The sequence below is a fragment of the Janthinobacterium leeuwenhoeki genome (assembly GCF_051380795.1).
GTDB lineage: Bacteria > Pseudomonadota > Gammaproteobacteria > Burkholderiales > Burkholderiaceae_D > Janthinobacterium.
The window spans coordinates 1-57,671 of the sequence record NZ_JBNYXT010000035.1 but is presented as its reverse complement, the minus strand read 5'-3'; the positions used below and the strand labels follow the sequence as shown (position 1 = coordinate 57,671).

Sequence of the window (57,671 nt, the reverse complement as noted above, 5' to 3'; positions counted from 1 at the left end):
GTACAAGTTTGGGGCTTTGATGATAACGGACATCTCACCCGACTGCGTCGCCTCATATCCGCTTCCTGTTCGTCAGGCCAGCGCTTTGCCTTCGGCTTCCTCCAGATCCGCAGTCGCCCGCGGCACCCTTGCCGTTCAGCTAACTCTTCCCCTTGTCGGGCGAGTAGAGGACTTGCACCTCCCAGTGAGTGCGCCCTGCCGGGCGCACCGTAAAAAAGGGTGGCCGAGGCCACCCTTTTGATTGATCGCGACTGCGCGGCTTATTTGGCGGCGTCGTCGTTGTACATGCTGGCGTACTTCCAGCCGAAGTACAAAATGAAGGTGTAGCACAGGGCTGGCACGAGGAAGGACAGCTGCAGGTTGATGTGGTCGGCCAGGAAGCCCTGGATGAACGGCACGATGGCGCCGCCGACGATGGCCATGCACAGGATGCCCGAACCTTGTCCCGTTTGCGCACCCAGCTTGTTCAGGGCCATGCTGAAGATGGTCGGGAACATGATGGAGTTGAACAAGCCGACGGCGATCAATGCCCACATGGCCGTGTGACCACTGGAGAACACGGCGACGAGGATCAGCGCGATGACGACGGCGGCGTTGAAGGCCAGGGTCTTTCCCGGGCTGACATAGCGCATCACGGCAAAGCCCACGAAGCGGCCCAGCATGGCGCCACCCCAGTAATAGCTGACGAAATACGCGGCGTCGGCGTGGCTGAGGCCAGCGATATGGCTCTCGCCCAGGAAGTTGATCAGGAAGCTGCCGATGCTGACTTCACCGCCCACATACAGGAAGATGGCCAGCGCGCCCAGCACCAGGTGGCGGTGCGACCAGATCGAGACCTTGTGGCCATCTTGCGCCAGGGCGGCCGCATCGTCGGCATGCGAAATCTTCGGCAATTTTGCCAGCGCGAACAGCACAGCCAGGATCACCAGCGTGGCGGCCAGCACCAGGTACGGGCCTTGCACGGAGGCCGCTTCCTTGGCGCGGTAAGCCAGTTGCTCGGCTGCCGGCAGCAGGTCGAACTGCTGCACCGTCAGCACGGTACCCGACAAGATCAGCATGCCGCCCAGGGCCGGCGCCACGGTGGTGCCCAGCGCGTTGAACGCTTGCGTCAGAGTCAAACGGCTCGACGCCGTCTGCGGGTCGCCCAGTTCCGTCACGTAGGGATTGGCCGCCACCTGCAGCACGGTGATGCCGGCCGCCAGGATGAAGAAGGACAGCAGGAACAGCGCATAGCTGCCGGTGGACGCCGGGTAGAACATGGCGCAGCCGGCGGCGGCGATCAGCAAGCCCGCAACGACGCCGCGCTGGTAGCCGATCTTCTTGATCAGCATGCCGGCCGGCAGCGAGACGATGGCGTAGGCGCCAAAGAAGCAGAACTGCACCAGCATCGCCTGGACATAGGTCAAGGTGTAGACCGAGCGCAGATGGGGAATCAGCACATCATTGAGCGATGTCAGCAGTCCCCACATGAAAAACAGCACCGTGACAATGATCAGGGCGCCTGTATTGTTTTGCGTGCCGGCCTGTGCGGGCGGTACGCCCTGGCCTTGCTTTACGTATTCCATACCTTCTCCATTTTTCAATTCCAAGATATCAGCGTGGGCCATGACTGCCATCAGCGATACGGGGGCAGGCATGGCGTGTCGCGCGCGCGGCAGGCGCACGGCCGACCGTTTCTCGCCAGAATGATGTCTTGTGGGCGCGGCACGCCTGCGGGCTGCGTCTGAAAACAACATCGAGGACAAAACAGTCTTGTAGTAAAACTACGATACTGCGCCCGCATTATGCCTTAAAGCCCCGTACTGCGCAGCTTTCCCGTCTGTTATGTTAAAAATGAATAGCTGACATTTGAAATCAAAAGTAGCCTTATAACTTGAAATCGCTATACTTATATTGCAGTGCAGCACAACGCGGCACGCCACACAAGGAGTCTGCCATGTCTACCGCATTTAGCTATCACACCACGCAAAACAGCAATATCGTCGCCACCCTCGTCCACGCCGCCAAGCGCGTGGGTGCCTGGCTGAACCACAGCAGCGACCGCCGCGAACGCGCTTACGAAGAAGCCTACCTGGCCGAATCGACCGACCGTTACGATCTGGAATACCGTATGCGCGAACTGGCCCGCGCCAACCCGCAGCCAAGCTGGATGAGCGGCCTGAGCCGTTAATATCCTGGGCCGGAAGCAAGCACTACCAGCAAGACCATCGCCAGCCCCATCCTGCTCGCCTCGCGCTTGAGCGCCGGATGGGTATGCGGCAACAGGCGGCCGCCCGGCATGGCGCCGGGAAGCGTCGCCATGTTGCAGTGCATCAGGTCATTTCCATGACATTTTGCACGTTTCGCTATCACTTCATCTAGTTTTACTACGTACTTCTACGGATCGCGCAGTGCGGGATCATGCCAGTGAATACGTACGCCTGCAGCATGGTGATGATCACGGCAAACAACAGGCTGTATTTCAAGGTAAAGCAGAACAGGTCCGATTCCTTGCCCACCAGGCCAGTGGCGGCGCAGGCGACGGCGATCGATAGGGGCGAAATCATCTTGCCCGTCACGCCGCCCGTCGTATTGGCCGCCACCAGCCAAGTATCGGACACGCCGATCTGGTGCGCCGTGGTGTTTTGCAGGGAGTAGAACAAGGCATTCGCCGACGCGTCGGAGCCCGTCAGGAAGACGCCCAGCCAGCCCTGCGCGACGATATCCTGGAATGTCGCCGCGTGCTGGAAGGGGCGACGCCCCACTTTGCGGCGCAGCCCCTTGTGCGAAGCGATCTGCGCCAGCCAGCCCGAAGAGGCGCGCACGGCGGCGGCAAAAACTGCTACCATCGCGCGCCGCCAACTGATCCGTCCTGCCATGACCGTCCTCAGCCACACCCATCCGCTGGTACTCCAGCTGGAAAACGATTTGCTGCCCCTGTTCCGCGCCGCCCTGGCGCCACTTGCGGCCGCCGCGCCACAGGTGCTCGCCTCCGTGTTCGCCTTTTCCAGCGGCACGGCCAGCGCCTTCGAGGATTATCACTTCGGCATTTCCTGCCTGCTCGAGGACGTGCCCGAGGATGCTGCGGAAGAAGTCGCCCTGCTGGTCAGCGTCACGGGCCTCGACGCCGGCGCCCGGCTCAGCGCCAAGGTCGTCTGGGGCCAGCCCTCGGGCCTGGTGGAAATGCAGGCCGGGCTGCAGAGCGGCGACGTGCATGCCCTGCATGCGGCCTTGCCCGACCTGCTGGCCAGCTTGCAACAGGCAGCCAGCCGTGGCAGGCCAGATGTGACAGGCGCATGAAAAAGTTCCAAGAAACAACAACTTACGATTTCCGCAGCGCAACTTTATTGACTTCCACTAGTCCTAGCGCCTATCCTTTCAGTTACGTTTGGTGAGAATGTGTGCATGTTCCTGCGAGCATGCAGACGGCGTCGCCTTGCTTGCGCAAAGTCCATTCCGCATTTTTATTGCACCATCAGGGCAACGTGCCTGGACGGCCGCTGCCAGCAAATACGGAGCTGCCTGCCATGCCATCGCACCACCATTTTCCTGCAACATCCTTGCTGGGCTGTGTCTTCCTGCTGGCCGCCCTGCCCGCGCAGGCACAGACCACGGAAAGCCCTGCCGCCACCTTCAGCGCCAATGCCAGCCTTACCTCGCAATACATTTCGCGCGGCTTTCGCCAGACCTGGGGCAAGCCGGCCCTGCAGGCGGGCATTGACTACGCGCACACGAGCGGCTGGTCGCTGGGCACCTGGGCTTCCACCGTCAGCGACCGCTATATCGAGGATGCGACCATCGAATGGGACCTGTACGGCGGCTACAGCGGCACGCTGGGCGTACTGGGCTACAGCGTGCTCGCGTATTACTACAAGTATCCGGGCGCCGTCTACCACGCCACCAGTGTCAAGTACGACTATGGCGAACTGTCGCTGGGCCTCAGCTACAAGATGCTGTACGCCAAGTACAACCATACCGTCACGCGCGACTTTTTCGGCATCACGAATGCGCGCGGCACGGGCTACCTGGACGTGGGTGCGAATGTCGACCTGGGCAACGCCTGGACCTTGAACCTGCACGCCGGCAATGGCCGGGTGGCGGGCGCCGGGAATGCCATGTGGAACTGGCGTGACGCCAAGGTCGGCGTCACCAGGGCCTTCGACGGCGGCTGGAGCACCAGCGCTGCCGTGACGCGGGCCTGGGGCGCCACCGACGCCTACGACCATTACACGCTGGGCATCCCGAATGCGGCCGGCCAGTTCGATACCTCGAACCCGGCCGCGACGACCTTCGTGCTGGCCGTCAGCAAGACTTTCTAGGCGCGCTACCCGCGACGCCCGAGACACCGATACCTCTCCCCATCAAGGAACAGCCTCATGCAACTATCACTGAACAGTAAAATCTGCGTCGCCGCCACCGCGCTCGCCATCCTCAGCCTGGGCGTCACGGCGGCGGTAATCGGCTACAAGAGCAGCGCCAGCGCCGAAGCGGCCGCCCTGGAACTGGCGCGCACGTCGGCGCGCGAAGTGGCGGGCGCGCTGCAGGCGCGCATCTCCAGCAACCTGGCCAGCGTTTCCAGCCTGGCCGGCGCCATGCGCGGCACCAAGAGCGCCAGCCTGCCCCTGCAGCGCGATCAGATCAATGAGCTGACCAAGGCGACGCTGACCAGTTCGGAAGACTTGCTGGGCGCAGCCGTGACGTGGGAACCGGACGCGCTCGACGGCAAGGATGCGGAATTTGCCAACCAGAAACCGAACTACGACGCCAGCGGCCGCTTCATGCCCTACTGGACGCGCGGCGCCGGCGGCAAGCTGCAAGTCGAACCCATCGTCTTCGACCCGAAACCGGGCGCCAATGACTGGTACGACGTGCCCAAGCGCACCGGCAAGACCTTCTTTACGGAACCGTATATCTACCCTGTCGATGGCAAGGATGTGCTGATGGCTTCGCTGGTGGCGCCCATCATGATCGACGGCAGCTTCAAGGGCACGGCCAGCGCCGACTTCATGCTCACGCGCCTGGCGAAAATCCTCGCCGGCCTGAAAGTGATCGAGGGCGGCAAGCTGGCCCTGATCTCGAACGGCGGCCTGTACGCCAGTCACCCCGCGCCTGAGCGGCTGGGCAAGAAGGCGGACGACGTGCCGGCCGCCGGCCTGGAAAAAGTACGCCAGGGCCAGGCGTATGAATACGAGGACGACAAGGGCTACATCCACTTGCTGCAACCGCTGCAGATCCACCCCGATATCGCGCCCTGGAGCGTGGAATTGAATTTCCCGAAAAGCGTGGCCACGGCTTCGGCGCGCGACCTGATGATCTACACCCTGATCGTCGCCCTGCTGTGCGCGGCAGCCACGGCCGGCATTTTGATCCTCGTCGTCAACCAGCTGACGCGCCCCCTGCGCACCCTGGGCCGCACCATGACAGACCTGTCCAGCGGCGATGCCGACCTGCGCGTCAAGCTGGAAGTCAGGGGTACCGACGAGCTGGCCGTGATCGGCAAGGGTTTCAACGCCTTCGTGGAAAAGATCCACGCCGTGCTGCTGCAAGTGCAAGCCAGTGCCGACAACGTGGCCCGTGCCAGCGCGGAAATTGCGCAAGGCAATAACGACCTGTCGGCCCGCACGGAACAGCAAGCCAGCTCGCTGGAAGAAACGGCCGCCTCGGTGGAAGAGCTGACGGGCACCGTCAAGGAAAACGCCGACCATGCGCGCCAAGCGAATCAATTGGCCGCTTCCGCGTCCAGCGTAGCGCAAAAGAGCGGCGAAGTAGTCGGCAAGGTGATCGAAACGATGACGTCGATCAATGACTCATCGAACAAGATCGTCGACATCATCAGCGTCATCGATGGCATCGCCTTCCAGACGAACATCCTGGCCCTGAACGCGGCCGTGGAAGCGGCGCGCGCGGGCGAACAAGGGCGCGGCTTCGCCGTCGTCGCCACGGAAGTGCGCAACCTGGCGCAGCGCTCGGCAGCGGCAGCCAAGGAAATCAAACTGCTGATCGACGATTCCGTGGGCAAGGTGGCGGCCGGCAGCAAGCTCGTCGATGAGGCGGGCGCCACCATGGAGCAAGTGGTCGACAGTGTGCGCAAGGTCACCGCCATCATGGCCGACATCAGCGTCGCCACCAACGAGCAAAGCGACGGCATCGCCCAGGTCAACCAGGCGCTGGCGCAGATGGATGGCGTGACGCAGCAAAACGCGGCCCTCGTCGAGGAAGCCGCAGCGGCCGCCGAAAGCCTGCAAGACCAGGCCAGCCATCTGGCCGAAGTGGTCAGCGTGTTCAAGCTGGGCGCACAGCAACAAGCAGCGGCGCCGGCAGTGAAGACGGTGGCAACGCCGCGCACGCCGCCCGCCGTCAAGGCAGCTCCGCCAGGCAAGCGCCTCGCCTCGATCAAACCGGCGCCCGCAGAAAGAACGCAAGCCAAGGCGCCAGCCGGTGATGACTGGGAAGAGTTTTAAGCAAGCCACGCCTGCCGGCAGCGCATTGCTCTTGATTTAAATCAAATCACGAATACATTCGGTGAGGATTGCCACCCATCCATCCTTTTATACTGTTGCCGCGCCTACGGCACGCATGCTTGCCGGCATGAAAGGATGGGGCATGAAAAAAGTTGTGGCAATAGTATTGACATCGAGCACCGCACTGCTGGCAGGCTGCGGCGGTGGCGGCAGTGATGCAGGCAATGCCAATGCTGGCTCGGCGCTGGCCGCCTACGTCGGCACCTGGCAAGCGCCATGCGACGACCATGAGCGCGAGATCATGGTCGTCGCAGCCAAGGCCGATGGCAGCGGCGCGATGGAACTGACCTCCACCACAGAAACCTATCTCAAGGCCGACTGCAGCGGCACCTTGCTGGGGACGGAAAGCATGACCGCGAAGATCAGCGCGACGCCGGATGGCGTGGCCGACGTTCTGGTCAAACTGACGGAAAATGGTGCCGCGACCCATGTGCGCATCGACAAGCTGAACCTGTCCATTCCCGCCTATGCCTTCAACGTCACGGGGCCTGGCGTGCAATACGTAAAGAAAGATGGCAAACAGCAATGGTGCATCGAATATGAAGGCGGCTCCACCTGCCTGCTCGACGAAGGCATGCGCCCGGCGCAAACCATCCAAGGTGGCGTTCTATTGCGCGACAACAAGCTCTACACCTTCTCGCATAACGGCACCAGTTATGTGCCCGACACGCTGTATGTAAGAAAATAGGCGCGGGACTGGCTGCGGGGCCCGTGGCCCTGCAGCTGCATGGCTACGCGTCCGTTGGCGAGCGTCTGTGCAGGATCGAATAAACATTCAAAAATAGAAAGCTATTCTGTTGAAAAAACAGGGCTTGCCATGTCGCAGCATACCTTCCCCCTGCCTTCCCACGCCGCCATGCCGAACGCGATCAGGCCTTGCTGGGCGGCATAGTCGCTGGCGCGGAAGACTATCCGTGGACGCTGTGACGGCGCGCGGACAAAAAAATCGCCGGACCGGATTGACTCCGGGCCGGCGCTCAGGTCTCGCCTGACTACGTGATTACTTGAGCGGCATGGCGATACCGAACATCACCGACTGGGTCCGACCGCTATCGATGTTCAGATTGCTGTTGTAGTCCAAGGTGATCGTCATGCCGTTCGATAGCAGCAACTTCACGCCCAGCCCCGCCGTCCAGTTGCCCGTCTGCTGCGGCACCGTGCGGATCACGTACACGGGGCCGTCGGCCACCAGGTCGGCATATGCCAGGCGCGCATCATCGGCGCCCTGGAACTGGTGCCGGTACTCGAGCCGCGCGCGCGGGAACCACGTGCCCAGGCCGCCCACATAGATGCCCTCTGCCCGCACGCCCAGCGCGCCGATGCGCGAACGCACGGTCTGCTTGAAGTAGCTCAGGGCGTTGATGCCCGCCGCCTTCTCCGTGTATGGATCGAGCTTGGCCGACATCAGTTCCACGCGGCCATACGGCGACCACATCCAGGTCTCATGGCGCATCTCCATGCCGCCCACCAGCGCGCCGAACACTTGCTTGCCGTCGCGCTCGCCCGTGGCGAAACCGCTGCCATCGGTCAGGTAGCGCGACGCGTCGTATTGCAAGGTGCCGTAACCGAGTACGCCGTCAAGGAAGACGCCCTTGCTTGGACGCAGGCTGCCATACACGGCCGCCACGGCGCTGTCGGCCGTACTGCGGCTGCCGTTCTGGCCCACGTCGCTGCGGTCATGGCTGAAACCGGCACCCACGCCCAGGGTCGCCAGGTCGCTGAGGCGGTAATCGCCGCCCACGCTGACGCCGTTGGTGCGGAAACGGAAGCCCGTCTCGCGCCCATTCACATAGTGCTGGCCGAAATCCACGGCGCCACCGAGCCACAGCGACAAGGCCTGCTTCTGCGTGTCCGGCTTTTGCGGCATGTCCGGCAAGCCATTCGTTGCCTGGCTGACATCCACCTGTTGCCGGTCGCTGCTGAAACCGGTATCGGGCTGGCGCAAGGCCGCCTTGCGCATGAACGGTTTCACCGCCGTGCCAAACACGCGGTCCGCTTCGTCCGCCTGCCAGCGCGCCAGCGCTGCCGTCGGGTTGCCGCTGTCGTTCGGCGGCGTCAGGCTCAGGCCAAAGCTGGACCTTCCCCAGCCGTCGCCATGCAGGCTTTCCAGGCGCTGCGTGAAGTTCGACAGCTGCGCCGTGGCGAAGCGCCGCGCCGCATCGGCTTGCGCCGCCTGCAAGCCGATCACTTCCGGATCGACCGACGGATCGCGCCGCGCCGTGACGGTGACGTTGACCACGCCCGGTTTCGAAGTGGCAAAGGCATTGCTCAGGGTGTAGCTGACAACGGCTGCGCCGGCAAATTTGCCCGAGGCCGCAAAGCTCAGCTGGTACGACGGCTTGCCGGCCGTGCCCACGTCGCGCACCACCGCCTTGCCCGCCTCCGCCGGCGCCACGCTGAGCACATTGGCCGCCGTGAACGGGCCGCCCGTGGCGCCCGCCGTCAGGTCGACCGTCACCGTCAGGCCCGCCACCACCGTGGCACTCTGGCTGGCCACCTGCGGCATCGGATTGACGCTGATCGTCGACGTCACCGGCGCCGAGGTGCCGAACACGTTCGACACGGTGTAGCCGATGCTGACGTCGCCGCTGGTATTGATACCTGGCGTATAGACGATGTCCATGCCATTGACGACGGCCGTGCCGCTGGCCGGTTGCGTGGTAATGGCCACTGCCGTGAATGGCCCGCCCGTGGCGCCTTCCGTCACGTTCAACGTCACCGGCGTGCCGGCCAGTACCGTCGCCGTCTTGGCGACAGGCAGGGGCACCGGCTGCGGCGCTACCGTCACGCTGACCGTGGCCGGCGCGGACGTGCCGCCCGGGCCAGTGGCCGTGTAGCTGAAGGCGTCCGGGCCGAAATAGTTGGCATTCGGCACATACGTCACCTTGAAGCTCGCGCCCACGGCGCGCGCCATGCGCGCCGAGGCACCGCTCGACACCACTGTGACGATCCCATGCTGCGGCGGCGTGACGATGGTCACGCCCGTGATCGGGCTGCCATCGGTCGAGGCGATCGTCAGGCTCACTTCCTGGTTGGCCGAGGTGGTCGCCGTTTCATTCGGCACCGGCGGCGGCGCCTGGTTCACCTGCAGGGTCAACGCCAGTTGCACCGTGAACTGGTTCGCGTCCGCCACGCTGATGGTAAATGCGAAACTGCCGAACGGGGTCGGCGTGCCGCTCAATACGCCGCTGGCCGCATCGAGCACCAGGCCGGCAGGCAAGGCGCCGCTGCTGACGGAATACGCGTACGGCGCGACGCCGCCGGCCGCCGTGAAGGTCTGGCTATACGCGTCGCCGGCACGGATGGGCGCCAGGCTGGCCGGCGTCAGGCTCAAGGTTGGCGCGGCGACGGCCAGGGTATAGCTGTTGCTGGCACTGAACGGCGCGCCCACGCCCGTGCTGCTGTCCGTGACCTTGATACTGAACGGGAAATTGCCCGCCACGTTCGTCGTGCCGGACAGCACGCCGGTGGATGCGTTCAGGGTCAACCCGACAGGCAAGGCACCCACCACGGCATAGCTGTACGGCGCCGTGCCGCCCGCTGCCGTCAGGGTCGTGCTGTAGGCCGCTTCCGCCGTCGGGTTGGGCAAGCTGGCCGGCGTCAGGGCGAGTGTCGCCGACGCCACGGTCAGCGTATAGCTTTGCGTACCGGTAAACTGGTGCGCATCGGCCGCCTGCACGCTCAAGGTGAAGCTGCCGGCCGCCGTCGGCGTGCCGTTCAGCAAACCGCTGCTGCTCAGGGTCAGGCCTGCGGGCAGGCTCCCGCTCGACACCGTATAGGCATAGGGAGCGACACCGCCGCTGGCCGTCAGTTGCTGGCTGTACGCCGTGGCCACTGTCGCCGCCGGCAAGGTGCCCGGCGTGACAGTGATGCTCGGCGCGCCCACGCTCACGGTATAGCTGTTGCTGGCGCTGAACGGCGCACCCGCGCCCGTGCTGCTGTCGCTGGCGCGCAGGCTGAAGGTAAAGCTGCCCGCTACATTGGTCGTGCCGGACAGTACACCGGTGGCCGCGTTCAGGCTCAGGCCGGCGGGCAGGCTGCCGCTGGCCACGCTGAAGGTGTACGGCGCCGTACCGCCCGCTGCCGTCAGCGTCGTAGTGTAGGCCGCTTCCGCCGTTGGATTCGGCAAGGTGGCAGGCGTCAGGCTGAGCGTGGCGGAGGACACCACCAGGGTATAGCTTTGCGTGCCGGTGAACTGGTGCGCATCGGCTGCTTGCACGGTTACGGTAAAGCTGCCGGCCGCCGTTGGCGTGCCGCTCAGCAAACCACTGCTGCTCAGGGTCAGGCCTGCGGGCAGGCTCCCGCTCGACACCGTATAGGCATAGGGAGCGACACCGCCGCTGGCCGTCAGTTGCTGGCTGTACGCCGTGGCCACTTTCGGCGCCGGCAACGTTGCCGGCGTCACCGTGATTACGGGGGCGGCAACGCTCAACGTGTAGCTGTTGCTCGCGCTGAATGGCGCACCCGTCCCCGTGCTGCTGTCGCTGGCACGCAAGCTGAAGGTAAAGCTGCCGGCTACATTCGTCGTGCCGGACAGGACGCCGGTGGCCGTATTCAGGCTCAAGCCGGCAGGCAGGCTGCCGCTGCTGACACTGAAGGTGTACGGCGCCGTGCCGCCCGCTGCCGTCAGTGTCGTAGTGTAGAGCACTTCCGCTGTCGGATTGGGCAAGCTGGCCGGGGTCAGGCTGACGCTAGGATTGCCCACAGCGACCGCCACTGTGGCTGACGCGGACGTGCCGCCGGCGTTGCTGGCCGTATAGGTAAAACTGTCTGGCCCGGCATAGCCTGCCGTTGGCGTGTAGCTGATGCTCATGCCGCTGACCGTCGCCGTACCGTGCGCAGGTGCCGATGCCACGGCCACCGACGTCGCTGCGCCGCCGCTCAGGTTCAGGGTGATCGGATTGGCGCTGCTGCCATACGCCACCGTCGCGCTCACGGCGCCGGCAATGGGCACGCCGGGCGTCACCGTGATCGTCACGGTGGCCGCCGCCGACGTGCCACCGGCGTTGCTGGCCGTAAAGGTAAAACTGTCCTGCCCGGTATAACCTGCCGCCGGCGTGTAGGTGATGCCGGTGCCACTGACCGTCGCCGTACCGTGCGCAGGTGCCGATGCCACGGCCACCGACGTCGCCGCGCCGCCGCTCAGATTCAATGGAATCGCAGTAGCAACGCTGCCATACGCCACCGTCGCGCTGACGGCGCCGGCAATGGGCACGCCGGGCGTCACCGTGATCGTCACGATCGCCGCCGCCGACGTGCCACCGGCGTTGCTGGCCGTATAGGTAAAACTGTCCTGCCCGGAATAACCTGCCGTTGGCGTGTAGCTGATGCCGGTGCCGCTGGCCGTCGCCGTACCGTGCGCAGGTGCCGATGCCACGGCCACCAAGGCCGCCGCGGCGCCGCTCAGGTTCAGCGTAATCGGGTTGGCGCTACTGCCGTAAGCCACCGTCACGTTGACATTGCCAGCTATGGGCGCGCCGGCCGCCACTGTGACGGAGTACGCGCGCGAACCTGTGTAGGGTCCGCTGCCGGTGCTGCTGTCGGTGGCCGTGACGATGAAGTTGAATGGTCCCACTGCCGTCGGCGTGCCCGACAATGTACCGTCGGACGCCAGGCTCAGGCCCGTGGGCACGCTGCCGCCGGTGACGGCATAGCTGTACGTCGCCGTGCCGCCGGCGGCAGAGATGCCCTGGCTGTAGGCGACGCCGGCTGTCATCGCGGGCATGACCGTCGGCGTGATACTGATCGTCGGTGTTGCCACCGTCATCGAGTAGGCGCGCGCGCCCGAATACGGACCGCTGCCCGTCGAACTGTCAGTGGCGCGCACAGTGAAGTTGAAGACGCCGCCGGCCGTCGGGGTGCCTGACAGCACGCCGGTGGCCGTATTCAGACTCAAGCCGGCCGGCAAGGAACCGGTACTGATCGCATAGGTGTATGGCCCTGTGCCGTTCGCTGCCGTCACGTTCTGGCTGTAAGCACTACCCACGGCTGCCGCTGGCACGCTACTTGGCGTAATCGTAATGCTGGGCCCGCTGACCGTGACAGTAACAGTGGCCGGCACCGAAGTGCCGACGCCGTTGCTGGCCGTGTAGGTAAAGCTGTCGCTGCCGCCGTAACCGACCGTCGGCGTATAGCTGATGCTGGTGCCGCTGGCCGTCGCCGTACCGTGCGTGGCAGCGGACGCCACCGCCACCGATGTCGCCGCGCCGCCGCTCAGGTTCAGCGTAATCGGGTTGGCGCTACTGCCGTAAGCCACCGTCACGTTGACATTGCCAGCTATGGGCGCGCCGGCCGCCACTGTGACGGAGTACGCGCGCGAACCTGTGTAGGGTCCGCTGCCGGTGCTGCTGTCGGTGGCCGTGACGATGAAGTTGAATGGTCCCACTGCCGTCGGCGTGCCCGACAAGGTACCGTTCGACGCCAGGCTCAGGCCTGCGGGCAAGCTGCCAGTTGTGACGGCATAGCTGTAGGTGGCCGTGCCGCCGGCGGCAGTGATGCCCTGGCTGTAGGCGACGCCGACCGTCATCGCCGGCATGATCGTTGGCGCGATGGTGATCGTCGGTGCTGCCACCGTCATCGAGTAGGCGCGCGCGCCCGAATACGGGCCGCTGCCCGCTGAACTGTCCGTGGCGCGCACGGTGAAGTTGAAGACGCCGCCGGCAGTCGGCGTGCCAGACAGCGCGCCGGTGGCGGTATTCAGGCTGAGCCCGGCCGGCAAGGAGCCCGCACTGATCGCATAGGTGTATGGCCCTGTGCCGTTCGCTGCCGTCACGTTCTGACTGTAAGCCGTCCCTACGGTTGCCGCAGTCACGGTGCTTGGAGCAAGCGTGATGGTGGGCCCGCTGACCGTGATCGTCACGGTGGCCGGCGCCGAAGTGCCGACGCCGTTGCTGGCCGTGTAGGTAAAGCTGTCGCTGCCGCCGTAACCGGCCGTCGGCGTATAGCTGATGCTGGTGCCGCTGGCCGTCGCCGTACCGTGCGTGGCAGCGGACGCCACCGCCACCGAAGTCGCCGCGGCGCCGCTCAGGTTCAGCGTAATCGGATTAGCAGTGCTGCCATAGGCCACCGTGGCGTTGACTGCCCCGGCAACCGGGGTACTGGGCAATATCGTGACGTTATAGACGATGGGGTTCAGGCTATCGTCACCGACAGTAAAGGTATCAAAGGTGGCATTGTCGCTCGCTCTATTTACATAGTGCACAATATTCGTGCTCACCGGATCCTGGACTATGTCACCATGCAACGGCGCAACCTGTATGGGCATCAGACCATAAGTACAAGGATTGGGATTGTAGTCCTGCAGAACAAACCCCCCTGACGCAATGGTGATGTTGACTGGGTTCTGGCAGGTAGTGGCAGCAACGGCATGATGCGACCACGACGACATCAGGAAAAACAGCACGGTCACCGCCACGCGCATCAGCCAGGGCGGCAAGAGCGCGGCACGCGACACGGGGCACCTGTCAGAAGTCCAGAAATTCACACCACTGACAGGGGACGGGCAACTCAATTTGCGGAGATTTGGAAACATCATTTTCCTTCGATACATTTTTGGATGAGGAAAGTCTGGACCAAGCCCTGCGCCATCACGGCCACCATTTACGTGGATTTCAGCCACCGCCAGCGGGTCTGAAAATGCTTCCCAATTTTATTGACGCTTGCTTTGCATTAACTTATGCTACTACGAGTAGCAAATAAAGCAACTAAAAATTATTGCAAAAAAATAGTTGCTTTAGTAGAAATAAATTACTGCCGGTGAAAGTATTAATCTGTTTTCCATTTAACAATAGTTATGGGGAGATAAATGCGATGTCTGACGTCTTTGTAGGCCAAATCATGATGGCGGGTTTTGGCTTCACACCAAGAGGATTTGCGGCTTGTAGCGGTCAAATCATGGCCATCCAGCAAAATACCGCTCTGTATTCCCTGCTGGGCACGCAGTACGGCGGGAACGGGCAAACAACCTTTGCCTTGCCCGACTTGCGCGGTCGCGCGCCTTTCGGTTCAGGAGCCTCTGCCGACGGGAACTGGCAACCAGCCCCTCTCGTTCAGGGCACACCGACCGGTTCGGAAACTGTCACCTTGCTAGCCACCCAGCTTCCAATGCACAACCATGCGGCCAGCGCACTGACGGCTGCGGGGGCGGTCAAGAATCCCGCTGGCGCACTGTATGCCAGCAGCGGGGCCGAATCAATTTATGCCGCAGCATCAGGGCAGCAAGTGGCGCTGGCGCAGCAGACGCTGGGCAGCGTTGGCGGCAATGGCCCGCATAACAATATGCAGCCTTTCCGCGTCATCAATTTCAACATTGCCTTGAGTGGTGTTTATCCATCGCGCAACTAAACCGCATCCCACCTTGTTAACGGAGTACATCCATGTCCCAATGTTATGTAGGTGAAATTCGCCAGTTTGCCTTTCCACGCATACCCACTGGGTGGTTTGCCTGCGACGGCAGCCTGAAACCCATCTCTGAATATGAAGTGTTGTTCATGTTGCTCGGCACCACCTATGGTGGCGATGGTCAGAACACTTTTGGCGTGCCGGATTTGCGCGGCCGGTTGCCTTTGCACCAGGGGCAAGGACCGGGTCTCACCGCGCGCATAATCGGCGAAACCGGGGGCAGCGAACAAGTCACCCTGACAACAGCCCAGATTCCTCAACATACTCACACCTATTTCGCCACCAACGCCACTGCCACTGCCGCAACGCCAGGGCCGACGCTGGTGCTGGGGGCTGCCACCAACAGCGACAATATGTACGCGACCAGTGCGACAGGGGCCACGCCGACGGTGCTGTCGGACGTCGCCTGCGGCCTGCGTGGTAACAACCTTCCGCATGACAACGCCATGCCAACGTTGGCCGTGTCATTTTGCATTGCCTATGAAGGGGTCTACCCTACGCAACAGTAATGACGGCAGTCCATCCGACTTCACAGGAGAACAATCGTGGCATCACCTTTCATCGGCGAGATTCAGATCTTCGGTTTCAATTTTCCACCATCAGGCTGGGCGCTGTGCAACGGCGCCACCTTGCCACTGCAGCAGTACACCACGCTATTTGCACTGATTGGCACCACCTACGGTGGCAATGGCACGAGCACCTTCCAACTCCCCAATATCGTCGGGCGCTCCGCCTGCAGCCAAGGTACGGGACCAGGCTTGGCAGCACGTGACATTGGCGCACCCTTTGGCAGCGCTGGCGTGTCGCTGACCACGGATCAACTGCCGTCGCACCGGCATGGCATGACGGTCAACCGCCAGCCCACGGCCAGTCTGCAAAGCAATGCTCCGTTAACAAACGCACTGCTGTTGGCACCAAGCAAGACGGCGGCCATGACGGTTTCCGTGACGCCCGATACCACGCTGGCACCCAATGCCATTGGCATGAGCGGTGGCAGCCAGTCACACGAAAACCGCCAACCCTTGCTGGCATTAAACTATTGCATAGCACTGCAGGGGGAATTTCCCCGTTTCGATTGAACGCAACGGGATGGGGAGCGAGGCAGGCGCACAGCCTGCCTCGCCGCTGAGCGCGCCAGCAACTGGCGCGCACGCCTAATTGAACACGGCCTGGTACAGGAAGCCCTGGTTGTCGCGCGCCACCGGCACCAGGAAAATCCCCACTTCACCGAAAGCATCATGCTGCAGCTGGAAAATTTTCTGGTTGAAGAGAATGGCGGATGAGTTACGAAAAAGCAAGCTGAACGGCGAACGCAGCATCCCCTGCAAGGTCGCTGCCGGCAGTGGTCTCGCCTCCACCAGGACGAACGGCGCATTGCCGTCACTGACCGAGACAAACGTTTCATTCAGGCGCGGCGCAAAATGCTCGAGGGTCAGTATATCCATGGTGCGCTTCCGTTTTGGTAGATACAGGACAGTGACTTATTCTAAATGAATCATTGTTTCATTGAAACTCTTTTAATGCGGAATTTGCCAGCGGGTACTGCGCATCGACAGCACCCGCCGGCATTACCGCTTACTGCATGGCTGCCTCCAGCCCCGGTGCAAACTCGGCGCCATGCTTGATCTGCGCGGTGGACGCCTTCAGAGTGGCGCCGATCGGCTCTGCACGGCCAGCCAGGCATTGTCCCAGGAAGTTTTCCGTCACCGCATTGAAGGCGATGTTGTTCACGGGCCGGGCAAAGCCATGGCCCTCGTCAGGGAACAGCACATACGTGACGGGAATGTTCTTGGCCGCCATGGCCGCCACGATCTGGTCCGATTCAGCCACGTTGACGCGCGGGTCGTTCGCGCCCTGGCCGATCAGCAGCGGGCGCTGGATGTTCTGCGCGAAATTCAGCGGCGAACGCTCCTTCAACAGCGCCTTGCCCTCCTCCGTGGTCGGGTCGCCCATGCGCTTGTAGAACTGCTGCTTGCCCGCTTCCCAGTACGGCGGGATGGTTTGCAGCAAGGTGAACAGGTTCGACGGGCCGACGATATCGACGCCGCAGGCAAACGTGGTCGGCGTGAACGCCATGCCGGCCAGAGTGGCATAGCCCCCATACGAGCCGCCCATGATGGCCACCTTGTCGGCCGTGGTCACGCCGCTCGTCACGGCCCATTGCACCGCGTCGAGCAAGTCGTCATGCATCTTGCGGCCCCACTGCAGGTCGCCGGCCGAGATGAATTGCTTGCCGAAGCCCGTCGAGCCGCGGAAGTTCACCGACAGCACGGCGTAGCCGCGGTTGGCCAGCCACTGGTGATAGCCATTGTAGCCATACGTATCGCGCGCCCACGGGCCGCCGTGCACCAGCAGCACCATCGGCACCGCCTGCGATGGCGCGCCGCCGGCGCTCGCCTTCGATGCCTGCGGCAAGGTCAGATAGGACACCAGGTTCAGGCCGTCGCGCGCCTTGATTTGCTGCGGATACATGGGCACCAGCGGCGCGCCTTCCAGTTCCGGACGCGTCACGTAAAGCCGCGTGAGCTTTTTGGTCTTGCGCTCGTACAGCCAGCTCGATGGGGGCGCCGTGACGGCGTCGACTGCCACCAGCCATTTATCGTCGGCATCCGTGCGCGACGTCACCGTGAACTGGCCCTTCGTATTTTTCTTCAGGAAAGCCAGGTCGGCTTTCAGCTCGTCCGTCAGCGGCAGATATTCCTGCCGCAGATAATTGACGGTATAGGCCTGCACCCGGCCCGTGCGCGTGTCGTACAGGGCATCGGCGATATCCGTGCGCGGGTCTTGCGCCACCAGCGTGGTCTTGCCGCTGGCCACGTCCTGCGCCAGCAGCGCCGAAGTATTGCGGCCGCGCGAATCGGTCCAGTACAAGGTCTTGCCGTCGACCGTAAACGCCAGCGGCGCCGTGGTCTGGGCATCTTCCAGGCCGACTTCGGCCAGCGGCGTGCTCTCGACCTTGCCATCCTTCAAGCGGAAATACGTCATGCCGCCATCGGCGCGCGCCTTGCTGGCGATGCGCAAGTGCAGCAGTTCATCGGCGACAAAGCCGCCATAGCCATCGTTCTGCTGCACCAGGGTCAGCTTGCCGCTGGCCAGGTCCAGGCTGTACACGTCGTGCCAGCGCGCATCGCGGTTATTGATGCCGACAAGGATGCGCTCCTTCACCTTGCTGCTGATCTGGACTATCCGCACCCGCGTCTTCTCGAACGGCGTGTAATTGATCTGCTTGCCGCTCGCCACGTTCACGCCGTACAGCAGGAAGTTTTCATCGCCGCCCTTGTCCTGGATGAACAGCAGGGTTGTCGAATCAGGCGACCAGAAGCTGCTGCGGATGGGCCGCACCTTTTCGTCCGTCAGCGGGCGCGCCTGCGCCAAGTCGCTGGCCGGCGCCACCCACACATTGAGCACGCCATCGCGCGGCGCGATCCACGACAGCCACCGCCCATCGGGACTGAGCTTGCCACCGGACTTGCTGGGATTACCAAACAGCTTGGCCCGCTCGATCAGCGGCGTTTCCTTGACAGGGACTTGCGCGTGCGCCGGCAGTGCGCTGGCGAACAACAGGACAGGCAGGACATAGCGAATCATGGATACCTCATGGTTGATGAATGAAGGGAAACTTCACACGTGCATGTGCCAGCAAATCATAGGCCAAAATAGTATTGCCAGGTTGACTACGCGACAGGGGACGGAAATCGGGGGACAGGATGATGGAAAGAGGGGATGAAAGGAAGAGCGGATGATGCATGCCGTCATGGCGACGTCGCGCAAAAAGAAAAAGGCCAATCCGAAGATTGGCCTAAGTCCTTGATTCTTATGGTCGGGACGGGAAGATTCGAACTTCCGACCCCATGCACCCCATGCATGTACGCTACCAGGCTGCGCTACGCCCCGACGAGGTGGGAATTATAGCAGAGGCTTTTAGGTTTTTGCCATGCTTTGCGCATGACTCATAGTGAACTGCGCAAACTTTTTTTCAGCCTGGGGGCAGGCGTCCTATTCGCCCAGCAGCAATGCCGTCAAGACAATGCGGAAACCGGCGATCAGGGGTTCGACCTTGACCTCGGGATTATGCACCAGCCGCACGGGCAAGCCCTGATACATGGCGATCATGGTATTCAGGCGGCCTTCCAGCATCTCTTCGTCAGCCGGCAAGCCACGCTTGATGCGCGCATCCTTGATAATGGAGAGAAGCAGTTGGCGCGAGCGCTGGTCCGCACAGTGCAACATTTGCGCGATGGCGGGGTTGCGCGAAGCCTCGGCAAAAATTTCCAGTGGCATCACCCAGGTTTTCGGGTCCAGGCTTTCCAGCACATGCTCGCCAGCATTGTCGACCACGGCCTGCAGCGGGTCTTCGCGCTGCGCCAGGTCTTGCATCAGGTTGGTGACCCGCTCCATGTTCTTCATGACGAAGGCGGCGATGATGGCATCCTTGCTGTCAAAATAATTATAGATGTGGCCCGCGCTCATGCCGGCCGCCTTGGATATCTCGGCCATGCTGGCGCCGTGGAAACCGCGGCGGCTGAAACAGCTTTCGGCCGCATCGAGCACCTGCTTGCGCCGCGTGTTGGCGCGTTCGGGATCCGGATGCTTCTTTTCAACTTGGTTCATGATTTTCCAGTAGCGCGCCGGCCCTGCCCTTGCGGGCAAGGCCGGCCTCGGCGTCCCCGTGATTATTGGACGCTGCCAGCCGCCGCAACGGCTGTCTGCTCAGGCTGCCAACCGCCGCCCAGTACCTTGTACAAGGTCACCAGGTTGGTCGATTTGGCCAGGCGCGCCGTGATCAGGCTTTGCTGCGCCGTGTACAGCGCGCGCTGGGCCACCAGGGCGTTCAGGTAGGACTCGGCGCCCTGCTTGTAGCGCGCGTCATGGATGGTGTAGCTCTTCGTCGACGCCTCGACCAGCGAGACCTGCGACTGCAGGCGCTCGTCGATGGTGCCGCGCTGGGCCAGCGCATCGGACACTTCACGGAAGGCGACCTGGATCGCCTTTTCGTATTGCGCCACGGAAATTTCACGCTGCACCTTGGCGATATCGAGATTGGCGCGGTTCACGCCGCCATCGAAGATCGGCAAGCTGATCTGCGGAATGAAGCTCCACGTGCCGCTGCCCGCCTTGAACAGACCCGACAGGTTGTCGCTCAGCGAACCGGCCGTGGCCGTCAGCGAAATGCGCGGGAAGAAGGCCGCGCGCGCGGCGCCGATGTTGGCGTTGGCAGCGCGCAGGGTGCGCTCGGCCGCCAACACGTCGGGACGGCGTTGCAACACATCCGACGGCAAGCCGGACGGAATGTCCGCCAGCGCCGTCACGGCGCCGAACTCGGCTGGCGGCAGCAAGTCGGCCGGCACGGGGCCGCCCACCAGCAAGACCAGCGCGTTTTGATCCAGCGCCACCTGGCTCGTGAAGACCGCCACGTCGGAACGGGCCGACTCGACACTGGTCTGGGCATCGTACTTGTCCAGGCCGGAAGTCGCACCGGCACTGAAGCGGCGTACGGCCAGGTCATACGACGACTGCTGGCTCTTCAAGGTATCTTGCGCCACGCGCAGGCGCTGCTGGTCGGCCACCAGGTTCAGATAGGTGCTGGCCACTTCGGCCACCAGACTGATCTGCTGCGCACGGCGTGCTTCTTCCGTGCCCAGGTATTGTTCCAGCGCGCTGTCGGACAGGCTGCGCACGCGGCCGAAGAAGTCCAGCTCGTAGGCCGACACGCCCAGGTTCGCCGTGTACTGGCGGTTGATGGACGCTTCGCCGTTGGCGCTGGCATTCTTCGGCACGCGGCTGGCCGACTGGCCGCCGGAAGCCGACAGGGTCGGGATCAGGGAGGCGCGTTCGATGCCGTACGTGGCGCGCGCCTTCTCGATGTTCAGGATAGAAACGCGCAGGTCGCGGTTGTTGGCCAGCGCCAATTCCAGTACCTGGCGCAGGCGCGCATCGGCAAAGAACTCGCGCCAGGCGACGTCCGCCACCGGCTTGGCGTCGGCGGCGGCCGTGTCGGCCTTGTAGGAAGGACCGGTCGGCCACGCCGTCGGCGCCGGCGCTGCCGGACGCTCATACGTAGGGGCCAGGCTGCAACCGGCCAGCAGGGCCAGTGCCGCCATGGAGAGTAGCGTTTTTTTCATATTAATGTGCATCCTTGGAAAGCGTGACGGCTGGCGAGCCAGGCGTCGCCGGCGTGGCTGGCGCGTCCGGCTTCGAGAAGAAGCCGCGCACCAGCACGAAGAACACCGGCACGAAGAAGATACCGAGGAAGGTGGCCGTCAACATGCCGCCCAGCACGCCGATACCGATGGCGTTCTGGCTGCCGGAACCGGCGCCGCTGGAAATGGCCAGTGGCAACACGCCCAGGCCGAAGGCAATCGAGGTCATCAGAATCGGACGCAGACGCAGACGCACCGCATGCAAGGTCGCGTCCAGCAGCGACATGCCCGATTCCTGCATTTCCTTGGCAAACTCGACGATCAGAATCGCATTCTTCGCCGACAGGCCCACCACCGTGAGCAAGCCCACCTGGAAGTACACGTCGTTCGACAGGCCGAACATCCACGTACCGAGCACGGCGCCGATCACGCCCAGCGGTACCACCAGCAGCACGGAGAATGGAATCGACCAGCTTTCATACAGCGCGGCCAGACACAGGAACACGATCAGCAGGGACAGCGCGTACAGCTGCGGCGTTTGCGAACCGGATTCGCGCTCTTCCAGCGACACGCCGGTCCAGCTGAAGCCGATGCCAGGCGGCAGCTTGGCGACCATCTCTTCCATCGCGTTCATGGCGGCACCCGTGCTTTGGCCCGGCGCCGGCGTACCCAGGATCTCTACCGACGGCAAGCCGTTGTAGCGTTCCAGGCGTGGCGACGCGTAAATCCACTTGCCGGTGGCGAAGGCCGAGAACGGCACCATCTGACCAGCGGTATTGCGCACGAACCACTTGTTCAAGTCTTCGGGCAGCATGCGCGAACTGGCGTCACCCTGGATGAACACTTTCTTCACGCGGCCACGGTCGAGGAAGTCGTTCACATACGAACTACCCCAGCCGACGCTCAGCACGCGGTTGATTTCCGAGATCTGCAAGCCCAGCGCGGTGGCTTTCTGCTGGTCGATGTCGATCTTGTACTGCGGCGTATCTTCCTGGCCATTCGGGCGCACGCCCACCATGGCCGGATTCTGCGACGCCATGCCCAGCAGCTGGTTACGCGCCGCCATCAGGGCGTCATGGCCGACACCGCCGATATCTTGCAGTTGCATGTCGAAACCGGTGGCGTTACCCAATTCCAGCACGGCAGGTGGTGCAAACGTAAATACCATCGCATCCTTGATCTGCAACAACTTGCCCATGGCGCGACCGGCCACGGCCGGCGCTTTTTGCGCCACGTCCGTGCGCAGCGACCAGTCTTTCAGGCGCACGAAGGCGATACCCGTGTTCTGGCCGTTACCGCCGAAGCTGAAACCGGCCACGGCAAACACGGAAGCGACGTTGTCTTTCTCGCTGTTCATGAAGTGGTCTTCGACCTGCTCGATCACTTTCAGGGTGCGCTCTTGCGTGGCGCCCGTCGGCAATTGAATCTGCGTAAACAGGATGCCCTGGTCTTCTTCCGGCAGGAAGGAGGTGGGCAAGCGCATGAAGACGAATACCAGGCCGGCCAGCAAGATGACATACAACAGCATCGAACGGGCGCGGTGGCGGATCATGCTGCCGACCAGGCCCTGGTACTTGTTGCTGCTGCTGTCGAAGCTGCGGTTGAACCAGCCGAAGAAGCCCTTGTTCGTCGCGTGATGGCCTTTTTCGACCGGTTTCAGCAGGGTGGCGCACAAGGCTGGCGTAAACACCAGCGCAACGATGACGGACAGCACCATCGACGAGACGATGGTGATCGAGAACTGGCGGTAAATTACGCCCGTCGAGCCGCCGAAGAAGGCCATCGGCACGAACACGGCCGACAGCACCATGGCGATACCGACCAGCGCGCCCGTGATCTGCGTCATGGACTTGCGTGTCGCTTCCAGCGGCGACAAGCCCTCTTCGCTCATCACGCGCTCGACGTTTTCCACCACCACGATGGCATCATCGACCAGCAGACCGATGGCCAGCACCATGGCGAACATGGTCAGCGTGTTGATCGAATAGCCAAACGCGTTCAGGATGCCGAAGGTACCCAGCAGCACGACCGGCACCGCCATGGTCGGGATCAGGGTGGCGCGGAAGTTTTGCAGGAACAGATACATCACCAGGAACACCAGGATGACCGCTTCCACCAGCGTCTTGACCACTTCTTCGATGGACAGTTTCACGAACGGGGTGGTGTCGAATGCCACCTGGTAGCTCATGCCTTCAGGGAATTGCTTGCTCAGGTTACCCAGCATGGCTTTCGCCGCATTGGCCGTATCGAGGGCATTCGCGCCCGTCGCCAGCTTGATCGCCACGCCGGTGGCCGCATGGCCGTTGTAGCGGGCCACGGTGTTGTAGTTCTCGCGGCCCAGTTCCATGGTGGCCACGTCCTTCAGGTGCACCATGGCGCCGTCGGTCGTGGTTTTCAGCAAGATGGCACCGAACTGCTCCACCGTTTGCAAACGGCTTTGCGCCGACACGGTAGCGTTCAGCTGCTGGCCCTTGATGGACGGCGTGCCGCCCAGTTCGCCAGCCGACACTTCCGCATTCTGCGCCTGCACGGCCGTGATCACGTCCGCCGGGGTCAGGTTGAAACTTTGCAGCTTGGCCGGATTGAGCCAGATACGCATGGCGTACTGCGAACCGAACAGTGTCACATCGCCCACGCCGGCAACACGGCTGAGCGGATCGACGACGTTGGCGGCCACATAGTCGCTCAAGTCGGTCTGGTCCATCTTGCCGTTTTCGGAAATGAAGCCGAACACCATCAGGAAGTTCTTCGTCGCTTTCGACACGACGAGACCCTGTTGCGTGACAGCCGTCGGCAGCAGTGGCGTGGCCAGCTGCAGCTTGTTCTGTACCTGCACCTGGGCGATGTCGGGATTGGTGCCGCTGCTAAACGTCAGCGTGATGCTGATGCCGCCAGTGGCATCGCTCGACGAGGCCATATAGCGCAAGCCGTCGATACCCTTCATCTTTTGTTCGATGACCTGGGTGACAGCGTCTTCCACGGTCTTGGCGGAGGCGCCAGGGTAGGAGCCGCTGATCGAAATCGACGGCGGAGCAATGCTCGGGTACTGCGCGATCGGCAGGCTGAGGATCGAAATCACGCCGGCAAGCATGATGACGATCGCGACCACCCAGGCAAAAATCGGGCGGTCAATGAAAAAACGGGCCATTAATATTCTCCTGAATTAGTGGGCGCTGGCAGCCGATGCTGCGGCAGAAGCGGCAGCGGCAGGCGCGGCAGCAGCCTTGGCCGGCACGGCAACGGCTGGCGCGCCTGGCTTGACTTTTTGCAAGCCTTCCACAATCACGCGATCGCCTGCGGCCAGGCCGGACGTCACCAGCCAGTCAGTGCCGACGGTGCCACTGGTGGTCAGCACGCGTTGCTCGACCTTGTTTTCCTTGTTCAGGATCAAGGCGGTGGCCTGGCCCTTCTGGTTGCGCGTCACGCCCACTTGCGGCACGGTGATGGCTTTTTCATCGACACCCGTTTCCAGCTGGGCACGCACGTACATGCCTGGCAGCAATTCGCCTTTCGGGTTCGGGAACAGTGCGCGCAAGATTACGTTGCCGGTGGTCGGATCGACCGTCACGCCGGAAAATTGCAGCTTGCCCGCTTCGCTGTACTTGCTACCGTCCGGCAAGATCAGGTCGACCTTGGCCTGGCCTTCGCCCACTTTCTTCAGCGAACCGTCGGCCATCTGGCGTTTCAGGCGCAGCAGGTCGGTGCTCGACTGGGTCACGTCGACATAGATGGGATCGAGTTGCTGCACGGTGGTCAGGGCTTCGGCCTGGCCCGCCGTGACCAGCGCGCCGGCCGTCACGCTCGAGCGGCTGGTGCGGCCGCTGATCGGCGCCGTCACGGTGCTGTATTTCAAGTTGATATTCGCCGTTTCCAGCGCCGCGGTGGCGGACTCGACGTCTGCCTTGGCTTGCTCGAACGCGGCAAGGGCATCATCGTATTCCTGGCGGCTCACGCCTTCGATGGCCACCAGTTCCTTGTAGCGGGACGCTTTCGGGCCAGCCGTCAGCAGGTTGGCCTTGGCTTTCGACAGCGCGGCCTTGGCCGAGTTGTATGCCGCCTGATAGGTGGCCGGATCGATCTGATACAGGGCCGTGCCCGCTTTCACATCGCTACCCTCGACAAACAGGCGCTTCTGGATCAAGCCACCGACTTGCGGGCGCACATCGGCGACCTGATAGGCATTCGTGCGACCGGGCAGTTCGGCACTCATCGGCAACGCGGCCGGATTAACAGTAAATACGACCACCTGTGGCGCTTGCTGCGCGTGAGGTGCTTCCTGTTTTTTACTGCAGCCGGCCATGATTACAGTGGCGCACAGAACGGCAATAGCGCCGCTCGTACGCGGCGACGTCAAGGAAAAGGTTGGTTGCATCTTGGACTTTCTGAAAAAGAAACTGGCTAGTGTCGTTAGAAATGAGTAAATTTATTAACGCAGATCAAAGAATGAACGATCATTCTAAAATCGTCAAGCATCGTTACAATTGAAACATAGTAACTATCAAGCGAATTAAATTATCAATGATGCAATACAATGAAGACAGCGACAGCGTCGGCACGCCAGCCAGTTGAAACAGGAAGCGGGCGGGCGGCGGCAAAACGGTAATGCGGAAAGATGGATTGAGTGATTACTGTAGCAGGGTAATGCGTTTTTTGCTGAAGCCGTGATCGCGCACGCAAGACTGTCCACGCGCTCACACCCGGCCATCATGAATATTTACTAATGGTATCGAAAAGACATGCCGCAGCCGACGCGCTACTATATTGGCCACAGCGTGGCAAAGCGGGGCGCAACGATGACAGCACAGGCGCAAGAAACGATGCAACACGTGGCGCAGGCGCCCTGACGGGCTGGGTGCGGCTACGCGGACGACATAGGGAAAATAGCGTTCACTTCCACTTGCCGCGCAATTCCTGCACCCTTTGCTGCAGCAGTTCCGGCGTGGCGGCCTCGGGCGCCACAGGCATGCCCACGGCCAGCGACAGACGCGAGCGCAAGCCCGCCTTGAAGGCGCGCTCGAACAAGTGGCCATTGCGATGACTCAACAGATGGCCCCACAAGCCGCGCAGCGCCAGCGGAATCACCGGCACCTTGCTGCGCTCGACGATCTTGGCGATGCCGCCCTTGAATTCACTGATCTGGCCCGTGCGCGTCAGCTTGCCTTCCGGGAAAATGCACACCAGTTCGCCTTCATGCAGCGCTTGCGCAATGTCAATAAATGCCTTTTCCATGAGGAAAGGATCTTCCTTGGCCGGCGCGATGGGGATGGCCTTCGCCGTGCGGAAAATCCAGCCCATCAGCGGCATCTTGAATATGCGGTGGTCCATGACGAAGCGGATGGGGCGCGGGCTGGCCGCCATGATGACGATGGCGTCCACATAGCTGACGTGGTTGCATACCAGCACGGCCGCGCCTTCCGTGGGGATGCGCTCGCCATCGACCACTTTGACCCTGTGCACGGTCTGGATGAGTATCCACGCCAGGAAGCGCATGAGGAATTCCGGCACCAGCGAGAAGATGTAGGCGGCCACCAGCGCGTTCAGGATGGCCGTGACGAGGAACAGCTGCGGGATCGTAAACCCTCGTCCCAGCAGCACGATGGCGACGCCGGCCGCCGCCACCATGAACAGTGCATTGAGGATATTCATGCCGGCGATGGTGCGCGAAATGTGTTTCGGGTCGCAGCGCGTCTGGATCAGGGCGAACAGGGGCACGATGAAAAAGCCGCCGAAGACGCCGATCATGACGATGTCGATCAAAATGCGCGGCACGCCCGCCTGGCTGACAAACGCCAGCGCATCGACCACTTGCGTATTCGCATACGCATTGCTGGCGAAATACAGGTCAATGCCGAACAGCGACAGGCCGATGGAGCCGAACGGCACCAGGCCGATTTCGATCTTGTGGCCGGACAGGCGCTCGCACAGCAGCGAGCCCGTGCCGATGCCGACGGAAAACACGGTCAGCAGCAATACGAACACGCTATGGTCGCCATGCAGGAAATCTTTCGAGTACACGGGGAACTGGGCCAGGATCAGGGCGCCATAGAACCAGAACCAGGAATTGCCCAGCATGGCCAGGAAGACGGGACGGTTCTTGCGCGAAAAATTCAGGTTGCGAAACGATTCGGCAACAAAATTCAGGCTCACCTTCAAGTCCGGCTCCGGCGCCGGCGTGCGCGGCACGCGGTAGCTGGCGATCAGGCCGAACACGGCCACGGCAATCGTCGCGCCGGCCACCAGTTCCACGCCCAGCGGCTTGTGCACGATCAGCACGGCGCCCAGGATTTCACCCAGCAGGATGCCGACGAAGGTGCCCATCTCGATCAGGCCATTGCCGCCAACCAATTCTTCCGGTTTCAGCTGCTGCGGCAGATACGCATACTTGACGGGACCGAACAGGGTCGAATGCACGCCCATGCCGACGACGGCCGCCACCAGCAGCCATAGCGTATGCGTCATCCAGCCGGCGGCGGCCACGGCCATGATGGCCAGTTCCATCCATTTGACGAAACGCGCCAGGCCCGCCTTTTCGAATTTGTCGGCCAGCTGGCCCGCCGTGGCCGAGAACACCACGTAGGGCAGGATGAACAGGCCGGGAATCAGGTTGGTGATGGTGGACGGGTCTAGCGTCGTCCAGCTCAGCGCGTCATAGGCGAGAATCACCATCAGGGCCGTCTTGAACAGATTGTCGTTGAAGGCGCCAAAGAACTGGGTCCAGAAGAAGGGCCCGAAACGGCGCTGCGACAATAAGGAAAACTGGCTGCTTTGACTCATGGCATGGGGAACTGGCAATTAAGGAATTGCTAAAATACAGCACTATCTTGCGCACGACAATCTGAATGTCGTCATCTTGCTTGGCGTCAATACCGAAAGCAGCATGCCACGTCATGCTGGCCTTGCCGCCGCACGCGCTTCCTGGCACTTACTCTAACGCAACAGAAATCGCTTGTTTCTTGATAATAAGGTAATGTGCGCATAGCGCTGGCGCCCCTGCCCGCCCTTCCCGGAAAGCTGCCACCATGTTTGGAATGACATCACTGACCATCCTGGCCTTGCTGGTCACCGCCTTCGTGCTGGTGCTGCAGCACCGCCGAAAGGTGGCGGATCTGGAATTGCTGACGGCGCGCTTGCGCAAGGAAGTCGACAGCATCCACAAGCGCCTGCAAACGCTGGAAGGCCAGGCCGAAACGCCGGCCGAAGCGACCGTCGCGCCCATCGCGCCCGCCGTGCCCGAGAGCGTGGCGCCATTCGCAGTGCCGACACCCTTGCCACCGCCCACACCCGTGCCGCAAGCGGCCGCGATCAAGGTCGCCGAGCTGGCAAAGGTGGCGCCAGCAGCAGTTCCCGCACCTGCCGCACCCGTGCCGCCGAAACCAGCTGCGCCGGCTCCCGCCAAGCCAGCCCCTGCCGTCTCCAACACACCCTCCTGGATCGCGCGCCCGGACGGTCTCGTTGCCAAGGCGAAGAACTGGCTGTTTACCGGCAACCTGGTTGCCAAGCTGGGCTTGCTGATCCTCTTCCTCGGCGTCAGCTTCCTGCTGAAATTTGTGTCGGCGCAGGTCACGCTGCCGATCGAACTGCGCCTGGCCGCCATCGTGCTGGCCGACATTGCCCTGCTGGCTTGGGCTTGGCGCATCCGCATCAAACGTCCCGGCATCAGCTTGCCACTGCAGGGCACGGCGCTGGCGATATTGATGCTGGTGACGTTCGGCGCCTTCCGCCTGTATGAACTGATCCCGGCCGGCCTGGCGTTTGCCGTGCTGTTCGTGCTGACGGCGTTTACGTGTTTGCTGGCAGTGCTGCAAAACGCCGTCTGGCTGGCCGTCTTCGGTATCGTCGGCGGCTTTGCCGTGCCCCTGCTCGTGTCGACGGGCAGCGGCAACCATATCGGCCTATTCAGCTATTACGCCCTGCTCAATGCGGGCGTCTTCGCCATCGCCCTGAAGCGCGCCTGGCGCGTCCTGAATGTGCTGAGCTTTGGCTTCACCTTTGTCGTCGCCACCACCTGGGGCCTGCTGCGCTACACGCCCGAGCACTACCTGTCGACGCAACTGTTTTTGATCCTGTTCGTGCTGTTCTATATCGGCATTGCGATCGCCTACTGCGCGCGCCAGGCGCCGCGCCTGAAACACTATGTGGATGGCACCCTCGTCTTCGGCACGCCGCTGGCGGCCATGGGCTTGCAATACGGCCTGGTCCAGCACTTTCACTTTGGCCTGGCGTTTTCCGCGCTGATTGCCGGCCTGGGCTATACGGGACTGGCCGTGGCACTCTGGCGCAGGAACGGTTTCCGCCTGCTGGCCGAAGCCTTCCTGGCCCTGGGCATCGTGTTTGGCACGCTGGCCATCCCGTTCGCCCTCGACGGCCGCTGGACGTCCGCCGCCTGGGCGCTGGAAGGCGCGGGCATCGTCTGGGTCGGCTTGCGCCAGCGCCAGACCCTGGCCTGGGCTTTCGGCCTGCTGGTGCAGGCAGCGGCCTGGATTGCCTTCCTCATCGCCATGCAGGAACTCGATACGGCCGCGGCCCTGCACGCCAACATCTGGCTCGGCTGCGCGCTGCTGGCCGCCGCCGCGCTGGTGATGGCCTACAACTTCCGCCGCCACGCCAGCCACTTGCATCCGGAGTTCATGAGCAGCCTGTCCGTGCTGTTCCTGAGCGCCGCCACGGCCTGGCTGCTGGGCGGCATCTGGAGCGAAATCCTGCTGCGCACGGATGCCGTCACGCAACTGAACCTGCTGACCGTCAGCGCGCTGGCAGTGGCAGCCCTGCTGGCGGCGCTGGCGCAGCGCGAACCATGGCATGCGCCGCGCGCCCTGCTGCTGGCCGTGCAGGTGCTGGCCGGCATGGTCATGCTCAGCCGCGCCAGCTGGGCCTGGGACCAGCACCCGGCCAGCCTGTTCGACGGTTCCTTCCTCAGCGCGCTGCTGCTGGGCGCTGCCGCCTTTGCCAGCGCCCGTTTCCTGGCGCTGCGTGCGCGCGGCGGCGACGCGCTGCTGGCCCTGGTAGCGCGCCCGCTGCTGGTCTGGAGTGGCTTGCTGTGGTTTGCCGCCATCCTCGTGCCGCTCGTCAGCTGGCTGCTGCGCCTGATCGACGGCGATTTGAGCATGCAGCCGCATGCAGGCGAACACTGGCTGGCGCTGTACCTGATCGCCGTATGCGTCACGACGCCCGTGTTCGCCATCCTGGCGCGGCGCCTCGACTGGCCGCAGCTGCGCTGGTTCAGCGTGGCTGCCTGGCTCGGTTTGGGCTTGTGGAGCGCCAACCTGCTGCTGGCGCTGTATCTGCGCGATTACCTGCCGAGCGGCTTGAGCTGGCTGGCGCTGGCCGGCGCCCTGGCGGCCGGCGAATACCTGCTGCTGGCCTGGCCACAAGCTGGCTGGCAACTCGACGTGCGTGCGCAGCGTCTGCTGCACACGCTGCGCACGGCCGCGCCATGGCTGATGCTGTGGCCCGTGGGCGCCATGCAGGTCGGCGCCTGGCTGGCGCGCCACGAAGCCAGCGTCAGCCCCGCCTGGGCCCGCTACTTGCCGGCCTGGGCCATGATGCTGGCACTGGCCTGGCTGATCCGCCGCTGCCGCGCGGGCGCCTGGCCGGTGGCGCCGATTGCAGCATGGTACCAGCGCACCCTGATACCACTGGGCGCGCTCTGGTCGCTGCTGCTGATTGCCGCCTGGAATATCTTTAACGACGGCGCCATGGCACCGCTACCCTATTTGCCGCTGCTCAATCCGCTGGACTTGAGCACGGGCTTTGCCATCCTGCTGGGCATCGCCAGCTACCGCTTGCTGCCGGCGGGCCAGTTGCCGCTGCCGGCCCTGTGGCAGGCGCGCTTGCCCGTTGTGGCCGCCTGCTGCGTGTATGGCTGGTTCAACCTGATGCTGCTGCGCACGGTGTCGAACTACATGGGCGTGCCTTATACGCTGGAGGACATGATGGCCTCGCAATTCGTGCAAGCCATGCTGTCGCTGGTGTGGAGCGTCACGGCTCTGCTGCTGATGCGCCACGCGGCCCGCCAGCAGCGGCGCCAGCAATGGAGCATGGGCGCCGTGCTGCTGGGGCTGGTGGTAGCGAAACTGTTCCTGATCGACCTGTCGAACGTGGGCGGCATCGAACGCATCATCTCCTTTGTCGGTGTCGGCTTGCTGATGGTCTTGATCGGCTACCTGGCGCCCTTCCCCAAGGCTGCCGCGCCAGCGCCAGCCGAACCCCAACCGGGAGCAGCATGAAAACCTCACTCATGTTCGGCATCGTGTTGACGGCAGGCGCCGCGCTGGCAGCGCCTGGCCAGGAGCGGCCACAGGACTATCGCTGGAGCATCGCGTTGACGCCGCAGCCTGGTGCCGGCCTGAGCCGCATAAGCGTCCCCACCGACGTGTACCTGCATGCGCGCTCGGCCAGCCTGGCCGACGTGCGCCTGTTCGACAGTACCGGCAAGCCGCTGGCCTTCTCCCTGACGGCCCCGCCCGCGCAATCGCGCACGCAGCGCGACACGATTGCCATGCGCATCTTTCCCGTCACCGGCAAAAACATCGGCTACTACGAACTGGACAATGTGGATATCCGTACCGGCAATGACGGCCGCCTGCTGTCCGTCACGGCACGTGGGAGCAGTACGCCCGATGCGGCACCGGGCTTGCAGGGGCTGATCCTCGATGCGGGCGCGCCCGCCAAGGATGGCCGCATCGGCGCCCTGCATTTCACCTTGCCGCCAGGAACCGATAACTACCATGCGCAAGTACTGCTGGAGGTAAGCGACGACTTGAAACAATGGGATGCCATCGCCACCACCACCCTGAATTGGCTGCGCAACAGCGACACGCAAACCCTGACCAACGACCGCATCGAATTCGCGCCGCGTTCCTTCCGTTATGCGCGGCTGAGCTGGCAGTACGGCGATCCCATCACTTTCGCCGGCATCGCCGCGCAGCAGCTCAGTGTCACGGCCGTTGCCTTGCCGCGCGCCACCATCGCATTAAAAGGGACGCCAGGCAAGAGCGTCGACGAGCGCCTGTATGCGACGCCGATCGCTATTCCCGCCGACAGCATCGGCTTGCAGTTAGCTGAGGGCAACACGTCCATGCCTGTCACCCTGGGCGTGTATCACGCGGCAAGCGATGCGCCGCGCCAGCGCCTGCGCCTGCGCCCGCAAGCGCGCAGCACGCAGGCCGCCGACTTCGAACCACTGCTCAACACGACGTTCTATCGTATCAACATGGATGGCAAGGAACGGGTCTCCGGCGACTTGGCCATGCCCGTCGTGCAAACGGCGCAATGGGTGCTGCGGCCGCAATATCACAGCGGCACGAACCCGAACCTCAACTCCGTCTTGCGCCTGGGCTGGACACCGGCCAGCCTGATATTCCTGGCCAGCGGCAAGGGGCCGTATCAACTGGTCTTCGGCAGGAATGGCGCAACGCCGGCAGCGCTGCCGCTGTCGCAGGTCGCTCCCGGCTTCACGCAGGAGGAATTGCTGGCGCTGCCTGTCGCCACGGCGGCCAGGGTGGTGGCGCTGACCAGCGACGCCCCCATCGAGAAAACGCCGGACGGCGCAGGTTTGCGCCTGACCGCGCTGTGGGCCGCACTGTTGCTGGGCGTGGCCATGCTGGGCTTTTTTGCCTGGCGTTTGCTGTCGCAGATGAAGGAGGAACAAGGAAATACCGACAAGCAGGAACATTAGTCGCTTGAGCGCGGTACTCGCCGACTCACTGCCGCAGCAGCGCCTTGAAGGTTTGCGGCATCCAGGGACGCGCCGCCAGCATGAAGCTGATGGCCAGACGGTCATCGCCAGGCAGGCGCGCGTCTTCCTGGTGTTGCTGCGAGAATTCCACCGCCACTTGCTTCAGGCGTTCCAGCAAAGCCGCCGTGGATTTTTTCGACAGCATCACGTTCACCAGGCGCAGCAATTCCGTTTCGCCATCAAACTGGGAATTCAAGTAGTCGCCATAGGCTTCCTTTTTGAAATACGTGTGGATGGGGCCGTTCGGTATCCACGCAAACGTGCGCGCCACCAGCAGTTTGACCCGATTATTCGGCAGCAGTTCCAGAAAACCGATTTTGTCGAGGCGCAGCAGGTACTTTACGGCTTGCGCCTCGCTGATGTCATAGATGGCGACGATCTGTTCCAGCGGCAGCAGATTCAGGGCGGACACGGCCACCACGAACAGCCGCGTGTCTTCGATGATTTCCTTTTCCTGCGCATACGTCAGTCGCGTGATCAGGGTGGGCGCGGCCTGGGCTGACTGCACGGCCAGCGCCAGCTGCTGGAAATCGCTGCCGATGGCCACCAGGATCTGGTCCAGGCGCTGCAGCGTAAATTGCTTCTGCGAAAACATCCGCTTGACGCTGGCTTCGGATACGCCGATGCGCTGCGCCAGCTCGGCATACGTGACGGCGCGCGCTTTCAACAGGCGCTTCAAGGCTTCGATCAAGGCGTGGGTTTGCGGCATGCACTTCCTTTATAAAAATAGCATCGGTTCCAGCGGCAAAAAAGTAGCGCAATACGCTACCTGCGGTATGCCTGCCCGCTACGAGTAGCGTTTTCATTGACCAATTGCCCACAGTCTACAATGATGGCGTTGCCACTTGGCACACTTGAAGGAGAAACACATGAAACGCTTGCTGCCCCTCTGCCTGTCCCTGTCGCTGTTGACGCTCTCCGTGGCCGCTCCCGGCCTGGTCCACGCCGCCGCCTCCGAGAACCTGTCGAAAGGCTCGCAAAACCTCAGCCAGGGCTCCGCCGTCGTCGTCGCCGGTTCCATGTCGATGCTGGTCGCTTCCGGCCAGGTGGTCGTCGCCAGCGTGGAAACGGTGGGCGAAGGCATCGTCATCGTGCTCAAGGGCGCTTCCGAAGCGGGCGGCGCATCCATCCAGATGAGCACTCAAGCGGCCAAGGGGCTGTCGCTGGCGGCCGGCACCGTGGTCAATGTGGTGGCGATGTCCACCGGCCACATGCTGGTCATGTCCGGCAAGGCCATCGCCTTTATCCCGAACGAACTGGGCAAGGCGCTGCTGCACCACTCCAAAGTGTAAACAACAATGAAGAACGGAAACCCCATGAAACAGTTGCTCGCCACCGCCCTGCTGTGCGCCGCCGCCATGGCGCCGCTGGCCCAGGCCGCCAACTCCGACACCACCAACGCGTCCGACAACGCCAGCATGGCCTCGGCCATCGTGCTGCTCGGCTCCATGTCGGTGCTGGCCGCCGCCGGAGAAGTCGTCATCGACAAGGTGGAAGACGTGGCCGACGGCAGCGTCCTCGTGCTGAAAAGCGCGGCCAAGGGCGCTTCGCAGGCGGCCACGGCCTCCATCAAGCTGAGCCAGAAAGCCACACAAGGCCTGTCGCTGGCGGCCGGCACGGTCGTCAACGTGGTGGCCGTCTCGACGGGCCACATGCTGCTGCTGTCGGGCAAGGCCATCGCCTATGTGCCGAATGCGGCCGGCCAGGCCATCCTCCACCATTCGAAAGCGTGAACCCATGAAACGCCTGACCGTGATTGTCATCAGCCTGGCACTGGCCGGCGCCGCCCATGCGGGGCGCTCATGCGAGGAAAAGCAAACGGATGCCAGCACCCTCGTCAAATCGATGGACCTGGCGCAGAAGACCTTGCAGGCGCTCGATGGCTCGGGCGCGCAAGTGGCGCTGGTGGCGCGCGCAGGGCAAGATCTGTCGAAGTACCATTTGCGCTATTCGCACATGGCGCTGGCCTGGCGCGACCACCCGAAAGGGCGCTGGCTGGTGGTGCATGAACTCAATGAATGCGGCACGGCGCAATCGTCGCTGTACAACGAGGGACTCGGCAATTTCTTCATGGATGACGTGTTCCTGTATGAAACCCTGATCCTGATTCCCGGCCAGGATACGCAGCAGCAACTGGTGCGCCTGCTGACGTCGAACACGCCCAAGCGCCTGCATGAGCCGCACTACAATATGCTGGCCTACCCGTTTTCCACCAAGTACCAGAATTCGAACCAGTGGGTGCTGGAAACCCTGGCCGCTGCCAGCAACGAGCCGGGCAAGATTGAAACGCGCGCCGAAGCGCAAGGCTGGCTGCGCAGCGCCAGCTACGCGCCGCAAACGCTCAGCATACCCGCCGCCACGCGCCTGGGCGCGCGCATGTTCCGCGCCAATATCGCTTTCGACGATCACCCGTTCGAGCGCCGCATGACGCGCCAGATCGACGTCGTCACGGTCGACTCCATCGTGCGCTTCATGCGCCAGCGCGAACCGAAGGTGCAGGAAATCGTCGTGCGGGGAAATTAAGGACGCGGCAGCACGGACGAGGTGGCCAGCATGGCCACCTCGTCACCGTTAAAACACCCAGAGCTTATCGGCCGGCATGTGCAGCCAGTACTTGCCTGCCTCGAGCTTGTGGCGCGAATACGCGCGCAGGCTGATGTTCTCGGCGCCACCGCGCTCGAACAGGCATTCCCAGCGGTCGCCCAAATACATGCAGGTCAGCAGCGGCAACTCGATGGCGTTGTCGACCTGCGTGGCACTGATCTTCACTTCCTCGACGCGTATCATGGTGGTCACCTCCGTGCCCACGTTGGCGCCGCGCGCCACGCCCTGCATGGACGCGCCATCGACCAGCAGGCGCACCTGATTGCCTTCGCGCTGCACCACCTTGCCAGGCAGGCGGTTGTTACTGCCCATGAATTCGGCCGTAAACAGAGTGTCCGGCGTTTCATACATGCTTTGCGGCGTGCCCTGCTGCTCGATCTTGCCGTTGTTGAGCAGCAAGATGCGGTCGGAAATGGCCATCGCCTCGCCCTGGTCATGCGTCACCATCAGGGCCGACAGGCCCAGGCGCACGATCAATTCGCGCAGGAAGGCGCGCGCTTCCTCGCGCAGCTTGGCGTCCAGGTTCGACAGCGGTTCGTCGAGCAGGATCACGGGCGGGTTATACACCAGCGCCCTGGCGATCGCCACGCGCTGCTGCTGGCCGCCGGACAGCTGATGCGGATAGCGCTCGCCCAGGTGGCCCAGGCCCAGCTGCATCAGCACTTCCTTGATGCGCGCGGCGATTTCCGTGCTACCCATCTTGCGCAATTTGAGACCGTAGGCGACGTTGTCGAACACGGTCTTGTGCGGCCACAGCGCGTAGGACTGGAACACCAGTCCCAGGTTGCGATGCTCGGCCGGCATCTCGAAGTGTTTCGCGCCATCGTAGACATTGCGCTCGCCGATCTGGATGGTGCCCGCCTTCGGGCTTTCCAGTCCGGCCACGGCGCGCAGCAAGGTGGTCTTGCCGCTGCCCGAAGGCCCCAGCAAGGCGACCACTTCGCCTTTTTGCAGGTGCATCGAGACACCCTTCAATATCTGGTTGGCGGAGGCGCCAGTGCCGTAGTCCAGGTGCAATTCATTGACGGTCAATTCATTCATGATGTGGTCTCAGTATATTTATTAGTTATGCAGCTCAGTTATGTAACTTGACGCCAAAGCGCAGCGCGATGCCCAGGCCGATGGCCACCAGGGTGATATTGATAAAGGACAGCGCCGCCACCAGGTCGGTCGAGCCGCCTGCCCACAGCGATACCAGCATGGCGCCGATCACTTCCGTGCCCGGCGAGAGCAGGTACACGCCCGTCGAATATTCGCGTTCGAAGATCAGGAAGACCATCAGCCAGGCGCCCAGCAAGCCGTATTTGATCAGCGGCAGGGTGACGTCGCGCGTCACCTGGCCACGGTTGGCGCCGACGGCGCGCGCCGCCTCTTCCAGCTCCGGCCCCACCTGCAGCAGCGCGGTGGAAATGAGGCGCATGCCGTAGGCCATCCACACCACCGAATACGCGAGCCACAGGGCGAAAATCGTCGAGCGCACTTCGCGCAGTACGGGGATCACATGGCCGCTCAGCCACAGGGCCACGCCGTTGTCCATGCCTTTCAATATGCCGTCGAGCCAGGCCGGCACGAACAGGAACACCCACAGGAACGACAGCCCGGCCAAGAGGCCCGGCACGGCGCGCGGCACCAGCACGCTGTAATCGAGCAGGCGCGTGATGCCGTCCTGCTTGCGGTGCATGGCCAGCGCGATGAAGCTGTAGCAGCCCACGGCCAGCGCGCCGCCGACGACGCCGATCAGGATGGTGTTGACGATGCCGCGCACCAGCGATGGCTGGTCGAAAATGTCACGGAAATGCTGCAGGGTCAGCACATCGGCCAGGTGCACGCCTTCGCCCCAGTACTGCACGAAGGAGCGCAACACGATGCCCGTCAGCGGCAGGATGATGGTGAAGATCAGCCAGCCCGCCAGCAAGGCAAAGGCCAGCCACTTCCAGCGCCCCAGCGGCATGGCCTTGCTGCGCGCGCCCTTGCCCTTGATCGACACATACTTGTTGGCGGACTTGAGCAGCCAGCGCTGTATCATCACCAGCGGCATCGTCACCATCACCAGGCAGACGGCGACGGCAGCCATCAGGTGGTAGGACGGCGTACCGAGCTTGTTCGTCAGCTTGTACAGATAGGTCGGCAGCACCAGATGGCCTTCCGGATCACCGAGCACCAGCACCAGGCCGAATACTTCGAAGCCGAGGAAAAACACCAGCACGCCCGCATACGCGAGCGCCGGCATGATCATCGGCAGCGACACATTCAGCATCACCTGGATCGGCGAGGCACCGGCCACGCGGGCCGCTTCTTCGACATCGGAACCGAGGCTTTTCAGTGCCGACGAGGCATACAGGTAGACGTGCGGCACGTGCGTCAGGCCGGCGATGATGACGATGCTGGTGAAGGAATAGATATTCCAGGGCACGAAGCCGAGCAGCTCCTTGGCCCAGATCGAGTAAAAGCCCACGGGGCCCATCGAGACGACATAGCCAAAGCCCATCACCATCGGCGAGACAAAGATCGGCACCAGCAGCATCGGCGCCACCCAGCCGCGCCCCGGCAAATCGGTGCGCACCATCAGGAAGGCCAGCATGCCGCCCAGCGGCACGGCGATGACGGTCAGGCCGCAGGCCAGCATCAGGCCATTCTTGAAGGCCATCGAGAAATCGGGATCATCGAAGATGAAACGGTAGGAGTCAAAGCCGAATTCACGCACCGGCATGAAAAACGGCGCGTTCAAAAAGCTCTGATAAAAAATCAGGAACAGCGGTAGGAAAATGGCGATCAGCGTGATCGTCACGACCACGCCGCGCGACCAGTTCAGGCGCGACAAGGGAGAGCGCGACCGTGCAGGCAGCGGCAAGATGGCAGTTTGCATGATGAATCCAATGAATGAAGGGTGCGGCGTACGCCCGCAAGCCAGGCTCGCGGGCGGCCAAGACGGCGTTGGCTATTCCTACTTCTTGCCGGCTGTTTCTTTCCATTGTTTGAGGAATGCCATGCGCTTGGCCGGCCCCAGAAATTGCAGGATGATCGGATGCACGGGAATCGGCTTGACGTTGGCCGCGCCGATGACCTTGATCAGGTCGGCCGAGGTGGTCTCGCCCGTGACGTCGGCGCGGATGGCGAACAGCTTGGCGCCGTTTGCGATGATGGTCTGGCCGCGGTGCGACAGAATGTAATCGAGCCACAGCTTGCCGGCGTTGACATTCTTCGCGTTCTTGTTGATGAACTGCACGCGCGACAGGATCAGCGTGTAATCCTTGGGCAGCACCACGCCGATCGACGGGTCGGTCTTGGCGCGCACCAGCGCGTAAGAGCCCAGCACGTTGTAGCCGATCAGGTTTTCACCCGAGGAGATGCGCTCCATCATGGTGCCCGTCGACGACTGCACGCGCACCTTGGCCGTGCCAAAGGCGTTTTCCAGCGCCAGGAACTGCGGATATTCCTTCGCATCCTGCGCCATGAACATGAAGCCGACGCCCGACTTTTCGATGTCGTAGGTGGTGACCTTGTCCTTGAATTTCGGCGTGGCGATCAGCTTGACGAAATCGTCGTGGTTCTTCGGCACTTCCTTGGCATCGAGCAAACGCTTGTTGTAGACGATGGCGGCCGGCTCGAACGTGGTGCCGTAAGCCTGGTCATCCCACATGGCCCAGCCGGGGATCTTCGCCGCTTCGACCGACTTGTATTTCAGGGCGTAGCCATCCGAAGCCAGGCGCATCTGCAAGTCCATCGCCGACGACCACATCACGTCGGCCGTGTTGCCGCCGGCGGCCACTTCGGAAATGAAGCGGTTATACACTTCCGTCGAATTCATGTCGTTGTATTCGACCGAGATGCCCGGATACAGGGCGCTGAAATCCTTGATCAACGGAGCGGCGGCCTTGCTGTCGGTGGCGCTATAGATCACCACCTTGCCTTCCTTCTTGGCCGCGTCGATGATCTTCTGGTAGTCGGCCGGATAACCGGGCGGCACTTGCGCAAAAGCGGCGCCGGCCAGGCTGGCAAACGCGGTGGCAAGGGCGGCTTGAAGCAGGGTCTTGGTTTGCATGGGGGTTGTCTCCGTCTATGAATAGGTTTTTTAATAGGATGTCGTTCAGCGCATCAGGCCAAGCTCATTCGCCTGCCTGGCATACTCGTCGACCGCCTTCTTGACATACGCGGTCAGCTTCGGCCCCGTCAGGGCGAATGGGTACAGGCCGGACTGGGCGCGCCACTCGGCGAACTGCGGCGTGGCCATGACGCGGTCAAAGGTGGCCACCCAGCGCTGGTAGTCCGCCTCCGGCACCTGTGGTCCCATCCACACGCCGCGGATGATGGGCCAGACCACGTCGAAGCCTTGCTCGCGCGCCGTCGGCACGCCAGCCAGCACGCCGGGCAGGCGTTTTTCCGACAGCACCGCCAGCACGCGCGCATGGTTGGCGCTGGCGTTCAGGGTGGCTTCTGACGTATCGCCCGAGACCACCTGCACGTAATCGGCCTGCATCGCCGTAAACACTTCGCCGCCGCCTTCGAGTGCGACAAAACGCAGCACTTTCGGATCGATGCCGGCCTGGCGCGCCACCAGCGCCATCTTCAGCCAGTCCTGGCTGCCGATGGTGCCGGAGACGCCGATCAGCACCTTGTCCGGATGCTGGCGCAATGCCGCGATCAGGTCACCCAGCGTCTTGTAGGGCGAATCGCTGCGCACGGCGATCATGCCGTAGTCGGCGCCCAGCGCCGCCACCCAGCGCACGTCGCCCGCCTTGGCATTGCCGAACTTGCCCTGTGCCAGATTGAGCAGCGAGCCGCCCGAAAAAGCTACCAGCGTGTTTGGCTCCGCGCGGCGGCGTTGCGATGCCATCGAATGCCAGGCCACGGCGCCGATACCGCCGGGCAGATAGCTGATGCGCATGGCCGCCCCTCCGGTCTTGGCAGCAACGCCCTCCTGCGCCAGGCCTTTTTTCGCCAGCTTGCAGGTCAGGTCCATGGCGCCGCCCGGCTTGGACGGCACCACGCACTCGGCTGGCGCGGACGCCTGTGCCCCGGCCACGGCGGGCAACAGGCAAAACAGCGACAGGAACAGGGTGCGCAGCATCGTCATGACTTAGAAGCGGTGCTGGATGCCGGCGATCAGGCCGCGCTGCGTGTCGCCGAAACCGGCATCGTCACGCGACAGGCTGACCAGCTGATTGTGCTTGGCCTTGGCGTAGGCGCCGGCCACATACAGGTCGGTGCGCTTGGACAGGGCATAGCGCACGCGCGCCACGTACATGATCGGATCGGCATCCGTGTTGGCGGCCACGTTTTTCACGTCCTGGTAATAGATCACACCCGTCAGGGTGACGACCGGCGTGGTCTTGTAGCTGACGCCGCCCCAGTACAGGGTGCCGCGCACGTCGGCCTTGCCGGCGGCTGCCGGATCGAGCTTGTAGTCGCGCGCCGCCGCCTGCACTTTCCACGGGCCGTCGTCATACATGGCGCCCAGATGGTACACGGTGGTCTTGTCGCGCGCACCGCCGGCGATGGTGTTGCCGTTCACCTGCTCATACGTGGCCAGCAGGCTGACAGGACCGGTCTTGTAGGTGAGGGCCGTGGACAGCTTGGCGCTGTCCGAATTGCCCGTCGACTGTTCGCCGAAGCCGTACGAAGCGCCGTAGCTGAAGCCGCCCGTCTTGCCCGAATACTTGACCATGTTGTCGAAGGCCGTGGTCATGCCATACTTGCTCGGACCCGTCGCGTTGGCCGAAGTGGCCCACGAGTAGAACGGCGCATAGGCCATCGGATCGAACGGCAGCACGAAGTCATACACGGTGGTGAAAGAGCGGCCCAGCACAACGCGGCCAAACGCGCCTTCCAGGCCCACGTTGGCCTGGCGCTTGAACAGCGCGCCGTCGGCCGCGCCCGTGTCGACCAGGATGCCGCCTTCCAGATTGAAGACGGCCTTCAGGCCGCCGCCCAGATCTTCGCTACCCAGGATGCCCCAGCGCGACGTGTTCATGCCGCCGGAGCTCACTTGCGTCATCGAGTTTTTGTTCGGACCGGCGTTGCTGGTGTTGCTGATGCCGGCGTCAAGGCGGCCGTACAGGGTGACGTTCGACTGGGCGTGGGCGCTGCCGGCAGCGGCGAGTAGCGCCATGGCGGCCAACGAGAATGCTGTTTTCTTCATGTAACGTGTCTCCCTTAGATATAGTTATTAGTGATATGCCTGATCAATTTCATGAATCAGGATCACACTATATGAGCGCGATCCTTTCAATTCGCTTTCAGACTGACAGGTGTCGCCCGCCAGCCACAAGGGACATCAACATATTCATCGCCCCCCTGCCAGCAGGCTTACACTGCATTCATTTCAACGAATGGCGGAGACCATGCGCATATTATTAGTGGAAGACCATCTGGAGCTGTCGCACTGGCTGGCAAAGGCCTTGCGCGACGCACACCTGACAGTGGAAACCGCCCACAACGGCGCCGATGCCGACGCCCTGCTGCATACGCAGGAATATTCTTTGGTGCTGCTCGACCTGACCCTGCCGAAGATGGATGGCCTGGACGTGCTGCGCCGCCTGCGCGCGCGCGGCGGCACGCGCGGCAAAACTCCCGTCATGATACTCACGGCGCGCGGCGGCCTCGATGAAAAAGTACAGGGCCTGAACCTGGGCGCCGACGACTACCTGGCCAAACCGTTCGAACTGGCCGAACTGGAGGCGCGCGTGAAAGCCCTGCTGCGCCGCAGCCAGGGCAACGAGGCGCTGGTGCACACCTGCGGCGCCCTCAGTTTCGACACCGTCACGCGCATGTTCAGCTATAACGGCGCGGCGCTGGCCCTGACGCCGCGCGAACACGCGGTGCTTGAAGCGCTGATCACGCGCTCGGGGCGCGCCGTGTCGAAGGAAAAGCTGTTCGACGAAGTCTTCGCGCTGGCCGACGACGCCAACCTGGACGCCATCGAACTGTACATCCACAGGGTACGTAAAAAACTTGAAAACGGCGTGGATGCCGGTTCGCCCGACGGCGCCGTCATCACCACCCTGCGCGGCATCGGCTACCTGCTGCAGCCGCGCAGCGCCATGGCGCCGGCCGCGCCAAAATGAAGGCGCACGCCCCACGCCTGCCCCTGTTCGAGCGCCTGCGCCGGCGCTGGGCGCAGGGCCGGCCGCTGGGCAGCCTGCGCAGCCAGCTGCTGCGCTGGCTGCTCATCCCCCTGGTGATGCTGGTGCTGCTCGATGCCGTCTTCGTCTACCGCAACGCCCTCGACGCGGCCGACATGGCCTACGACCGCTCCCTGCTGGCGTCGACGCGCGCGCTGGCCGAGCGCGTCTCCATCGTCGGCGGCAAGGTGGTGGCCGAAGTGCCCTACGTGGCGCTCGACAGCTTCGAGACCGACACCCTGGGGCGCATCTACTACAAGGTGACGGGCATCAATGGCGAACTGGTGTCGGGCTATGGCGACTTGCCGCCCGTGCCAAAAAACGTGCCCCGCTCGCAAAATTATCCGGCCCTGGTGCGCTTCTACCACGCCGACTACCACGGCAAGCCGATCCGCATCGCCGCCCTGCTGCAACCCGTGTATGACGACTCGATGCGCGGCATCGCCCTGATCCAGGTGGCCGAAACGCTGGATGCGCGGCGCGGCCTGTCGAACCAGATCCTGTTCGACACCCTGAGCTGGCAGGCGGCGATGATACTGGTGATGGGCGCCCTCGTGTGGTTTGCCGTGCGCCTGGTGCTGCGTCCACTGATGCGCTTGAAAACGGAAGTCGAGACGCGCACCCTGTCCGACCTGTCCGACGTCGACCCCACGCTGGTGCACAAGGAAATGCGCCCCCTGGTCAGCGCCATGAACGGCGCCATGTCGCGCCTGCAGCAACTGATCGCCAGCCAGCGCCGCTTCATCGCCGACGCCTCGCACCAGCTGCGCACGCCGCTGACGGTGCTGAAAACCCAGGCCGAACTGGCCATGCGCGAGTGCGACCGCCAGACGGGCGCGCCACCGGACATCGCCGCCCTGCGCGACATCGTGCGCTCGATCGCCGCCACCACCGATTCGACCGTGCTGCTGGCCAACCGCCTCCTGACCCTGGCGCGCATCGAGCATGGCGGCGACAGCCTGACGCTGGACACCGTACCCTTGCGCGACGTGGCGCAGCAGGTGGGGCTGGAAATGGCCATGGCTGCCGTCGCCAAACATATCGACCTGTCGCTGGAAGCGCCCGACGAAGCGCCCGTGCACGGCCAGGCCCTGCTGCTGCATGAACTGGTGGCGAATCTGGTCGACAACGCCCTGCGCTACACGCCGCAGGGCGGCAGCGTGATCCTGCGCGTGCGCGCGGGCGGCCATGGAAATGAAACGGTGCTGGAGGTAGAAGACAGCGGCGCCGGCATCCCGCCGGCCGAGCGCGAACGCGTGTTAACGCCATTCTACCGGGTCGGCGCGGCGCTCGAGAGCAACCCGGGCGGCGCTGGCTTGGGCCTGGCCATCGTGCGCGACATCACGGCCCTGCACGGCGCGCGCCTGGAACTGGCGACAGCGGCGAATGGGCATGGATTGAAAGTGGGCGTGTATTTCGCCGCAACGCCAGTCGATGCTAAGATCGCGCCCTGAGATTTTAAGGAAGGTACCGCCATGATGACCAAAGAAGATGTGACCGAACTGTTTGCCAATATCGCCGAGAATGCGCCATGGGACCTGTCCCAGCCGCTGCTGTGGGGCTATTACTTCACCAACCCGACTTCCGAACCGCTGGAGCAGGCTGCCACCCTGCTGGCGCTGCAGGGCTACCGCCCGGTGGAACTGTACCAGCCGGAACTCGACGATCCGGCAGCACCGCCCGTGTGGGTGCTGCACGTGGAAAAGGCCGAAGTGCACAGCGTCGACAGCCTGCACGCACGCAATGGCGAACTGATGGCGTTTGCGCAAGACAAGCAGCTGGCCAGCTATGACGGCATGGACGTGGGTCCGGTCGGCGCGCCCGAAGCGGAGTAGGTCGGATTAGGCGCAAAGCGCCGTAATCCGACAACATCACGAACGCAAAACGACGCCCGCGGGCGCCGTTTTGCATGCAGCAGTGTGAAAATCAGCTCAGGTTTTCCAGGCGGATCTTGGTGACCGTGCCCACCACGCTATGCAAGGCTTCCATCTTCTCGATGGCGGCCGTGACGTTCTTTTCCTGCGTCTGATGCGTCAGCATGATGATGTCCGTATGCGTCTCGCCCTCTGCCGGCTCTTTTTGCAGCATGGCGTCGATCGAAATGCCCCGTTCTGCCAGGATGCGCGTCAGGTCGGCCAGCACGCCCGGCTGGTCGGCCACGTGCATGCGCAGGTAGTAGCTGGTGGTGATTTCCGACATCGGCAAGATGGCGATATCGGTCATCGCGTTCGGCTGGAACGCCAGGTGCGGCACGCGGTGTTCCGGGTCGGCCGTGGCCAGGCGCGTGATGTCGACCAGGTCAGCGATCACCGACGAGGCGGTCGGCTCGGCGCCCGCGCCGCGGCCCGAGTACAGACTGGCGCCGACGGCGTCGCCATGCACCAGCACCGCGTTCATGGCGCCTTCCACATTGGCGATCAGGCGCTTGGCCGGGATCAGGGTCGGATGCACGCGCAGCTCGATGCCTTCCACGCCATTCACGGTAGCGCGCTTGGTGATGCCCAGCAGCTTGATGCGGTAGCCCAGCTGCTCGGCGTAGCGGATGTCGACGGCATTGAGGTTGCTGATGCCTTCCACATGGGCCTTGTCGAACTGCACCGGGATGCCGAAGGCGATAGCCGACATGATGGTGGCCTTGTGCGCAGCGTCGACGCCTTCGATGTCGAAGGTGGGGTCGGCTTCGGCGTAACCGAGTTCCTGCGCCTGTTTCAGCACGGTGGCGAAATCGAGGCCCTTGTCGCGCATTTCCGACAAGATGAAATTGGTGGTGCCGTTGATGATGCCGGCGATCCATTCAATGCGGTTGGCCGTCAAGCCTTCGCGCAGCGCCTTGATGATGGGGATGCCGCCGGCGACAGCCGCCTCGAAAGCCACCATCACGCCCTTGTCCTGGGCGGCGGCGAAGATTTCGTTGCCGTGCACGGCCAGCAGGGCCTTGTTGGCCGTGACCACGTGCTTGCCGTTGGCAATCGCCTGCAGCACCAGGGTTTTCGACAGGTCGTAGCCGCCGATCAGTTCGACGACGATGTCGATCTCGGGATCGTTGACGATCAGGTAGGGGTCATTGACGACCTTGCAGCCGCCGGCGACCAGCGCCTCGGCGCGCGCCACGTCGCGCACGGCGACGGCGACGACTTCAATGCCGCGGCCCGCGCGGCGCTTGATTTCTTCCTGGTTGCGTTTCAGGACGCTGAACGTGCCGTAACCGACATTGCCCAGGCCCAGCAGGCCGATCTTGATGGATTTCATAGTTGTGCTTGACTGCTCATAAGTGGCGCACCCTTGGGCGGCGCCAGGTTGATCGAGATTGCTGCTGGCTGATTCAGCCCCGGCCGTGACGCTTGCGGTAACCTTCGAGGAAGCGCGCAATGCGGCCCATGGCCTCGGTCAGGTCATCGGAATTGGGCAGGAAGACGACACGAAAATGGTCGGGCGCGATCCAGTTGAAGCCCGTGCCCTGCACGATCAGGACCTTCGCTTCGGCCAGTAATTCATAGGCAAACTGCTGGTCGTCGGCGATCGGGTAGACCTCCGGGTCCAGGCGCGGGAACATGTACAGCGCGGCCTTCGGCTTGACACAGGTGACGCCCGGGATATCGGTCAGCAGCTTGTGCGCCAGGTCGCGCTGTTTCAACAGGCGCCCGCCAGGCCCCACCAGGTCTTGTATGCTCTGGTAGCCGCCAAGCGCCGTCTGGATGGCAAACTGCCCCGGCGCGTTGGCGCATAGCCGCATCGAGGCCAGCATGTTGAGGCCTTCGATGTAATCTTTTGCGTGGCGCTTTTCGCCCGAGACCACCATCCAGCCGGAGCGGTAGCCGCAAGAGCGGTAATTCTTCGACAGGCCGTTCATGGTGATGAACAGCACGTCGTCGGCCAGCGAGGCGATCGACACGTGCTCGGCTTCGTCGTACAGCACCTTGTCGTAGATCTCGTCGGCGAAAATGATCAATTGGTGCTGGCGCGCCAGTTCGACGATCTGCAGCAGCACGGAAACCGGGTATAGCGCGCCGGTGGGGTTGTTCGGGTTGATGACGACGATGGCTTTGGTTTGTGGCGTGATCTTGCGGCGCATGTCCTCGATATCGGGATACCACTCGTTCTGCTCGTCGCACACATAATGCACGGGGTTGCCGCCCGACAGGCTGACGGCGGCCGTCCACAACGGGTAATCGGGCGCCGGCACCAGCACTTCGTCGCCACTGTTGAGCAGGGCGTTCATCGACATGACGATCAGTTCGGAAGCGCCATTGCCCAGGTAAATGTCATCGATGGTCACGCCGGCGATATTCTTGCCCTGCGTGTAGTGCATGACGGCCTTGCGCGGCGCGAACATGCCTTTCGAATCCGTATAGCCGGCCGCGTTCTGCAGATTGAGCATCATGTCGCGCACGATCTCGTCGGGCGGATCGAAGCCGAATACGGCCAGGTTGCCGATATTGAGCTTGGTGATCTTGTGGCCTTCTTCTTCCATTTGCCTGGATTTTTCCAGGACCGGGCCGCGGATGTCGTAGCAGACGTCCGCCAATTTATTCGATTTCTGAATCGGTCGCAAAATAAATCCCTGTCGTGATGCGGCGCGGTAAGCAGAACTTGCAGCATGATAGCCGCGCCAGAACTATGAACCCGTGAAACTGCGATGCGAAAGACTGCAAGGCGAAAACAACCATTCTCGCCGAAAACAGGCCATTTTATCAAATTAAACATGGCGAAGCCCGGCATTTGACGCCGATTCTGCCACGCTGGCGCATCCGGACGACAATCCGGCGGGCGCCATCTTCATCTTCCCTTAATCTTGCAGCATTACCATGGCGCAAGCAGGCACCGCCACTGTGGCGCCGAACATTGCAATTTGGAAAGGATGTTGCTTTTCAGTCGCTCTTTTCTGTCATTTATGGCATGCTTACGCCCTTGGCCGCAGCACGCAATTTGGCCGCGCGCGCACCGATCAACCGACACGACCAGCCCCCGATATCGCCATGAAACTCCATGCCAGCAGCACCCAACAATACCAGACTGTCACCGGCTATGACGAAAACGGCGTCGAGATCAATGCCCAGCCGTACAACTACAGCCTGATCGTCATGCCGGAAATGTCCCCCCGGGCGTGGGAAGTGGACAGTTTCGAACAGCTCAACGAGGCGCATTTCGCGCAAATCCTGGCCGATGCGCCCGACGTGGTCATCCTCGGCACGGGCGAGCGCCAGCGCTTCGTGCACCCGAAGCTGACGGCCGCGCTGACCATGCGCCGCATCGGCGTCGAATGCATGGATAGCCAGGCTGCCTGCCGCACCTACAATATCCTCATGGGCGAAGGCCGCAAAGTCACCCTGGCACTGATCCTGGCCCCGGCCGCAGGCAAGGCCGCATGAAAATCAATGTCAACGAACTGCACTCGTCGCGGGTGCTGATGTGGTCCCTGCTGGGCATCTTCATCGTCGTCACCCTGTATGCGCTGGGCGTGCGCACCCTGGTGCCGCCCGACGAAGGCCGCTACGCCGAGATGGCGCGCGAAATGTTCGTCACGGGCGACTGGATCACCACGCGCCTGAACGGCATCAAGTACTTTGAAAAACCGCCGCTGCAAACCTGGATGAATGCGCTGACCTTCGCCGCTTTCGGCCTGGGCGAATGGCAGGCACGCCTGTGGACTGGCCTGTGCGGCATCCTCGGCGTGTGCATGACGGCGTATGCGGGCAAGAAAGTGTTCGGCCCGCGCGTGGGCCTGTATGCGGGCCTGGTGCTGGCGTCGAGCCTGTTCTGGCTCGCTTCCGGCCAGATCAATTCGCTGGACATGGGCCTGTCGGGCATGATGACCCTCACCCTGGGCAGCCTGCTGATCGCCCAGCGCGACGACGCCACGGCAACCGAGCGGCGCAACTGGATGCTGGCTTGCTGGGCCGCGATGGCGCTGGCCGTGCTGGCCAAGGGCCTGATCGGCATCGTGCTGCCGGGCGCCGTGCTGGTGCTGTATTCGCTGTGCGCGCGCGACTGGCGCATCTGGACGCGTTTGCACCTGGTCAAGGGCTTGCTGGTGTTCTTTGCCATCGCCACGCCGTGGTTCGTGCTGGTCGCCCTGCGCAATCCGGAACAGCCGCACTTCTTCTTCATCCACGAGCATTTCCAGCGCTTCCTGATGAAGGGCCACAAGCGCGAAGGCGCCTGGTACTACTTCCTGGTGCTGCTCATTCCCGGCATCCTGCCATGGATAGGCGTGCTGCCGCAAAGCCTGGCCGCGGCCTTCCAGCGCCAGGAAGGCGCCTTCCAGCCCCGCTTGATGCTGCTGGTCTGGGCTGTCTTCATTTTCTTCTTCTTCAGCTATTCGACCTCGAAACTGCCCGGCTATATCGTGCCCGTCTTTCCGGCGCTGGCCTTGCTGGTGGCGCTGTACCTGGAATCGGCCTCGCGCCGCCAGCGCATGCTGGCCGCAGGCCTGCTGTGCGTGCTGGGCGCGGCCGTCCTGATCGGCGGACCGATCGCCTTCGGCAAGGCCAGCGCGCGCGACGCGGACGCCTTGATCGCCCTCAAGGGCTACCAGCCATGGCTGATGGCGGCCGGCTTCTTTGCCCTGGCCGGCGGCGCCCTGGCCTTGCTGCATGCGCGCCAGTTGCGCCGCGACATGACGGTGCTGACGATTGCCGGCGCCGGCTTCCTGGCCACGCACTGCATCCTGGCGGGCTCGGAACTGTATGGCCAGAACCGCGCAGGCACCGACATGCTGCCGCAGATCCAGGCCGAACTGACGGCCGATACCAAGCTCTATTCGGTCGGCATCTATGAACAGTCGCTGACGTATTATCTGCAGCGGCCCGTGATCCTCGTCGATTACTGGGATGAATTCACGTTTGGCCTGAAACAGCAGCCCGAACTGTCCATCCCGAGCATCGAGCCTTTCATCACGCAGTGGACCAACGATGCCAACGCCGGCGTGCACGACATGGCCATTATCAGCCTGAACCGTTACAAGGAATTGCAAGAGCGTGGCGTGCCCATGCGTGTGATTGCCGAAGATGCGCGCCGCATGGTCATTGCCAACAAGTAAATATTTACAGGGGCGCGAGGCAGCACGGATCGCGCCCCCGGCCAGCTTGCCCCGCCTCCGCATCAGCAGGATTTTTCACCGCTGAAGGGGCTGCGCCGCCATACTGACGATATAAAGAGCCATGTCTGCCGGCGGCTTTTGACCGCACTGGCAACCTCGGCGACCCCGAACCACCGAAACATCACGACCCAAGAACCGCGCCCCATGACCTCTACCCTGCCCTTTTTGCCCTTTTCCAAACCCACCATCGACGAAGCGACCATCGCCGCCGTCGGCGAAGTGCTGCGCTCGGGCTGGATCACCAGCGGCCCGAAAGTGCAGGCCTTCGAAGCCCAGCTGTCCGAGTATTTCGGCGGGCGCCCCGTGCGCACCTTCAATTCGGGTACCTGCACCATGGAAATCGCGCTGCGCATCGCCGGCATAGGCCCCGGCGACGAAGTCATCACCACGCCCGTGTCGTGGGTCGCGACGGCCAACGTCATCATCGAAGTGGGCGCCACGCCCGTGTTTGCCGACATCGACCCCGTCACCAGAAATATCGACCTCGACAAGCTGGAAGCGGCCATCACGCCGCGTACGAAAGCCATCATCCCCGTCTACCTGTCCGGTTTGCCCGTCGACATGGACCGCCTGTACGCGATTGCTGAAAAGTACAATTTAAGGGTCGTGGAAGACGCGGCGCAAGCGTTCGGCTCCACCTGGAAGGGCAAGCGCATCGGCGCGTTTGGCGACTTCGTCTCGTTCAGCTTCCAGGCCAACAAGAACATCACCACGGGGGAAGGCGGCTGCCTCGTCCTGAACAACCTGGAAGAAGCCAGGCTGGCCGAAAAATACCGGCTGCAGGGCGTGACGCGCAGCGGCGTCGACGGCATTGACGTCGATGTGCTGGGCGGTAAATACAACATGAGCGACATCATGGCCGCCATCGGCCTGGGCCAGTTCGCCAACATCGACGCGATCACGGCCCACCGCCGCGCGCTGGCACGCCACTATTTCGCGCAATTCGGCAGCGACTTCGAAGCGCAGAGCGGCGCCCAGTTGCCCGTGCAGGATTTTGAAAACAGCAACTGGCATCTGTTCCAGATCATCCTGCCCGACAACGGCCCCGGCACGCGCGCCGCCTTCATGCAGCAAATGGCGCAGCAAAACGTGGGAACGGGCTATCATTACGCACCGATCCACTTGTTTACCATGTACCGCGAACGCGGCTTTACCGAAGGCATGTTCCCCGTCTCGGAAAAGATCGGCCGCCTGACCGTGACCTTGCCGATGTTCTACGCCATGACGACACAGGACGTGGAACGCGCCGTCGCCACCGTCAAATCCATTCTCATCAAATGAGCAGCGCGCCGATGAAACCTGAACTGTCCATTATCATTCCAATCTACAACGAGCAGGATGGCCTGGCCAGCCTGTTCGCCCGCCTGTATCCAGCCCTCGATGCCCTGCAGACGAGCTACGAGATCATCTTCGTCAATGATGGCAGCCGCGACAATTCGGTGGCCATCCTGGCGGAGCAGTTTCGCCAGCGCCCCGACGTCACGCGCGTGATCTTGTTCAACGGCAATTATGGCCAGCACATGGCCATCCTGGCCGGTTTTGAAGCCTCGCGCGGGCAGATCATGGTCACGCTCGATGCCGACCTGCAGAACCCGCCCGAAGAAATCGGCAATCTGGTGGCAAAGATGCGCGAAGGCTACGATTACGTGGGCTCAATCCGGCGCAAGCGGCAAGATTCCGCTTGGCGCACCCTGGCCTCGAAGATGATGAACCGGCTGCGCGAGCGCATCACCAACATCAAGATCACCGACCAGGGCAACATGCTGCGCGCGTATGGCCGCAACGTGATCGACCTGGTCAACCAGTGCGCCGAAGTCAACACCTTCGTGCCCGCCCTGGCTTACACGTTTGCCCGCAAGCCCACGGAAATTACCGTCGAGCACGAGGAGCGCGCGGCCGGCGAGTCGAAATACTCGCTGTACAGCCTGATCCGCCTCAATTTCGACCTGGTGACGGGCTTTTCGCTGATTCCCCTGCAAATCTTTTCGATGCTGGGCATGCTGCTGTCCTTCAGTTCGGCCCTGCTGGTGATCTATCTGCTGGCGCGCCGCTTCCTGTTCGGCGCCGAGGCGCAGGGCGTATTCACCCTGTTCGCCATCGCCTTCTTCCTGATGGGCGTGATCCTGTTCGGCATCGGCCTGGTGGGCGAATACGTGGGACGCATCTTCCAGCAGGTGCGCGCCCGTCCCCGCTACGTGGTGCAGACCATTTTGCAGGACGGCATGGCCCAGGCGGAAGCCGAGGCGCCATCGTACGTGCGCCTGGAAAAGCGCCAGGTGGGCCGCTGATGGGCGCCCCGCGCGCCGTCGTATTCGGCTACCACAATGTGGGCGTGCGCTGCATCAAGGTACTGCTGGCCGGTGGTGTCGATATCGCCCTGGTCGTCACGCACGAAGACAGCCCCACGGAAAACCTGTGGTTCGAATCCGTCGCCAGCCTGTGCCAGGCCGAAGGCATCCCGTACATCACGCCCGGTGATCCGCGCGCGCCCGAGCTGCTGGCGCAGGTGCAGGCGACAACACCGGACATGCTGTTCAGCTTTTACTACCGTCACATGTTGCCGGCCAGCATCCTGGAAGTCGCGCCCGCCTACAATATGCACGGCTCGCTGCTGCCGCAATTCCGCGGCCGTGCGCCCGTCAACTGGGCCGTGCTGCATGGCGCCACGCAAACGGGCGCCACCCTGCATGAAATGACGGTCAAGCCCGATGCCGGCGCCATCGTCGCGCAAACAGCCGTGCCCATCCTGCCCGACGACACAGCCTTTGAAGTCTTCGGCAAGGTCACCGTGGCGGCGGAACAAACGCTGTGGAACGTGCTGCCGGCCTTGCTGGACGGCACGGCGCCGCGCCAGCTCAACGATTTGCGCCAGGGCGGCTACTTTGGCGGGCGCACGCCGGAAGACGGACGCATCGACTGGAAGTTACCCGCGCAGCAGGTATACAACCTGCACCGGGCCGTCGCGCCACCCTATCCCGGCGCTTTCACCGAAGTCAACAATGTCATTTACACCATCGAAAAAGCCCGTTTGAGCAAGCATTCCGCAGGAAGTTTGCCACCGGGCTTGGCGGTAGTGGATAATTGTATCTTTGGCGTCTGCGGAGACGGCCGCATGCTGGCCATTTCCGCGCTGAGGGCTGCCGGGGAGCCGATTTCGGCTCAGCAATTGCAAGCAAGTCTGACCACCCGCGTCAGCACACACTGATATCACTCAAGAGAATCTCACATGAAAAAAGTCCTCATCTTAGGCGTCAACGGCTTCATCGGCCACCACCTGTCCAAGCGCATCCTGGAAACCACCGACTGGCATGTCTACGGCATGGACATGAACACGGACCGCATCACGGAATTGCTGGAAGATGACAACTACAAGTCGCGCATGCACTTCTTTGAAGGCGACATCACGATCAACAAGGAATGGGTCGAATACCACGTCAAGAAATGCGACGTGATCCTGCCCCTGGTGGCCATCGCCACGCCATCGACCTACGTCAAGCAGCCACTGCGCGTCTTCGAACTGGACTTCGAAGCCAACCTGCCTATCGTCCGCTCGGCCGCCAAGTACGGCAAGCACCTGGTCTTCCCGTCGACCTCGGAAGTGTATGGCATGTGCCATGACGAGGAATTCGACCCGGAAAACTCGGAACTGATCTGCGGCCCGATCAACAAGCCGCGCTGGATCTATTCAAACGCCAAGCAATTGATGGACCGCGTGATCTGGGGCTACGGCATGGAAGGCTTGAACTTCACCCTGTTCCGTCCCTTCAACTGGATCGGTGCCGGCCTCGATTCGATCCACACGCCGAAAGAAGGTTCCTCGCGCGTGGTGACGCAATTCTTCGGCCATATCGTGCGCGGCGAGAATATCTCGCTGGTGGACGGCGGCGCGCAGAAACGCGCGTTCACCTACATCGACGACGGCATCGATGCGCTGATGCGCATCATCGCCAACAAGAACGGCATCGCCAGCGGCAAAATCTACAACATTGGCAATCCGACCAATAACTATTCGATCCGCGACCTGGCCGGCATGATGCTGACCCTGGCCGCCGAGTACCCGGAATACGCCGAAGGCGCGAAACACGTGAAAATCGTGGAAACGACCTCGGGCGCGTACTACGGCGCCGGCTACCAGGACGTGCAAAACCGCGTGCCGAAAATCACGAATACCTGCGAAGAGCTGGGCTGGGCGCCGAGCACCACCATGGCCGATTCCCTGCGCAATATTTTCGACGCCTACCGCAGCCAGGTAGCCCAAGCCAAAGCCTTGATGGATTAATGTTGAGCAAGCCGTTCCTGACCCTGAAAATCGACGTCGATACCTATCGCGGCACCCGTGTAGGCATGGGCAATCTGGTGCGCATGCTGGCCGCGCACCAGGCCAAGGCCACCTTTCTGTTTTCGCTGGGCCCCGACCACACGGGTTGGGCCCTGCGGCGCGCCTTGCGGCCCGGCTTTTTCAGCAAGGTGTCGCGCACCTCGGTGGTCGAGCACTACGGCTTGAAAACCTTGATGTACGGCACTTTGCTGCCGGGACCCGATATCGGCAAGCTCTGTGCGGCGCAATTGCGTGCCGTGCGCGATACCGGTTTCGAGTGCGGCATCCACACCTGGGATCACACCCTGTGGCAAGACAACGTGGCCAAGCGCAACGCCGCCTGGACCATCAACATGATGCGCAAGGCCGCCAAGCGCTACGAGCAGGTGTTTGGCACAAAACCGCACACGCACGGCGCGGCCGGCTGGCAAATGAATGTCAGCGCCTTTGTCGAACACGACACGGCCGGCTACCGCTTTGCCTCCGATGGCCGCGCCATGCTCGATGCACGCGGCGCCATGGTGCATCCTGGCAATGGCCCGCATCGCGTGCGCAATGGCAACACCATCCTGCAATGCGTGCAATTGCCCACCACCCTGCCCACCCTGGACGAGCTGCTGGGCTGCGAAATCGACGGCAAACTGATCACGACGAGCAATGTTGCCGCGCATATATTGTCGTTGACGGCGGATAATCCGCGCGACCACGTATATACCTTGCATGCAGAACTTGAAGGACAGAAACTCGCCCCCATTTTCGAACAACTGCTGGCTGGCTGGAAAGCCCAGGGCTACCAGTTTGCAGCGATGGGCGATTATTATGAAAAGATAAAAAATACGGACTTGCCAGTGTGCCCCGTCACCTGGGATGAGTTGCCAGGCCGTTCGGGACGCCTGATTGTGCAGGGCAAAGCGGCCTGAATGCTGTATTGTTGCACCTGGATGCGTTGCCAGATTAAAAACCAGCGCTGATGATCACCGTTCAGGAGAGAACCTGTGGCTGATAGCCAATCCCTCGTTAGCATACCCGACTTTAGCGCCGCCATGACCAGCGGCAAAACCTTTCAGTTGCTGGGCCGTCCTGCCAAGGCCACGGTGCTGTTTTTCTATCCGAAGGACAACACCCCTGGCTGCACCACGGAAAACATCGCCTTCCGCGATGCGTATTCGCAATTTGTCGCCGCCGGCGTGGAAATCTACGGCATCAGCCGCGATTCCCTGCGCTCGCACGAAAGTTTCAAAGCCAAGCTGGAACTGCCGTTCGAGCTCATTTCCGACCCGGACGAAGCCGTTTGCCTGCTGTTTAACGTCATGAAGATGAAACAGATGTACGGCAAGACCGTGCGTGGCGTCGAGCGCAGTACGTTTGTGATTGACGCCCAGGGCCGATTGGTGAAAGAATGGAGAGGCGTGAAGGTCGCAACTCACGTGGAAGAAGTGCTGGAATTCGTAGCGCATCTGAATTGATCGTCCATTTTGATCCAATGCGCGTTGTCGGCTTCCAGCGAGCTTAGTTCAACCGCAGTTCAGTTCACGGTACCTATCGCCATTTTGAGTCAACGAAGCGCCTCCATCCACTCCGCCAGGCGGGCCTGTAGCCCGCCGATGGCGTCCATGACCGGCCATGCTGCCGGCCTTCCGGCAGTTACTCGTCCTGTAGCATTGTTGTTCCCCCGCATCCACCCCATGAGAAGTGCCGCCAGAAGCTGGCTGCCCATGGGCGATTCATTCCAGAAATTTTTTGATTGAGATCCTGATGCCACTGCCAAAATTACCGAGCAAGCCAGCCACCATCCTGGCCACCCAAGATTACCCAAGCGCAGGCGCAGCGCGCCCGGCCACCAAAACCCCGGCAGCCAAGAAAGTGGCTGCACCGATTATTGAAGCGGCGATCGCCGAAGTTGCCAAGCCGGTCCGCAATGCGGCCACGAAGATCAAGCAAGTCGCTGCCCTGATGGTCGCCAAGCCGGCGCAGGCGCCTGCGCCGGTTGCGGCCGCCCCTGCCGCCGTACCTGCTGTTGCAGCGAAAGCCAAGCCGGCGGCAAAAGGCAAGGTCACGCCGATCAAGCCCGTCAAGCAAGCCGAGCAGCCACACCCGGCCAAGCACAAGGCTGTGGAAGTGCAACTCAAGTCGTCCGCCAGCCGCGCCGCCGACCAGCGCGGCATCAGCAAGCTGTTCGTGCTCGACACGAACGTGCTGATGCACGATCCATCGTCGCTGTTCCGCTTCGAGGAACACGATGTGTACCTGCCGATGATGACTCTGGAAGAGCTGGACAACCATAAAAAGGGCATGACGGAAGTGGCGCGCAATGCGCGCCAGGTCTCGCGCACCCTGGATGCCCTGATCAGCAACACGGACGACGATGCGATCGAACACGGCATCTTGCTGTCCAAGCTGGGCAACAAGGACGCCAAGGGCCGTCTGTTCTTCCAGACACGTTTGCAAAGCGCCGACTTGCCGGCTGGCTTGCCAGTGGGCAAGGCCGACAACCAGATCCTCGCCGTCGTGCGCTCGCTGGAATCGGAACAGGAAGGCCGCCCCGTGGTGCTGGTGTCGAAAGACATCAACATGCGTATCAAGGCGCGCGCCCTGGGCTTGCCGGCCGAAGATTACTTCAACGACCATGTGCTGGAAGACACGGACTTGCTGTACTCGGGCATCGTGCAATTGCCGGACGACTTCTGGAACAAGCACGGCAAGGACATGGAATCGTGGCAGGAAAGCAAGAACGGCTACAGCTCCACCTTCTACCGCGTGACGGGCCCGTTCATTCCATCGCTGCTGGTCAACCAGTTCATCTACCTGGAACCGAAAAACGGCGAAACGCCATTCTACGGCCAGGTCAAACAGATCAACGGCAAGACGGCCGTGCTGCAAACCCTGCGCGACTTCAGCCACACGAAGAACAATGTGTGGGGCGTGACGGCACGCAACCGCGAGCAGAACTTCGCGCTGAACTTGCTGATGAATCCGGAATGCGACTTCGTCACCCTGCTGGGCCAGGCCGGTACCGGCAAGACCTTGCTGGCCCTGGCCGCCGGCCTGGCGCAAGTGCTGGAAACCAAGCTCTACAATGAAATCATCGTTACCCGCGTGACGGTGCCGGTGGGCGAAGACATCGGCTTCCTGCCCGGCACGGAAGAAGAAAAGATGTCGCCATGGATGGGCGCCTTCGACGACAACCTGGAAGTGCTGAACAAGTCCGACTCCGATGGCGGCGAATGGGGCCGTGCGGCAACGCAAGACCTGATCCGCTCGCGCATCAAGATCAAGTCGCTCAACTTCATGCGCGGCCGCACGTTCGTGAACAAGTTCCTCATCATCGATGAAGCGCAAAACTTGACGCCGAAACAAGTCAAGACCCTGGTCACGCGCGCCGGTCCCGGCACGAAGATCCTGTGCCTGGGCAACATCGCGCAGATCGACACGCCGTACCTGACGGAAGGCTCCAGCGGCCTGACCTACGTGGTCGACCGCTTCAAGGGCTGGACCCACAGCGGCCACGTCACCCTGGCCCGCGGCGAGCGTTCGCGCCTGGCCGATCACGCCAGCGAAGTGCTGTAAGTTTTGACCGGGCGGCCCGAGCCGCCGCTACAACAGAAAGCCCCGGCTGCAGCAATGCAGGCGGGGCTTTTTTTACGGTGCGCCCGGCAGGGCGCACTCACTGGGAGGTGCAAGTCCTCTACTCGCCCGACAAGGGGAAGAGTTAGCTGAACGGCAAGGGTGCCGCGGGCGACTGCGGATCTGGA

At 62.6% G+C, this 57,671-nt stretch carries 43 protein-coding genes, 1 tRNA gene and 1 pseudogene; 25 read left to right on the top strand and 20 right to left on the bottom strand.

Annotated features, from left to right (window positions below):
• Window positions 1-260 precede the first annotated feature (260 nt).
• Complete coding sequence (gene fucP, locus ACQ4WS_RS21440) at window positions 261-1,565, bottom strand: L-fucose:H+ symporter permease (protein WP_436479042.1); 1,305 nt, start codon at window positions 1,563-1,565, stop codon at window positions 261-263.
• A 371-nt stretch (window positions 1,566-1,936) separates the two neighbouring features.
• Here fucP and ACQ4WS_RS21435 point away from each other — a divergent pair, with 371 nt between their 5' ends.
• Window positions 1,937-2,170, top strand: a complete 234-nt coding sequence (locus ACQ4WS_RS21435; RefSeq protein WP_219114448.1) for a DUF3563 family protein — start codon at window positions 1,937-1,939, stop codon at window positions 2,168-2,170.
• On the opposite strand, the gene ACQ4WS_RS21430 is transcribed toward ACQ4WS_RS21435, so the two are convergent.
• Both ACQ4WS_RS21430 and ACQ4WS_RS21425 read right to left on the bottom strand, forming a co-directional pair.
• Window positions 2,167-2,301, bottom strand: coding sequence for a hypothetical protein (locus tag ACQ4WS_RS21430; RefSeq protein WP_436479041.1), 135 nt, complete (start codon window positions 2,299-2,301; stop codon window positions 2,167-2,169). The genes ACQ4WS_RS21435 and ACQ4WS_RS21430 overlap by 4 nt on opposite strands.
• Window positions 2,302-2,366: 65 nt before the next feature.
• Window positions 2,367-2,828: pseudogene (locus tag ACQ4WS_RS21425) on the bottom strand (L-lactate permease); the annotation flags it as partial.
• 28 nt (window positions 2,829-2,856) lie between these two features.
• Between ACQ4WS_RS21425 and ACQ4WS_RS21420 the strand changes: the two are divergent.
• The 4 genes from ACQ4WS_RS21420 (at window position 2,857) to ACQ4WS_RS21405 (ending at window position 7,188) form a co-directional block, all read left to right on the top strand.
• Complete coding sequence (locus tag ACQ4WS_RS21420; protein WP_436479040.1) at window positions 2,857-3,279, top strand: hypothetical protein; 423 nt, start codon at window positions 2,857-2,859, stop codon at window positions 3,277-3,279.
• Window positions 3,280-3,506: 227 nt separating this feature from the next.
• Window positions 3,507-4,298 (top strand): TorF family putative porin, encoded by a 792-nt coding sequence (locus ACQ4WS_RS21415; protein WP_436479039.1) that lies wholly within the window; start codon window positions 3,507-3,509, stop codon window positions 4,296-4,298.
• 57 nt (window positions 4,299-4,355) lie between these two features.
• Entirely contained in the window at window positions 4,356-6,440 is a 2,085-nt protein-coding gene (locus ACQ4WS_RS21410; protein WP_436479038.1) for a methyl-accepting chemotaxis protein, read from the top strand.
• Between the two features lie 142 nt (window positions 6,441-6,582).
• On the top strand, window positions 6,583-7,188 hold the full coding sequence (locus tag ACQ4WS_RS21405) for a hypothetical protein (protein ID WP_436479037.1): 606 nt from the start codon (window positions 6,583-6,585) through the stop codon (window positions 7,186-7,188).
• 312 nt (window positions 7,189-7,500) lie between these two features.
• Here ACQ4WS_RS21405 and ACQ4WS_RS21400 read toward each other — a convergent pair whose 3' ends face one another.
• A complete protein-coding gene (locus ACQ4WS_RS21400) occupies window positions 7,501-13,716 on the bottom strand; it encodes a putative Ig domain-containing protein (protein ID WP_436479036.1) in 6,216 nt (2,071 codons plus the stop codon).
• Between the two features lie 497 nt (window positions 13,717-14,213).
• Between ACQ4WS_RS21400 and ACQ4WS_RS21395 the strand changes: the two genes are divergently transcribed.
• Genes ACQ4WS_RS21395 through ACQ4WS_RS21385 form a run of 3 tightly spaced genes read left to right on the top strand, consistent with a single transcriptional unit; the run spans window position 14,214 to window position 15,979 of the window.
• Window positions 14,214-14,843: a phage tail protein gene (locus ACQ4WS_RS21395; RefSeq protein ID WP_436479035.1), complete on the top strand. Its 630-nt coding sequence runs from the start codon at window positions 14,214-14,216 to the stop codon at window positions 14,841-14,843.
• A 32-nt stretch (window positions 14,844-14,875) separates the two neighbouring features.
• The gene (locus ACQ4WS_RS21390; protein WP_436479034.1) at window positions 14,876-15,409 is read left to right on the top strand and encodes a phage tail protein; all 534 of its coding nucleotides are present in this window, start codon (window positions 14,876-14,878) and stop codon (window positions 15,407-15,409) included.
• Window positions 15,410-15,445: 36 nt separating this feature from the next.
• The gene (locus tag ACQ4WS_RS21385; protein ID WP_436479033.1) at window positions 15,446-15,979 is read left to right on the top strand and encodes a phage tail protein; all 534 of its coding nucleotides are present in this window, start codon (window positions 15,446-15,448) and stop codon (window positions 15,977-15,979) included.
• Window positions 15,980-16,054: 75 nt separating this feature from the next.
• On the opposite strand, the gene ACQ4WS_RS21380 is transcribed toward ACQ4WS_RS21385, so the two are convergent.
• The 8 genes from ACQ4WS_RS21380 to ACQ4WS_RS21345 all read right to left on the bottom strand — a co-directional run bounded on the left by ACQ4WS_RS21380 (window position 16,055) and on the right by ACQ4WS_RS21345 (window position 27,814).
• Window positions 16,055-16,345 (bottom strand): DUF6916 family protein, encoded by a 291-nt coding sequence (locus tag ACQ4WS_RS21380; protein WP_436479032.1) that lies wholly within the window; start codon window positions 16,343-16,345, stop codon window positions 16,055-16,057.
• 130 nt (window positions 16,346-16,475) lie between these two features.
• Window positions 16,476-18,488 (bottom strand): S9 family peptidase, encoded by a 2,013-nt coding sequence (locus ACQ4WS_RS21375; RefSeq protein ID WP_436479031.1) that lies wholly within the window; start codon window positions 18,486-18,488, stop codon window positions 16,476-16,478.
• A gap of 229 nt (window positions 18,489-18,717) precedes the next feature.
• A tRNA-Pro gene (locus ACQ4WS_RS21370) sits at window positions 18,718-18,794 on the bottom strand.
• Between the two features lie 102 nt (window positions 18,795-18,896).
• Window positions 18,897-19,511, bottom strand: coding sequence for a TetR/AcrR family transcriptional regulator (locus tag ACQ4WS_RS21365; RefSeq protein WP_436479030.1), 615 nt, complete (start codon window positions 19,509-19,511; stop codon window positions 18,897-18,899).
• A 62-nt stretch (window positions 19,512-19,573) separates the two neighbouring features.
• Window positions 19,574-21,022, bottom strand: a complete 1,449-nt coding sequence (gene adeC / locus ACQ4WS_RS21360; protein WP_436479029.1) for an AdeC/AdeK/OprM family multidrug efflux complex outer membrane factor — start codon at window positions 21,020-21,022, stop codon at window positions 19,574-19,576.
• A gap of 1 nt (window position 21,023) precedes the next feature.
• Window positions 21,024-24,188 (bottom strand): efflux RND transporter permease subunit, encoded by a 3,165-nt coding sequence (locus ACQ4WS_RS21355; RefSeq protein WP_436479028.1) that lies wholly within the window; start codon window positions 24,186-24,188, stop codon window positions 21,024-21,026.
• Between the two features lie 15 nt (window positions 24,189-24,203).
• Entirely contained in the window at window positions 24,204-25,412 is a 1,209-nt protein-coding gene (locus tag ACQ4WS_RS21350) for an efflux RND transporter periplasmic adaptor subunit (RefSeq protein WP_436479027.1), read from the bottom strand.
• Window positions 25,413-25,927: 515 nt separating this feature from the next.
• Window positions 25,928-27,814: an MFS transporter gene (locus ACQ4WS_RS21345; protein WP_436479026.1), complete on the bottom strand. Its 1,887-nt coding sequence runs from the start codon at window positions 27,812-27,814 to the stop codon at window positions 25,928-25,930.
• A 254-nt stretch (window positions 27,815-28,068) separates the two neighbouring features.
• On the opposite strand from ACQ4WS_RS21345, the gene ACQ4WS_RS21340 reads away from it, so the two are divergent.
• The gene (locus ACQ4WS_RS21340; protein WP_436479025.1) at window positions 28,069-31,266 is read left to right on the top strand and encodes a DUF2339 domain-containing protein; all 3,198 of its coding nucleotides are present in this window, start codon (window positions 28,069-28,071) and stop codon (window positions 31,264-31,266) included.
• On the top strand, window positions 31,263-32,717 hold the full coding sequence (locus tag ACQ4WS_RS21335; protein ID WP_436479024.1) for a DUF3999 family protein: 1,455 nt from the start codon (window positions 31,263-31,265) through the stop codon (window positions 32,715-32,717). Before ACQ4WS_RS21340 ends, ACQ4WS_RS21335 begins: the two co-directional genes overlap by 4 nt.
• Before the next feature lie 25 nt (window positions 32,718-32,742).
• On the opposite strand, the gene ACQ4WS_RS21330 is transcribed toward ACQ4WS_RS21335, so the two are convergent.
• Window positions 32,743-33,486 carry a helix-turn-helix domain-containing protein gene (locus ACQ4WS_RS21330; RefSeq protein ID WP_436479023.1) on the bottom strand — a complete coding sequence of 248 codons (744 nt, stop codon included), beginning with the start codon at window positions 33,484-33,486 and terminating at the stop codon, window positions 32,743-32,745.
• A gap of 160 nt (window positions 33,487-33,646) precedes the next feature.
• Between ACQ4WS_RS21330 and ACQ4WS_RS21325 the strand changes: the two genes are divergently transcribed.
• The 3 genes from ACQ4WS_RS21325 to ACQ4WS_RS21315 are packed head-to-tail and all read left to right on the top strand — an operon-like array spanning window position 33,647 to window position 35,300.
• Entirely contained in the window at window positions 33,647-34,069 is a 423-nt protein-coding gene (locus tag ACQ4WS_RS21325; RefSeq protein WP_353660592.1) for a hypothetical protein, read from the top strand.
• Window positions 34,070-34,093: 24 nt separating this feature from the next.
• Window positions 34,094-34,510, top strand: coding sequence for a hypothetical protein (locus ACQ4WS_RS21320; protein WP_436479022.1), 417 nt, complete (start codon window positions 34,094-34,096; stop codon window positions 34,508-34,510).
• Window positions 34,511-34,514: 4 nt separating this feature from the next.
• Window positions 34,515-35,300, top strand: a complete 786-nt coding sequence (locus ACQ4WS_RS21315; protein WP_436479021.1) for a DUF2145 domain-containing protein — start codon at window positions 34,515-34,517, stop codon at window positions 35,298-35,300.
• A gap of 48 nt (window positions 35,301-35,348) precedes the next feature.
• Here ACQ4WS_RS21315 and ACQ4WS_RS21310 read toward each other — a convergent pair whose 3' ends face one another.
• The 5 genes from ACQ4WS_RS21310 to ACQ4WS_RS21290 all read right to left on the bottom strand — a co-directional run bounded on the left by ACQ4WS_RS21310 (window position 35,349) and on the right by ACQ4WS_RS21290 (window position 41,520).
• On the bottom strand, window positions 35,349-36,422 hold the full coding sequence (locus ACQ4WS_RS21310; protein ID WP_436479020.1) for an ABC transporter ATP-binding protein: 1,074 nt from the start codon (window positions 36,420-36,422) through the stop codon (window positions 35,349-35,351).
• A 34-nt stretch (window positions 36,423-36,456) separates the two neighbouring features.
• Window positions 36,457-38,247: an ABC transporter permease gene (locus tag ACQ4WS_RS21305; RefSeq protein WP_436479019.1), complete on the bottom strand. Its 1,791-nt coding sequence runs from the start codon at window positions 38,245-38,247 to the stop codon at window positions 36,457-36,459.
• A 78-nt stretch (window positions 38,248-38,325) separates the two neighbouring features.
• A complete protein-coding gene (locus tag ACQ4WS_RS21300; protein ID WP_436479018.1) occupies window positions 38,326-39,423 on the bottom strand; it encodes an ABC transporter substrate-binding protein in 1,098 nt (365 codons plus the stop codon).
• A 45-nt stretch (window positions 39,424-39,468) separates the two neighbouring features.
• Window positions 39,469-40,455, bottom strand: a complete 987-nt coding sequence (locus ACQ4WS_RS21295; RefSeq protein ID WP_436479017.1) for a Bug family tripartite tricarboxylate transporter substrate binding protein — start codon at window positions 40,453-40,455, stop codon at window positions 39,469-39,471.
• A gap of 3 nt (window positions 40,456-40,458) precedes the next feature.
• Window positions 40,459-41,520 carry a porin gene (locus ACQ4WS_RS21290; RefSeq protein WP_436479016.1) on the bottom strand — a complete coding sequence of 354 codons (1,062 nt, stop codon included), beginning with the start codon at window positions 41,518-41,520 and terminating at the stop codon, window positions 40,459-40,461.
• Between the two features lie 202 nt (window positions 41,521-41,722).
• Between ACQ4WS_RS21290 and ACQ4WS_RS21285 the strand changes: the two genes are divergently transcribed.
• From ACQ4WS_RS21285 to ACQ4WS_RS21275, 3 genes are read left to right on the top strand one after another with little or no spacing between them, the layout of a single operon-like run.
• Complete coding sequence (locus ACQ4WS_RS21285) at window positions 41,723-42,445, top strand: response regulator (RefSeq protein ID WP_436479015.1); 723 nt, start codon at window positions 41,723-41,725, stop codon at window positions 42,443-42,445.
• On the top strand, window positions 42,442-43,956 hold the full coding sequence (locus ACQ4WS_RS21280) for a sensor histidine kinase N-terminal domain-containing protein (protein ID WP_436479014.1): 1,515 nt from the start codon (window positions 42,442-42,444) through the stop codon (window positions 43,954-43,956). The genes ACQ4WS_RS21285 and ACQ4WS_RS21280 overlap by 4 nt, the downstream gene beginning before the upstream one ends.
• A 21-nt stretch (window positions 43,957-43,977) precedes the next feature.
• Window positions 43,978-44,337 carry a ribonuclease E inhibitor RraB gene (locus tag ACQ4WS_RS21275; protein ID WP_436479013.1) on the top strand — a complete coding sequence of 120 codons (360 nt, stop codon included), beginning with the start codon at window positions 43,978-43,980 and terminating at the stop codon, window positions 44,335-44,337.
• A gap of 91 nt (window positions 44,338-44,428) precedes the next feature.
• Here ACQ4WS_RS21275 and ACQ4WS_RS21270 read toward each other — a convergent pair whose 3' ends face one another.
• Window positions 44,429-45,751 (bottom strand): homoserine dehydrogenase, encoded by a 1,323-nt coding sequence (locus tag ACQ4WS_RS21270; protein ID WP_436479012.1) that lies wholly within the window; start codon window positions 45,749-45,751, stop codon window positions 44,429-44,431.
• Between the two features lie 73 nt (window positions 45,752-45,824).
• The gene (locus ACQ4WS_RS21265) at window positions 45,825-47,054 is read right to left on the bottom strand and encodes a pyridoxal phosphate-dependent aminotransferase (RefSeq protein ID WP_436479011.1); all 1,230 of its coding nucleotides are present in this window, start codon (window positions 47,052-47,054) and stop codon (window positions 45,825-45,827) included.
• Window positions 47,055-47,478: 424 nt separating this feature from the next.
• On the opposite strand from ACQ4WS_RS21265, the gene ACQ4WS_RS21260 reads away from it, so the two are divergent.
• From ACQ4WS_RS21260 to ACQ4WS_RS21220, 9 genes are all read left to right on the top strand, one after another.
• Window positions 47,479-47,871 carry an Mth938-like domain-containing protein gene (locus tag ACQ4WS_RS21260; protein WP_436479010.1) on the top strand — a complete coding sequence of 131 codons (393 nt, stop codon included), beginning with the start codon at window positions 47,479-47,481 and terminating at the stop codon, window positions 47,869-47,871.
• Window positions 47,868-49,541 (top strand): glycosyltransferase family 39 protein, encoded by a 1,674-nt coding sequence (locus tag ACQ4WS_RS21255; RefSeq protein ID WP_436479009.1) that lies wholly within the window; start codon window positions 47,868-47,870, stop codon window positions 49,539-49,541. The genes ACQ4WS_RS21260 and ACQ4WS_RS21255 overlap by 4 nt, the downstream gene beginning before the upstream one ends.
• Before the next feature lie 204 nt (window positions 49,542-49,745).
• A complete protein-coding gene (locus tag ACQ4WS_RS21250) occupies window positions 49,746-50,882 on the top strand; it encodes a DegT/DnrJ/EryC1/StrS family aminotransferase (protein WP_436479008.1) in 1,137 nt (378 codons plus the stop codon).
• 11 nt (window positions 50,883-50,893) lie between these two features.
• Entirely contained in the window at window positions 50,894-51,889 is a 996-nt protein-coding gene (locus ACQ4WS_RS21245; protein ID WP_436479007.1) for a glycosyltransferase, read from the top strand.
• Entirely contained in the window at window positions 51,889-52,806 is a 918-nt protein-coding gene (locus ACQ4WS_RS21240; RefSeq protein ID WP_436479006.1) for a formyltransferase, read from the top strand. The genes ACQ4WS_RS21245 and ACQ4WS_RS21240 overlap by 1 nt, the downstream gene beginning before the upstream one ends.
• 21 nt (window positions 52,807-52,827) lie before the next feature.
• Window positions 52,828-53,880: a bifunctional UDP-4-keto-pentose/UDP-xylose synthase gene (locus ACQ4WS_RS21235; RefSeq protein ID WP_436479005.1), complete on the top strand. Its 1,053-nt coding sequence runs from the start codon at window positions 52,828-52,830 to the stop codon at window positions 53,878-53,880.
• Window positions 53,880-54,839 (top strand): polysaccharide deacetylase family protein, encoded by a 960-nt coding sequence (locus ACQ4WS_RS21230; protein ID WP_436479004.1) that lies wholly within the window; start codon window positions 53,880-53,882, stop codon window positions 54,837-54,839. Before ACQ4WS_RS21235 ends, ACQ4WS_RS21230 begins: the two co-directional genes overlap by 1 nt.
• A 75-nt stretch (window positions 54,840-54,914) precedes the next feature.
• Window positions 54,915-55,385 carry a peroxiredoxin gene (locus ACQ4WS_RS21225; protein WP_034785468.1) on the top strand — a complete coding sequence of 157 codons (471 nt, stop codon included), beginning with the start codon at window positions 54,915-54,917 and terminating at the stop codon, window positions 55,383-55,385.
• 289 nt (window positions 55,386-55,674) lie between these two features.
• Entirely contained in the window at window positions 55,675-57,486 is a 1,812-nt protein-coding gene (locus ACQ4WS_RS21220; protein WP_436479003.1) for a PhoH family protein, read from the top strand.
• Window positions 57,487-57,671 lie beyond the last annotated feature (185 nt).

Coding starts and splice junctions, on each gene's coding strand:
- ACQ4WS_RS21345 (WP_436479026.1), bottom strand. CDS start 27,814: ATGAGTCAAAGCAGCCAGTTTTCCTTATTGTCGCAGCGCCGTTTCGGG.
- ACQ4WS_RS21330 (WP_436479023.1), bottom strand. CDS start 33,486: ATGCCGCAAACCCACGCCTTGATCGAAGCCTTGAAGCGCCTGTTGAAA.
- ACQ4WS_RS21410 (WP_436479038.1), top strand. CDS start 4,356: ATGCAACTATCACTGAACAGTAAAATCTGCGTCGCCGCCACCGCGCTC.
- ACQ4WS_RS21235 (WP_436479005.1), top strand. CDS start 52,828: ATGAAAAAAGTCCTCATCTTAGGCGTCAACGGCTTCATCGGCCACCAC.
- ACQ4WS_RS21250 (WP_436479008.1), top strand. CDS start 49,746: ATGACCTCTACCCTGCCCTTTTTGCCCTTTTCCAAACCCACCATCGAC.
- ACQ4WS_RS21310 (WP_436479020.1), bottom strand. CDS start 36,422: ATGAATGAATTGACCGTCAATGAATTGCACCTGGACTACGGCACTGGC.
- ACQ4WS_RS21270 (WP_436479012.1), bottom strand. CDS start 45,751: ATGAAATCCATCAAGATCGGCCTGCTGGGCCTGGGCAATGTCGGTTAC.
- ACQ4WS_RS21340 (WP_436479025.1), top strand. CDS start 28,069: ATGACATCACTGACCATCCTGGCCTTGCTGGTCACCGCCTTCGTGCTG.
- ACQ4WS_RS21415 (WP_436479039.1), top strand. CDS start 3,507: ATGCCATCGCACCACCATTTTCCTGCAACATCCTTGCTGGGCTGTGTC.
- ACQ4WS_RS21275 (WP_436479013.1), top strand. CDS start 43,978: ATGATGACCAAAGAAGATGTGACCGAACTGTTTGCCAATATCGCCGAG.
- ACQ4WS_RS21315 (WP_436479021.1), top strand. CDS start 34,515: ATGAAACGCCTGACCGTGATTGTCATCAGCCTGGCACTGGCCGGCGCC.
- ACQ4WS_RS21355 (WP_436479028.1), bottom strand. CDS start 24,188: ATGGCCCGTTTTTTCATTGACCGCCCGATTTTTGCCTGGGTGGTCGCG.
- ACQ4WS_RS21435 (WP_219114448.1), top strand. CDS start 1,937: ATGTCTACCGCATTTAGCTATCACACCACGCAAAACAGCAATATCGTC.
- ACQ4WS_RS21245 (WP_436479007.1), top strand. CDS start 50,894: ATGAAACCTGAACTGTCCATTATCATTCCAATCTACAACGAGCAGGAT.
- ACQ4WS_RS21420 (WP_436479040.1), top strand. CDS start 2,857: ATGACCGTCCTCAGCCACACCCATCCGCTGGTACTCCAGCTGGAAAAC.
- ACQ4WS_RS21375 (WP_436479031.1), bottom strand. CDS start 18,488: ATGATTCGCTATGTCCTGCCTGTCCTGTTGTTCGCCAGCGCACTGCCG.
- ACQ4WS_RS21365 (WP_436479030.1), bottom strand. CDS start 19,511: ATGAACCAAGTTGAAAAGAAGCATCCGGATCCCGAACGCGCCAACACG.
- ACQ4WS_RS21260 (WP_436479010.1), top strand. CDS start 47,479: ATGAAACTCCATGCCAGCAGCACCCAACAATACCAGACTGTCACCGGC.
- ACQ4WS_RS21300 (WP_436479018.1), bottom strand. CDS start 39,423: ATGCAAACCAAGACCCTGCTTCAAGCCGCCCTTGCCACCGCGTTTGCC.
- ACQ4WS_RS21350 (WP_436479027.1), bottom strand. CDS start 25,412: ATGCAACCAACCTTTTCCTTGACGTCGCCGCGTACGAGCGGCGCTATT.
- ACQ4WS_RS21320 (WP_436479022.1), top strand. CDS start 34,094: ATGAAACAGTTGCTCGCCACCGCCCTGCTGTGCGCCGCCGCCATGGCG.
- ACQ4WS_RS21430 (WP_436479041.1), bottom strand. CDS start 2,301: ATGGCGACGCTTCCCGGCGCCATGCCGGGCGGCCGCCTGTTGCCGCAT.
- ACQ4WS_RS21380 (WP_436479032.1), bottom strand. CDS start 16,345: ATGGATATACTGACCCTCGAGCATTTTGCGCCGCGCCTGAATGAAACG.
- ACQ4WS_RS21220 (WP_436479003.1), top strand. CDS start 55,675: ATGCCACTGCCAAAATTACCGAGCAAGCCAGCCACCATCCTGGCCACC.
- ACQ4WS_RS21280 (WP_436479014.1), top strand. CDS start 42,442: ATGAAGGCGCACGCCCCACGCCTGCCCCTGTTCGAGCGCCTGCGCCGG.
- adeC (WP_436479029.1), bottom strand. CDS start 21,022: ATGAAAAAAACGCTACTCTCCATGGCGGCACTGGCCCTGCTGGCCGGT.
- ACQ4WS_RS21305 (WP_436479019.1), bottom strand. CDS start 38,247: ATGCAAACTGCCATCTTGCCGCTGCCTGCACGGTCGCGCTCTCCCTTG.
- ACQ4WS_RS21240 (WP_436479006.1), top strand. CDS start 51,889: ATGGGCGCCCCGCGCGCCGTCGTATTCGGCTACCACAATGTGGGCGTG.
- ACQ4WS_RS21390 (WP_436479034.1), top strand. CDS start 14,876: ATGTCCCAATGTTATGTAGGTGAAATTCGCCAGTTTGCCTTTCCACGC.
- ACQ4WS_RS21285 (WP_436479015.1), top strand. CDS start 41,723: ATGCGCATATTATTAGTGGAAGACCATCTGGAGCTGTCGCACTGGCTG.
- ACQ4WS_RS21405 (WP_436479037.1), top strand. CDS start 6,583: ATGAAAAAAGTTGTGGCAATAGTATTGACATCGAGCACCGCACTGCTG.
- ACQ4WS_RS21335 (WP_436479024.1), top strand. CDS start 31,263: ATGAAAACCTCACTCATGTTCGGCATCGTGTTGACGGCAGGCGCCGCG.
- ACQ4WS_RS21295 (WP_436479017.1), bottom strand. CDS start 40,455: ATGACGATGCTGCGCACCCTGTTCCTGTCGCTGTTTTGCCTGTTGCCC.
- fucP (WP_436479042.1), bottom strand. CDS start 1,565: ATGGAATACGTAAAGCAAGGCCAGGGCGTACCGCCCGCACAGGCCGGC.
- ACQ4WS_RS21230 (WP_436479004.1), top strand. CDS start 53,880: ATGTTGAGCAAGCCGTTCCTGACCCTGAAAATCGACGTCGATACCTAT.
- ACQ4WS_RS21290 (WP_436479016.1), bottom strand. CDS start 41,520: ATGAAGAAAACAGCATTCTCGTTGGCCGCCATGGCGCTACTCGCCGCT.
- ACQ4WS_RS21255 (WP_436479009.1), top strand. CDS start 47,868: ATGAAAATCAATGTCAACGAACTGCACTCGTCGCGGGTGCTGATGTGG.
- ACQ4WS_RS21325 (WP_353660592.1), top strand. CDS start 33,647: ATGAAACGCTTGCTGCCCCTCTGCCTGTCCCTGTCGCTGTTGACGCTC.